The sequence below is a fragment of the Jannaschia marina genome (assembly GCF_013404595.1).
In the GTDB taxonomy this organism is placed as follows: domain Bacteria; phylum Pseudomonadota; class Alphaproteobacteria; order Rhodobacterales; family Rhodobacteraceae; genus Jannaschia; species Jannaschia marina.
This window is the reverse complement of the sequence record NZ_JABVAX010000008.1, coordinates 54,611-110,731: the sequence shown is the minus strand read 5'-3', so window position 1 is coordinate 110,731 and position 56,121 is coordinate 54,611. Positions and strand designations below refer to the sequence as shown.

General features: G+C 71.1%; 53 protein-coding genes and 1 riboswitch (2 of these 54 only partly in view). Of the genes, 27 read left to right on the top strand and 26 right to left on the bottom strand.

What is annotated here, in order from left to right:
* Together HSX43_RS14120 and HSX43_RS14115 are read left to right on the top strand one after the other, a co-directional pair.
* Positions 1-612: the final stretch of a BCD family MFS transporter gene (locus HSX43_RS14120; protein WP_179380791.1), read on the top strand. It extends 672 nt beyond the left edge of the window; the window shows 612 of its 1,284 coding nt (coding positions 673-1,284); its start codon lies beyond the left edge, outside the window; it ends in the stop codon at positions 610-612.
* Positions 613-629: 17 nt separating this feature from the next.
* Complete coding sequence (locus tag HSX43_RS14115; RefSeq protein WP_179380790.1) at positions 630-1,814, top strand: geranylgeranyl diphosphate reductase; 1,185 nt, start codon at positions 630-632, stop codon at positions 1,812-1,814.
* 17 nt (positions 1,815-1,831) lie between these two features.
* On the opposite strand, the gene HSX43_RS14110 is transcribed toward HSX43_RS14115, so the two are convergent.
* Positions 1,832-3,016: an acyltransferase family protein gene (locus tag HSX43_RS14110; RefSeq protein WP_179380789.1), complete on the bottom strand. Its 1,185-nt coding sequence runs from the start codon at positions 3,014-3,016 to the stop codon at positions 1,832-1,834.
* A gap of 164 nt (positions 3,017-3,180) precedes the next feature.
* Between HSX43_RS14110 and HSX43_RS14105 the strand changes: the two genes are divergently transcribed.
* The 7 genes from HSX43_RS14105 to HSX43_RS14075 are packed head-to-tail and all read left to right on the top strand — an operon-like array spanning position 3,181 to position 10,110.
* A complete protein-coding gene (locus HSX43_RS14105; protein WP_179380788.1) occupies positions 3,181-3,927 on the top strand; it encodes an endonuclease/exonuclease/phosphatase family protein in 747 nt (248 codons plus the stop codon).
* Positions 3,924-4,640 (top strand): CDP-alcohol phosphatidyltransferase family protein, encoded by a 717-nt coding sequence (locus tag HSX43_RS14100; RefSeq protein ID WP_328795403.1) that lies wholly within the window; start codon positions 3,924-3,926, stop codon positions 4,638-4,640. The genes HSX43_RS14105 and HSX43_RS14100 overlap by 4 nt, the downstream gene beginning before the upstream one ends.
* Positions 4,637-5,554, top strand: coding sequence for a lysylphosphatidylglycerol synthase domain-containing protein (locus tag HSX43_RS14095; protein WP_179380787.1), 918 nt, complete (start codon positions 4,637-4,639; stop codon positions 5,552-5,554). The genes HSX43_RS14100 and HSX43_RS14095 overlap by 4 nt, the downstream gene beginning before the upstream one ends.
* Positions 5,551-7,122 (top strand): alkaline phosphatase family protein, encoded by a 1,572-nt coding sequence (locus HSX43_RS14090; RefSeq protein ID WP_179380786.1) that lies wholly within the window; start codon positions 5,551-5,553, stop codon positions 7,120-7,122. The genes HSX43_RS14095 and HSX43_RS14090 overlap by 4 nt, the downstream gene beginning before the upstream one ends.
* A complete protein-coding gene (locus HSX43_RS14085) occupies positions 7,119-8,399 on the top strand; it encodes an extracellular solute-binding protein (protein WP_179380785.1) in 1,281 nt (426 codons plus the stop codon). Before HSX43_RS14090 ends, HSX43_RS14085 begins: the two co-directional genes overlap by 4 nt.
* Positions 8,396-9,283, top strand: a complete 888-nt coding sequence (locus HSX43_RS14080) for a carbohydrate ABC transporter permease (RefSeq protein ID WP_179380784.1) — start codon at positions 8,396-8,398, stop codon at positions 9,281-9,283. Before HSX43_RS14085 ends, HSX43_RS14080 begins: the two co-directional genes overlap by 4 nt.
* On the top strand, positions 9,280-10,110 hold the full coding sequence (locus HSX43_RS14075; protein WP_179380783.1) for a carbohydrate ABC transporter permease: 831 nt from the start codon (positions 9,280-9,282) through the stop codon (positions 10,108-10,110). Before HSX43_RS14080 ends, HSX43_RS14075 begins: the two co-directional genes overlap by 4 nt.
* A 3-nt stretch (positions 10,111-10,113) precedes the next feature.
* Here the strand turns inward: HSX43_RS14075 and HSX43_RS14070 are convergent, their stop codons facing one another.
* Positions 10,114-10,692, bottom strand: a complete 579-nt coding sequence (locus HSX43_RS14070) for a YceI family protein (protein WP_179380782.1) — start codon at positions 10,690-10,692, stop codon at positions 10,114-10,116.
* 77 nt (positions 10,693-10,769) lie between these two features.
* On the bottom strand, positions 10,770-11,915 hold the full coding sequence (locus tag HSX43_RS14065; RefSeq protein ID WP_179380781.1) for an ROK family transcriptional regulator: 1,146 nt from the start codon (positions 11,913-11,915) through the stop codon (positions 10,770-10,772).
* Between the two features lie 106 nt (positions 11,916-12,021).
* Between HSX43_RS14065 and HSX43_RS14060 the strand changes: the two genes are divergently transcribed.
* From HSX43_RS14060 to HSX43_RS14050, 3 genes are all read left to right on the top strand, one after another.
* The gene (locus HSX43_RS14060; protein WP_179380780.1) at positions 12,022-13,053 is read left to right on the top strand and encodes a sugar ABC transporter substrate-binding protein; all 1,032 of its coding nucleotides are present in this window, start codon (positions 12,022-12,024) and stop codon (positions 13,051-13,053) included.
* Between the two features lie 74 nt (positions 13,054-13,127).
* A complete protein-coding gene (locus HSX43_RS14055; RefSeq protein ID WP_179380779.1) occupies positions 13,128-14,282 on the top strand; it encodes an ABC transporter permease in 1,155 nt (384 codons plus the stop codon).
* Entirely contained in the window at positions 14,279-15,049 is a 771-nt protein-coding gene (locus tag HSX43_RS14050; protein WP_179380778.1) for an ATP-binding cassette domain-containing protein, read from the top strand. Before HSX43_RS14055 ends, HSX43_RS14050 begins: the two co-directional genes overlap by 4 nt.
* 19 nt (positions 15,050-15,068) lie before the next feature.
* Here the strand turns inward: HSX43_RS14050 and HSX43_RS14045 are convergent, their stop codons facing one another.
* Positions 15,069-17,414, bottom strand: coding sequence for a YbcC family protein (locus HSX43_RS14045; RefSeq protein ID WP_179380777.1), 2,346 nt, complete (start codon positions 17,412-17,414; stop codon positions 15,069-15,071).
* Between the two features lie 11 nt (positions 17,415-17,425).
* Positions 17,426-18,973, bottom strand: a complete 1,548-nt coding sequence (locus tag HSX43_RS14040; protein ID WP_179380776.1) for a proton-conducting transporter transmembrane domain-containing protein — start codon at positions 18,971-18,973, stop codon at positions 17,426-17,428.
* Positions 18,974-19,074: 101 nt separating this feature from the next.
* Here HSX43_RS14040 and HSX43_RS14035 point away from each other — a divergent pair, with 101 nt between their 5' ends.
* Entirely contained in the window at positions 19,075-19,974 is a 900-nt protein-coding gene (locus HSX43_RS14035; protein WP_179380775.1) for a LysR family transcriptional regulator, read from the top strand.
* A 3-nt stretch (positions 19,975-19,977) separates the two neighbouring features.
* On the opposite strand, the gene HSX43_RS14030 is transcribed toward HSX43_RS14035, so the two are convergent.
* The 17 genes from HSX43_RS14030 to HSX43_RS13950 all read right to left on the bottom strand — a co-directional run bounded on the left by HSX43_RS14030 (position 19,978) and on the right by HSX43_RS13950 (position 35,633).
* Positions 19,978-21,027 carry a FecCD family ABC transporter permease gene (locus tag HSX43_RS14030; RefSeq protein ID WP_179380774.1) on the bottom strand — a complete coding sequence of 350 codons (1,050 nt, stop codon included), beginning with the start codon at positions 21,025-21,027 and terminating at the stop codon, positions 19,978-19,980.
* 4 nt (positions 21,028-21,031) lie between these two features.
* Positions 21,032-21,967, bottom strand: coding sequence for an ABC transporter substrate-binding protein (locus tag HSX43_RS14025; protein ID WP_179380773.1), 936 nt, complete (start codon positions 21,965-21,967; stop codon positions 21,032-21,034).
* Positions 21,964-22,764: an ABC transporter ATP-binding protein gene (locus HSX43_RS14020; RefSeq protein ID WP_179380772.1), complete on the bottom strand. Its 801-nt coding sequence runs from the start codon at positions 22,762-22,764 to the stop codon at positions 21,964-21,966. Before HSX43_RS14020 ends, HSX43_RS14025 begins: the two co-directional genes overlap by 4 nt.
* Positions 22,761-23,192 carry a DUF1636 family protein gene (locus HSX43_RS14015; protein WP_179380771.1) on the bottom strand — a complete coding sequence of 144 codons (432 nt, stop codon included), beginning with the start codon at positions 23,190-23,192 and terminating at the stop codon, positions 22,761-22,763. The genes HSX43_RS14020 and HSX43_RS14015 overlap by 4 nt, the downstream gene beginning before the upstream one ends.
* 128 nt (positions 23,193-23,320) lie before the next feature.
* Positions 23,321-23,535, bottom strand: a riboswitch (cobalamin riboswitch).
* 127 nt (positions 23,536-23,662) lie between these two features.
* Positions 23,663-25,564, bottom strand: coding sequence for a 1-deoxy-D-xylulose-5-phosphate synthase (gene dxs, locus HSX43_RS14010; RefSeq protein ID WP_179380770.1), 1,902 nt, complete (start codon positions 25,562-25,564; stop codon positions 23,663-23,665).
* A gap of 64 nt (positions 25,565-25,628) precedes the next feature.
* Positions 25,629-25,868 carry an RC-LH1 core complex protein PufX gene (gene pufX / locus HSX43_RS14005; RefSeq protein WP_179380769.1) on the bottom strand — a complete coding sequence of 80 codons (240 nt, stop codon included), beginning with the start codon at positions 25,866-25,868 and terminating at the stop codon, positions 25,629-25,631.
* 10 nt (positions 25,869-25,878) lie between these two features.
* Complete coding sequence (gene pufM / locus HSX43_RS14000) at positions 25,879-26,805, bottom strand: photosynthetic reaction center subunit M (RefSeq protein ID WP_179380768.1); 927 nt, start codon at positions 26,803-26,805, stop codon at positions 25,879-25,881.
* A gap of 1 nt (position 26,806) precedes the next feature.
* The gene (gene pufL, locus HSX43_RS13995; protein ID WP_179380767.1) at positions 26,807-27,652 is read right to left on the bottom strand and encodes a photosynthetic reaction center subunit L; all 846 of its coding nucleotides are present in this window, start codon (positions 27,650-27,652) and stop codon (positions 26,807-26,809) included.
* 110 nt (positions 27,653-27,762) lie between these two features.
* Positions 27,763-27,930, bottom strand: coding sequence for a light-harvesting antenna LH1, alpha subunit (gene pufA, locus HSX43_RS13990; protein ID WP_179380766.1), 168 nt, complete (start codon positions 27,928-27,930; stop codon positions 27,763-27,765).
* Between the two features lie 15 nt (positions 27,931-27,945).
* Positions 27,946-28,101, bottom strand: coding sequence for a light-harvesting antenna LH1, beta subunit (gene pufB / locus HSX43_RS13985; RefSeq protein WP_055081708.1), 156 nt, complete (start codon positions 28,099-28,101; stop codon positions 27,946-27,948).
* Positions 28,102-28,212: 111 nt separating this feature from the next.
* Positions 28,213-28,461, bottom strand: coding sequence for a cytochrome PufQ (gene pufQ / locus HSX43_RS13980; RefSeq protein WP_179380765.1), 249 nt, complete (start codon positions 28,459-28,461; stop codon positions 28,213-28,215).
* On the bottom strand, positions 28,458-29,924 hold the full coding sequence (bchZ, locus tag HSX43_RS13975; RefSeq protein WP_179380764.1) for a chlorophyllide a reductase subunit Z: 1,467 nt from the start codon (positions 29,922-29,924) through the stop codon (positions 28,458-28,460). Before bchZ ends, pufQ begins: the two co-directional genes overlap by 4 nt.
* Positions 29,925-30,039: 115 nt before the next feature.
* Positions 30,040-31,611, bottom strand: a complete 1,572-nt coding sequence (gene bchY / locus HSX43_RS13970; RefSeq protein WP_179380763.1) for a chlorophyllide a reductase subunit Y — start codon at positions 31,609-31,611, stop codon at positions 30,040-30,042.
* Positions 31,604-32,608 (bottom strand): chlorophyllide a reductase iron protein subunit X, encoded by a 1,005-nt coding sequence (locus tag HSX43_RS13965; RefSeq protein ID WP_179380762.1) that lies wholly within the window; start codon positions 32,606-32,608, stop codon positions 31,604-31,606. The genes bchY and HSX43_RS13965 overlap by 8 nt, the downstream gene beginning before the upstream one ends.
* Positions 32,605-33,546 carry a chlorophyll synthesis pathway protein BchC gene (bchC, locus tag HSX43_RS13960; RefSeq protein ID WP_179380761.1) on the bottom strand — a complete coding sequence of 314 codons (942 nt, stop codon included), beginning with the start codon at positions 33,544-33,546 and terminating at the stop codon, positions 32,605-32,607. Before bchC ends, HSX43_RS13965 begins: the two co-directional genes overlap by 4 nt.
* 105 nt (positions 33,547-33,651) lie before the next feature.
* Positions 33,652-34,755 (bottom strand): methyltransferase, encoded by a 1,104-nt coding sequence (locus HSX43_RS13955; protein ID WP_179380760.1) that lies wholly within the window; start codon positions 34,753-34,755, stop codon positions 33,652-33,654.
* Positions 34,755-35,633, bottom strand: coding sequence for a polyprenyl synthetase family protein (locus tag HSX43_RS13950; RefSeq protein WP_179380759.1), 879 nt, complete (start codon positions 35,631-35,633; stop codon positions 34,755-34,757). The genes HSX43_RS13955 and HSX43_RS13950 overlap by 1 nt, the downstream gene beginning before the upstream one ends.
* Before the next feature lie 96 nt (positions 35,634-35,729).
* Between HSX43_RS13950 and crtD the strand changes: the two genes are divergently transcribed.
* Positions 35,730-37,259 carry a 1-hydroxycarotenoid 3,4-desaturase CrtD gene (crtD, locus tag HSX43_RS13945; protein WP_179380758.1) on the top strand — a complete coding sequence of 510 codons (1,530 nt, stop codon included), beginning with the start codon at positions 35,730-35,732 and terminating at the stop codon, positions 37,257-37,259.
* A complete protein-coding gene (gene crtC, locus HSX43_RS13940) occupies positions 37,202-38,128 on the top strand; it encodes a carotenoid 1,2-hydratase (protein ID WP_208454606.1) in 927 nt (308 codons plus the stop codon). The genes crtD and crtC overlap by 58 nt, the downstream gene beginning before the upstream one ends.
* Here the strand turns inward: crtC and tspO are convergent.
* The 3 genes from tspO to HSX43_RS13925 form a co-directional block, all read right to left on the bottom strand.
* The gene (tspO, locus tag HSX43_RS13935) at positions 38,119-38,598 is read right to left on the bottom strand and encodes a tryptophan-rich sensory protein TspO (protein WP_179380757.1); all 480 of its coding nucleotides are present in this window, start codon (positions 38,596-38,598) and stop codon (positions 38,119-38,121) included. The two genes, crtC and tspO, sit on opposite strands and share 10 nt — an antisense overlap.
* A gap of 93 nt (positions 38,599-38,691) precedes the next feature.
* Positions 38,692-39,720, bottom strand: coding sequence for a 15-cis-phytoene synthase (gene crtB, locus HSX43_RS13930; protein ID WP_179380756.1), 1,029 nt, complete (start codon positions 39,718-39,720; stop codon positions 38,692-38,694).
* Positions 39,717-41,237 carry a phytoene desaturase gene (locus HSX43_RS13925; RefSeq protein ID WP_235962662.1) on the bottom strand — a complete coding sequence of 507 codons (1,521 nt, stop codon included), beginning with the start codon at positions 41,235-41,237 and terminating at the stop codon, positions 39,717-39,719. Before HSX43_RS13925 ends, crtB begins: the two co-directional genes overlap by 4 nt.
* Before the next feature lie 138 nt (positions 41,238-41,375).
* Between HSX43_RS13925 and crtA the strand changes: the two genes are divergently transcribed.
* The 12 genes from crtA to HSX43_RS13865 all read left to right on the top strand — a co-directional run bounded on the left by crtA (position 41,376) and on the right by HSX43_RS13865 (position 54,376).
* Positions 41,376-42,095 carry a spheroidene monooxygenase gene (gene crtA / locus HSX43_RS13920; protein ID WP_179380754.1) on the top strand — a complete coding sequence of 240 codons (720 nt, stop codon included), beginning with the start codon at positions 41,376-41,378 and terminating at the stop codon, positions 42,093-42,095.
* A complete protein-coding gene (gene bchI, locus HSX43_RS13915; RefSeq protein WP_179380753.1) occupies positions 42,092-43,099 on the top strand; it encodes a magnesium chelatase ATPase subunit I in 1,008 nt (335 codons plus the stop codon). The genes crtA and bchI overlap by 4 nt, the downstream gene beginning before the upstream one ends.
* Positions 43,096-44,673, top strand: coding sequence for a VWA domain-containing protein (locus HSX43_RS13910; protein ID WP_179380752.1), 1,578 nt, complete (start codon positions 43,096-43,098; stop codon positions 44,671-44,673). Before bchI ends, HSX43_RS13910 begins: the two co-directional genes overlap by 4 nt.
* Positions 44,674-44,676: 3 nt before the next feature.
* Positions 44,677-45,528, top strand: a complete 852-nt coding sequence (gene bchO, locus HSX43_RS13905) for an alpha/beta fold hydrolase BchO (protein WP_179380751.1) — start codon at positions 44,677-44,679, stop codon at positions 45,526-45,528.
* A gap of 221 nt (positions 45,529-45,749) precedes the next feature.
* Entirely contained in the window at positions 45,750-46,670 is a 921-nt protein-coding gene (locus HSX43_RS13900; protein ID WP_328795398.1) for an ABC transporter ATP-binding protein, read from the top strand.
* On the top strand, positions 46,667-47,773 hold the full coding sequence (locus HSX43_RS13895; protein ID WP_179380750.1) for an ABC transporter ATP-binding protein: 1,107 nt from the start codon (positions 46,667-46,669) through the stop codon (positions 47,771-47,773). Before HSX43_RS13900 ends, HSX43_RS13895 begins: the two co-directional genes overlap by 4 nt.
* On the top strand, positions 47,770-49,275 hold the full coding sequence (locus HSX43_RS13890; RefSeq protein WP_179380749.1) for an ABC transporter substrate-binding protein: 1,506 nt from the start codon (positions 47,770-47,772) through the stop codon (positions 49,273-49,275). Before HSX43_RS13895 ends, HSX43_RS13890 begins: the two co-directional genes overlap by 4 nt.
* Positions 49,276-49,333: 58 nt before the next feature.
* Positions 49,334-50,278: an ABC transporter permease gene (locus tag HSX43_RS13885; RefSeq protein WP_179380748.1), complete on the top strand. Its 945-nt coding sequence runs from the start codon at positions 49,334-49,336 to the stop codon at positions 50,276-50,278.
* Entirely contained in the window at positions 50,278-51,147 is an 870-nt protein-coding gene (locus tag HSX43_RS13880) for an ABC transporter permease (RefSeq protein WP_179380747.1), read from the top strand. The genes HSX43_RS13885 and HSX43_RS13880 overlap by 1 nt, the downstream gene beginning before the upstream one ends.
* Positions 51,148-51,158: 11 nt before the next feature.
* Positions 51,159-52,946, top strand: a complete 1,788-nt coding sequence (locus HSX43_RS13875) for a gamma-glutamyltransferase family protein (protein ID WP_179380746.1) — start codon at positions 51,159-51,161, stop codon at positions 52,944-52,946.
* 9 nt (positions 52,947-52,955) lie between these two features.
* Positions 52,956-53,690, top strand: a complete 735-nt coding sequence (locus HSX43_RS13870) for a DUF1028 domain-containing protein (protein WP_179380745.1) — start codon at positions 52,956-52,958, stop codon at positions 53,688-53,690.
* On the top strand, positions 53,687-54,376 hold the full coding sequence (locus HSX43_RS13865; protein ID WP_179380744.1) for a FadR/GntR family transcriptional regulator: 690 nt from the start codon (positions 53,687-53,689) through the stop codon (positions 54,374-54,376). The genes HSX43_RS13870 and HSX43_RS13865 overlap by 4 nt, the downstream gene beginning before the upstream one ends.
* A 23-nt stretch (positions 54,377-54,399) precedes the next feature.
* Here the strand turns inward: HSX43_RS13865 and HSX43_RS13860 are convergent, their stop codons facing one another.
* Positions 54,400-56,121, bottom strand: partial view of a sigma 54-interacting transcriptional regulator gene (locus HSX43_RS13860; protein ID WP_179380743.1) — the 3' portion only. Its footprint extends 123 nt past the window's final position; only the last 1,722 of its 1,845 coding nucleotides appear in the window; its start codon lies beyond the right edge, outside the window; the stop codon is at positions 54,400-54,402.

Below are 56,121 nucleotides of genomic sequence, written 5' to 3'. Positions count from 1 at the left end.
TTCACGCTCTTCGTTTTCCTGTCGATGAACGCCTATTTCATGCAGGAGCTGATCCTGGAGCCCTTCGCCGGTCTCGTCTTCGACTTCACGCCCGGCCAATCGACCGCGCTCTCGGGCGCGCAGAACGGCGGGGTCTTCGTCGGCATGCTGCTCGTCGGGATTGCCGCCACGGGCCTGCGGCTCGGCAGTCTCCGGTCCTGGGTGCTGGCCGGGTGCCTCGGGTCGGCGGGCGTGCTTTACATAATTTCGCTTACCGGGCTCGGCTGGATCGACCTGCCGCTCGTTCCGCTGGTGGTCGGCCTCGGCTTCTTCAACGGGATGTTCGCCGTCGCGGCCATCGGGTCGATGATGGCGCTTGCCGCCGAAGGGCGGGCCCGACGCGAAGGTACGCGCATGGGCCTCTGGGGCGCGGCGCAGGCGATCGCGGCCGGGTTCGGCGGGTTGACCGGGGCAGCGGCGGTTGACCTGTTGCGCGGGCCGCTCGGCGACGGGGATGCCTTCGCCGGCGTCTTCTTGGGCGAGGCCGTCCTTTTCGTCGCGGCCGCGGCGATGGCCTGGCGGATCATGGAGGGGCGCGGCGCGGGCCGCGCGCTCGTGACGCCGGGCGAATGAAAACGGGGAGAGAAGAGATGGACAGATTTGATGTCGTTGTCGTCGGGGGCGGCCCGGCCGGAGCCGTCGCCGCGCAGGACCTCGCGGAGGCCGGCAAGCGCGTCGCCCTTCTCGACCGGGACGGGCGGATCAAGCCCTGCGGCGGCGCGATCCCGCCCCGGCTGATCGCGGATTTCGCGATCCCCGACGAACAGCTCGTCGCCCGGATCACCACGGCGCGGATGATCTCGCCCACCAAGCGGCGCGTCGACATCCCGATCGAGAACGGTTTCGTCGGCATGGTCGACCGGGAGCATTTCGACGCCTACCTGCGCGACCGTGCGGCGGCGGCGGGAGCCGTGCGCCTCACCGGGACGTTCCAGGCGATCGAGCGGGACGGGGCCGGCACGCACGTCGTCTTCCGCGACAAGGCGAGCGGCGAGAGGCGGCGGCTCACGACCCATCTCGTGATCGGCGCGGACGGCGCGCGCTCGAACGTCGCCAAGGCCGAGGTGCCCGGCGGCGACCGCATTCCCTATGTCATCGCCTACCACGAGATCATCGAGGCCCCGGCCCCGACAGAGCGCTACGATCCCGACCGCTGCGACGTGATCTACGACGGCGCGATATCGCCCGATTTCTATGGCTGGGTCTTCCCCCACGGCGGTCAGGCGAGCGTGGGCATGGGCACGCAGCACACGGGCGTCGACCTCAAGGGCGCGACGGCGGCGCTGCGCGCGGCCTCGGGCCTCGCCGATTGCCGGACGATCCGGAAGGAGGGCGCGCCGATCCCGCTGAAGCCGCTCGACCGCTGGGACAATGGCCGCGACGTGGTGCTGGCGGGGGATGCGGCCGGCGTCGTGGCCCCGTCGTCGGGCGAGGGGATCTACTATGCGATGGTCGGCGGCCGCGTCGCGGCGACGGCGGCGCTGGCCTCCCTCGCCTCGGGCCGTGCGTCGGATCTGCGGCTCGCGCGGCGGCTCTTCATGAAGGAGCACAAGGGCGTCTTCCGGGTGCTCGGTGCCATGCAGGATGCCTATTACAAGAGCGACATGCGCCGGGAGCGGTTCGTCTCGCTCTGCCACGACGTCGACGTGCAGAAGCTGACGTTCGAGGCCTACATGAACAAGAAGCTCGTCCACGCCCGCCCGCTTGCGCATCTCAAGATCGGGGTGAAGAACCTTCTGCATCTCGCGGGGATCGTCGCGCCGACTCGGGTCTGACCGGGAGACATTCTCCCTCAGCGCACGCCGCACCATGGCCCGACCGCACGTCGCAGGCGCGGAAGGTGCCGCTCGAAGACCTCCGCGAACAGCAGGCCCGCGAGGATCGGCAGGACGACGAAGAGCAGGGTCTTGACCGTCAGATCCTCGGGGAGCGCGGCATCCATGAGGTGCATGACGGGGTAGTGGACCACGTAGATCGAGAAACTCGCCCCTGCCCACCAGCGCACTGCCCGCATGGCGGCGGGGCGCAGAGCGGGCGCGACGCGGGTCATGCCCAGAAGGTGCAACGCCAGGCCCGCCGCGAGGACGCCGTTCCAGAGGGCCTCCTGCCCGAAGTCGAAGGCCTCCCCGTGGCGGAGGGGGCCGAGCCACGGCGGCGTCGCCTGGAGCAGCGCCTCGTCCACCTGGGCGAGCTTGGCGACGATCAGCGCGGCGAGCGGCAGAACGGCCAGTGCCACGGCGAACGCGGGAGAGGCCGGCCCCCGGCCTGTCCGGACGAGATGCCAGACGGCCACGCCGGCAAGCCAGGTCGGCAGCAGAAGCAGAATGGACAGGCCGAAGAGCCAGGCGAGGAAGACGACGGCCGCGGCGCGGATCCAGACGCCGTTGAGGAAGAGGACGACGCCGAGAAGAAGATAGTAGGCCGCCTCGAAACTCAGCGACCAGAGCGGCGCGTTCGAGCCCAGCTGGATCGGGGGCCCGACCCCGCGCCACTCCTGCGAGAAGCTGAGCCCGCGCAGGAGGATTTCGGCGACGGGGCGCTCGACGTAGTACCGGGGCGCATAGGCTCCGGGGTCGATCGCACGTCCGATCGCGTCGAGCAGGAGCGTCAGGAGGAGTGCCGGCCCCACCACGCTGAGAAGCCGGGTCAGGCGATTGAAGGCATAGATCCCCGCAGTCCCGTCGCGCGCCGCGGCCCGCGCGACCACCAGCCCCGAGACGACGAAGAAGACGATCACCGCGTCGGGCGCGAGCGTCCAGTCGCGCACCCAGAGCAGATCACCGCCCGTGAACCGCACGTTCCCGGCGTGGCCCAGCACCACGACGAGCGCCGCGCCCACGCGCAGCAGATCGAGCCAGACCGACAGCTCCGCCGAGACATCCCGTGCGCGGACCTCCGAGGCGGCCGATCGCGATCCCGGACCGTCCTGTCGGGCGACATCGGTATGCATCTGCCGGGTGTGAGGCGCATTGCCCATGGAGCCCATATATGTGCTCCGACATATCGCGCGCATGACATCAAGACCCCGGCGGCGGCCCGGGCCCGATCGGCGAATCGCGGCGCGGCGCGCAAGCCGCCCGCCTCTATTGGCGCGGCAGGAGATGAGGCTATGTTGCGCAGGATGGACGCGCCGAGAGGATCATGGGCCCACTTCCCGACATTGTCTGCGCGACGTGGAACGTCCATCGCGCGGTGGGGAGCGACCGACGACCGGACGGTGCCCGCGTGCTCGACGCCATCGCTGCCGATATCGCGCCCGAGCGGCCCCGCGTGTTCGCCCTGCAGGAGGCCGACGCCGATGACCCGCCCCATGCCGCGCTCCTCGACGTGGCCCGGCTCGAGGCGGCGACCGGGCTCGTCTCCGTCCACGACGGACCGGACATGCGATGGAGCGCCGAGGGCGGCGGCTTCCTCGGCAATCTCCTCCTGCTCGACCCGGCCATCGAGATCCTGCGGCGGCGCATCGTCGACCTTCCGGGCGCGGTGCCGCGCGCCGCGGTCCTGGCCGAGACGATGACCGATGGCGTACCCCTCCGGCTGGTGTCGTGCCACCTGTCGCTCGTGCAGGCCCTGCGCGCCGTGCAAATGCGCACGCTGGGCCAGGTCATCGCGCGCGCGCCCGCGATGCAGACGATCCTGCTCGGCGATCTGAACGAGTGGCGGCCCTGGGGCGGGCTCGCCCTCGGTCGGCGCGCTTCGGGGCTGGCCCTCGCCGGACCCGCCCGCCGCACCTTCCCCTCGCGCGCGCCGATGCTGCCGCTTGATCGCATCCTGACGGACCGCGGCGGAACGGTCCGTGGGGCACGCGCCCTGCGGGGGGCCGCCGTCGCCGCGGCGTCGGACCATTTGCCGCTCCGCGCGCGGGTGACACGGGGAGACGCGGCGTGAGCCTGCGCGACGACCCCGTCCTCCCCGCCCCGTCCGCCCCGGCTCCGGCGCTGCGCCTGGCCACGGCGGGGGCCGGGCTCGCGATCCTGCTGGGCCTGCTGACGCTCGCGATCGCGCCGGAAGGTCTGGCCGCGGGGCTCGCCGTCTACCTGCTGGGCGTCGCGGTCGCCGTCCGCGGCATGGCCCGCGCCTATCCCCACGACCGTCTCGGCGGCTGCAACCTCGTGACCACCGCGCGGCTGGCGCTCGTTGGCGCGGTCGCGGCCGTCGGCGTTGCGCAGGGGCCGGGCTGGACGCTCGCGGGGCTCGCCCTGCTCGCGCTTCTGCTCGACGGAACGGACGGATGGCTCGCGCGGCGGCAGGGGCTCGTCTCGCGCTTCGGGGCGGCCTACGACATGGAGGTCGACGCCGCACTGGCCGCCTGTCTCGCGCTCGTGCTGCTCGCGGCAGGGCGTGCAGGGCCGGAACTTCTGATCCTCGGGTTCGCGCGATACGCCTTCGTCGCGGCGGCCTGGATCTGGCCCTGGCTCGCCGCAGCCCTGGCCGAGAGCTTCCGGCGCAAGGCGATCTGCGTCGTTCAGATCGCGACGCTGGTCGCGCTCGCCACGCCGCTCGGCACCGACGGACCGGCGCGCGCGCTCTCGCTCGTCGCCGCCGCGCTCCTCGTCTGGTCGTTCGCGCGCGACATCCGCAGGCTCCGGGCCGCCCGATGAGGGTCGTGCGGCCGATCGCGGCGGCGCTGCTGCTTCTGACCTGCCTGTGGCTCTTCGATGCGCGGGCGATCCTCGATCGGCTCGTGGAGCTGGAGATCGGCTGGCTCTTCGCCGCCGTCGCCGCCCTGCTGGCCCAGACCGTGCTGATGGCGCTGCGCTGGCGTCTCGTCGCGCGCTGCCTGGGCACCGAGATGGGGCGGACCTGGGCCCTCCGCGAATATCTGGCGGGGCAGCTGGCGAACGCGACGCTGCCGGGCGGCGTGCTCGGCGACGCGGCCCGGGCCGCGCGGGCACGCGAGGGGGCCGCCGGCCTCCGTGGTGCGGCGATGGCCGTCGCGATCGAACGCGGCCTCGGGCAGGCCGGGCTCGGTGCCGTTGCGGCGACGGGGCTGGCCGCGACGATGCTCTGGCCGGGCGGTTTCGACCCGCCCGCCCCACTCGCGGCGACCATCGCGGCGGTGTTCGCGGCGGCCGCGCTTCTGCTCGTGGCCGGGGCGCGGACGGGCCGGGGCGCGCGGATCCTGCGGTTCTGCGTTCCCTCCCTCCCCGTCGGCATGGCGCAGGCGGCGCTTTCGCTCGGCGCGGCGGCGCTCAACGTCGCGGCCTTCGCCGCCGCCGCGCGGGCGACGGGGACGACACTCGACCCCGGGGCCGCCGTCGTGCTGATCCCGGTCATCCTGACGGCGATGCTCGTGCCGCTCACCGTCGGCGGCTGGGGCTGGCGCGAGGGGGCGGCGGCGGCGCTCTTTCCGCTGGCGGGGGCCACCCCCGCCGCCGGGGTCGCGGCGGGTGTCGCCTTCGGCACCGCCATCCTCCTTTCGGTGCTTCCCTTCGCCGCGCTCGCGCTTTCGTATCGACCGGCCGGCCGCGTTCGGCCTATCTTGGACGCGTCCGCGCCGAAGGGAGCCGAATGACACGCAAGACCGCCCTGGACGGGCTGGCCGCGCTCGCGGCGGTCATTCTGCTCCACGCCATCCTCGTCATGCCGTCGCACCCGGCCGGGCTGACGCCCGAGCGCCTGATCCGGCCGACCTGGGAACTTCCCGCGCTTCTGGTGCTGCTGGCCGTCGTGCCGGGACGCGGGATGCGCGCCGGCGTCGTCGGGCTGGCGCTCGCGCTCGTGGTGCTGCGCGCGGCGGACCTCGGGTCCTGGCTCGCCTTCGACCGCGCGTTCAACCCGCTTCTGGACCTGCATCTTCTGGTGTCCGGCTGGGCACTCCTCTCCAGCAGCGTCGGGCGTTTCGAGGCGCTGGCGGCCGTCGCGGCGGTCGTCCTGGCCCTCGTCCTTCTCGGCTGGCTGCTCTGGGCCGCCCTCACGCGCACGGCGCGCCTCCTTCCCGCGCGCCGCGCGGGTCTTGCGCTTCCGCCGCTCGCGGCGGCGCTGGCCGCCGTCCTGATCCCCGGGTGGGCCGAACTGGCCGTGACGCCGGCCGTGGCCAAGCAGATCGGGCGGATGGGCGACGGCGTGACCGACCTCGCCACCTTCACCGCGGCCCTCGATGCGGCCCCGCGCGATAACCCACGCTTCGCCGCCCTCGAGGGCCGGGACGTGATCCTCGCCTTCGTCGAATCCTATGGCCGCAGCTTTCTCGACGATCCGGCCTATGCCTCCGTCTCCGCCCCGCGGCTGGCCGCGGTGGAGGCGCGGCTGGCGCAGGCCGGCTGGCACGCGCGCAGCGGCTGGCTCGCGGCCCCCACGCGCGGGGGCCAGAGCTGGCTCAGTCACGCGACGCTGCTGTCGGGCCTCCGCGTCGACCGGCAGATCCGTTACGACCGCCTCATGGCCTCCTCCCATGCGTCGCTGAACACGCTCTTCCACCGGGCGGGGTGGCGCACAGGCGCGGCGATGCCGGCCATCACGCTCGATTGGCCCGAGGCGGCCTGGTACGGCTACGACAGGATGCTCGACGCGCACACGCTCGGATACGCGGGCCAACCCTTCGACTGGGTGACGATGCCGGACCAATACACCTGGACGGCGCTCGACCGGATGCTCCGCGGGCCGGGCCCGGACATGGTGGAGGTCGCGCTCATCACCTCCCATGCGCCCTGGACGCCCCTGCCGCGCATCCTTCCCTGGGAGGAGATCGGCGACGGTTCCGTCTTCGACGGCACCCACCGCGACGGAGCCACCCCGCGCGAGGTCTGGTCCGACCGCGCGCGGGTGCGCGAACACTACGCGCGCGCGCTCGACTACGCACTGGAGGTCACGGGGCAGTACATCGCCCGCGACGGCGACGGCGCGCTCTTCGTCGTTCTCGGCGATCATCAGCCCGCGCCGCTTCTGACGGGTCAGGGCGCCCCGCCCGACGTACCCGTCCACGTCATCTCGGACGATCCGCGCCTGCTCGCCCGCCTGCCCGGCGACCTCTTCGGTCCGGGCCTCGTCCCCGATCCGGCCCGCCCGACCCTGCCGATGCAGGATCTGCGCGGCCTGCTGACCACCGTTTTCGAACATCCCCCCGAGGAGGAGCCCGCATGAAACGCCTGACCCTCGCCGCGCTGCTCGCGGCCACGCCCGCCGTCGCGCAGGATCTCGTCACCCGCGATCGCGTCGGCCTGCCCGACGCGCCGAACGTGATGACCTTCCGGCTCACGCCCTACGATCTCTATTCCGCCGACGCGGCCACGGCCGAGCATTTCGCCGGGCTCTTCACCGAGTTCATCCGCGCGCGCCCGGACTGGCGGATCGAGACACAGCTCCAGACCGGCGACATCGGGCCCGAGCAGGCCCGCCTCCTGCAGCAAAGCCAGGCCGGCCGCGGGCCCGACTGCGCGATGGTCGACTCGAGCCAGCTCGCGCTGTTCCGGGACATGGGCGTCCTGCAGCCGATGAACATGGTCTTTTCGCAGGACGAGGTCGCCGACCTCTTCCCCTACGTGCGCGAGGCGGTGACGAACGAGGCGGGCGACGTGCTGGCCTGGTGGTGGTTCACCGACCTGCGCGTGCTCTACCGCGACACCTCGGTCGTGCCCGAGGCCCCCGCCACCTGGGAGGAGGCGCAGGCCGCCGCCCGGGCCGCCGCCGACGCGGGACGCGAGGGCCTTCTCTTCAACGCGGGCCGATGGGAGGGCACGGCCTTCGACTGGCTCGCCAACTTCTGGGCGCAGGGCGGACGGCTCGTCGACGACGCCGGAGCCCCCGTCTTCGGCGCTGGCGAGAACCGCGCGGCCTTCCTCGCCGCCATCGCGTACTATCGGGATCTGGTCGAGAGCGGGGCGGCCCCCGCCCGCGTGACCTCGATCACCAACTACGACGCCTTCAACGCCGCCGCGGCCGCCGGGTCCGCGGCCATGTTCGTCGGCGGCAACTGGCAGTACGGCCAACTGCGCGAGACCCTTCCCGAAGCGCAATTCGCCAACTGGGCCGTTTCCGAGCTGCCCGGCCCCACGGCCGACCAGCGCGCGACGGGCACCGGCGGCTGGGCGATCGCGGCCCTGTCGGAGGATCCGGCCAAGCGTGCGCTCTGCGGCGAGATGGCGAAGGAGATCTATGCCGGGCCGGGCAACGCCTATCAGGGTCTCCTGCCGACCTCGGCCGCGCTCTACGACGAATACGACGCCTACGATGGGCCCGAGTTCGACCTCTTCGCCGAAGCGCTCCGGAACGGCGTGGCGCGGCCCGGCGCGGCGATCTACCCGGAAATCTCGAACCAGATCCAGATCCTGCTGGGCGACGTGCTGTCGGGTTCGGCGGAGCCGGAGGCGGCGCTCGATGCCGCCTTTGAGGCCGCGAAGGCGGCGCACGCCCGGCAATGACGGCGCGGGGCCCGGCCCCCGCCGACGGCCGGCCCTGGCCCTGGCTCGTCCCGGCGGTGCTCGTGCTCGCGGCGTTCTACGCCGTGCCCGTGGCCGACGTCCTGCGCCTCGCGTTCAGCGACGCCACGCTCGTCCGCCCGCCCGAGCGATGGACGACCGCGGCCCTCTCCGCCCTGCTGGCCGACCCGGCCCTGCCGGCGGTGCTGCGCACGACCATCCTCTTTACCGCCGTCAACGTCATCGCGCTCCAGGTCTTCGGCCTCCTCATCGCCCTGACGCTGGTGCGGGGCGAGGCGCGGGGCCTGCGCGGCATGACAGCCTTCCGCACGCTGGTGCTGGCCGCCTGGGTCGTGCCCGGCATCGCCAATGGGCTGATCTGGCAGATGCTCTTCGACGAGGCTCCCTACGGCACGCTCAACTCGCTTCTGGGGCTGGCCGGGTTCGGCCCCGTCGCCTGGCTGTCCGATCCGGAGATGGCGCTGGTCTCCGCCGTGATCGCGAACCTGTGGCAGGGCACGGCCTTCTCGATGATCGTGTTCTACGCCGCGCGCAAGGGGATAGACCCGGTCCTCTACGAGGTGGCCGCGCTCGACGGGGCCTCGCCATGGCGCACCTTCCGCTCGGTCACGCTGCCGCTCCTGCGCACCGCGGTCGCGGTCAACACCGTGCTGGTGACGGTGCAGACGCTCAACACCTTCGACTCGATCCTCGCGCTGACGGGCGGAGGCCCCGGCCGCGCGACGGAGGTGCTGGCGCTCTTCACCTTCAACACCGTGTTCTACAACCTCGACCTCGCGGGCGGGAGCGTGCTGGCGCTGATGCTCTTCGTCGTCGCCATGGCCATGGCCGTCCTCGTCCACGGCTGGCTCGGGCGCGCGCGATGAGGGCGCGTCTGGGCGATATGGCGACCTATGCGGGGCTCGCCCTGCTCGCGGTCTTCTTCGCGACGCCCTTCGTCTGGATGACGAGTCTCGCCCTGCGCACGCCTGCCGAGATCTACCGCGGGGCCGCGCGCCTGATCCCGGACGCCCCGACGCTGGACAACTTCGCGCGCGTCCTCTCGGACCCGGCCTTTCTCGTCTATCTCTGGAACGGCCTGAAGCTCTCGGCGTTCGGCGGCGCGCTCGCGGTGGCGCTCGCCATACCGGCCGCCTACGCCTTCAGCCGCCTCGACTTCCGGCACAAGCAGGCGACGCTCGTCGCGATCCTCGCGGTGCAGATGGTCTCGCCGCTCGTGATCCTCGTGCCGCTCTACCGCTGGATGGAACGTCTGGGCCTGCTCAACTGGGACCTTTCGGTCATCGCGCTCTACGGGGCGCTCGGGATGCCGCTGGCCGTCTGGCTCCTGAAGGTCGCCTTCGACGCCATCCCGCGCGAGATCGAGGAAGCGGCGATCGTCGACGGGGCGGCGCGGTGGCAGGTCCTGACCCGCATCACCCTGCCGCTCGCACGGCCGGGACTCGCCTCGGCCTTCGTGCTGGCGATGGTGACGAACTGGTCGCAGTTCCTGATCCCCTTCATCCTGCTGGAGCGGGACGCGGACTGGCCGATCTCGGTCGCGATCTTCAACTTCGCGGGGTCCGTCAGCGCGTCGACGACGCAGCTTCTGGCCGCCGCCTGCCTGATCGCGGTTGTCCCGGCGGTCGCCGTTTTCGCGGCACTCCAGCGGATGATCGTCTCGGCGCTGATCGCTGGCGCGATCAAGGGCTGAGCGTCACTCCTCGACGCGCATCGCCTCGGTCTCGATGATGAGCGTCACCTCGTCCCCCACGAGACCGTTCGCCACGCCGTAGTCCATGCCCCAGTCGCTGCGCATCAGGCTGCCGCGCGCGGTGAGCCCCAGCGTGAACCGCTGATGCCCGAAGGGATAGGCCTCCGCCTTGTTGAGCGTCACCTCCAGCGTCAGCGGATGCGTCTCGCCCAGGAGGGTCAGCGCGCCCTCGACGGTGCCGGTGGTCTCGCCCGTGGGCGTGCCGCCCTCGGCGGCGAAGACCATCTCGGGATGGGCCTCGACGTTCAGGAAGTCGGCGTTTCTGACGTGCTCGTCGCGCGCGTCGTTCAGCGTCTCGACGCTCGCCGTGACGACGGAGACCTGCACGTCCGACAGCTCCTGAGTCTCCATGTCGTAGGTGAAACTGCCCGACGTCTCGGCGAAGAGGCCGAGCGTCTTCGCGTAGCCGATGTGGTCGACGAGGAAGGCGATCGTCGTATGGGCGGGGTCGAGTTCGTAGCGGGCGGGCTCCGCCAGAGCCGCCGGAGCGGCGCACAGGAGCGGGACAAGGGCGAAACGCATCGGGATCCTCCGGTTCGGCATGGGGGATCCTAGCACATCCCGGGCGAAGATCGAACGCACCCCCCGACGCGCGCCGGCTAGGCCAGGAAGAGCGCGCGTTCGAAGGCGACGGTCGCGGCCCCGAGCACGCGCGCGTCACGGCCGATCTCCCCCTCGGAGACGGTCGGGAGGTAGAGACCGCGCATGTCGCGCTCGGCCAGGCGCGCCCGGATCATCCCGGTCAACGCGGCGCGCACCGGGGGCGGGAAGAGGCCATCGACGACCACGCCCTCGAAATCGAGCACGGCGCAGGCGTCGGCGATCGCCCGGGCGATGCCGTCCGACGCACGTTCGAGCCAGACCGCGAGCCGCGCGTCCTCGAGGCTCCAGTCGAAGGTCGACAGGTTGCGGCCGATCGAATCCTCCAGATGCCAGAGCGAGGCGACCTCGAGCAGCTGCACGATCGCGCCGTCCCGCCCGCGGACGTGGAGCGGCCCGAAGGCCCCCGCGTTGCCGCGCCGCCCGTCGCGGACGCGACCGTCGAGGACGATTCCGCCGCCGACGAGGGCCCCCACGTGGAGGTAGGCCCAGTCCTTCTCGGCGCGCTCCGGCCCCCAGGCGACCTCGGCGCGCGCGGCGCAGGTCATGTCGTTGCGCAGATCGACCGGGGCCCCGACCAGACCGGCGAAATGGTTGCGCAGGTCGAGCGCTTCCCAGGCGGCGCGCGGGTGCGCCGGAACGGAGCCGTGCCAGGCCCAGAGCTGATAGGGCATCGCCACGGCGGCCCCGCAGGGCGGTACCGGCATCTCCGACAGAAGCGCCGGCACCGACGCGTCGAGGAAGGCCGCCAGTTCCTGCGGCGACGGTGCGGACCAGCCGATGTCGCGGCGCGCCACGATACGGCCCGTGAGGTCGACGTTGGCGAGGGCCGCCGACCGCCGGCCGACCTTCAGGCCCATCGCCCATGCCCCGCCCGGAGCGAGCGAGACCGGGATCCGGGGCTTTCCCGCCCGGCCGCGCAGCGCGGCCCCCCGCTCGACCAGGCCCTCGGCCTCCAGCCGGCGCAGGATGATCGAAACCGCCTGCGCCGTGAGCCGGGTCCGCCGCGCGATCTCCGCGCCGGGCAAGGCCCCCGCGCCGCGCAACGTCGTGAGGACGAGCCGCGCGTTGTGATCCGCCGCCCCGGCCTGGTTCGCGCCCGAGGCCTCGGCTTCGACTCCCTGTGGTCCGACGCGCCCGTCCATGATCCCCCCTGAATTATCAGTCGCGTTGATAAACCCTTGACGTATGTCAGAGCAATTGATTTTGAGGGGAGGTGCCGCCCGCGGGCGGACCAAAGGGAGGAAGAACATGAAGACGTATCTGACGAGCTCGGCCATCGCCCTCATCGCGACCACCGGCATGGCGCTGGCCGACGGCCATGCCGCGCCCGAAGGCACCAGCGCCTGCCTCATCACCAAGACCGACACCAACCCCTTCTTCGTGAAGATGCGCGAGGGGGCCTCGGCGAAGGCCGAGGAGCTCGGAATCGAGTTCAACGCCTACGCCGGTCAGGTCGACGGCGACAACGAGGCGCAGATCCAGGCCATCGAGACCTGCATCGCCAACGGCGTCTCGGGCATCCTGCTCACCGCCTCCGACACCTCCGCCATCGTCGATTCGGTGCAGGAAGCGCGCGACGCCGGGATCCTGGTGATCGCGCTCGACACCCCGCTCAACCCGATCGACGCGGCGGACATGACCTTCGCCACCGACAATTTCCTCGCGGGTCAGCTCATCGGCCAGTACGCCGCCACCGCCATGGGCGAGGCCGCCGCGGACGCGAAGATCGCCATGCTCGACCTCGCCATCAGCCAGCCGACGGTCGGCGTGCTGCGCGATCAGGGCTTCCTCGACGGCTTCGGCATCGACACCGGGGACGAGACCCGCTGGGGCGACGAGGACGACGCGCGCATCATCTGCAACGAGGTGACCGCCGGCAACGAGGAGGGCGGGCGCACCGCGATGGAGAACTGCCTCGCCGTCGATCCCGACATCAACGTCGTCTACACGATCAACGAGCCGGCCGCCGCCGGGGCCTACGAGGCGCTGACGGCCGTCGGGCGCGAGAACGACGTGATGATCGTCTCCGTCGACGGCGGCTGCCCAGGCGTCCAGAACGTGGCCGACGGCGTGATCGCCGCCACCTCGCAGCAGTACCCCCTCCTGATGGCGTCGAAGGGCATCGAGGCGATCGCCCAGTTCGCCAAGGACGGCAGCCTGCCGGAGGCCACCGAAGGCAAGGATTTCTTCGACACGGGCGTCGCGCTCGTGGCCGCCGAGCCGGTGGACGGCGTCGAGTCGATCTCCGTCGAGGAAGGCCAGGAGCTCTGCTGGGGCTGAGGCCTCCCGGAACCTGACACGCACCGGGGCGGAGCCCCCGCCCCGGTGCCGGACGTTCGAGGGGAGACAGGCCGATGAGCAGCGATCCGACCGACCACGAAGCCTCCGTCCGCGCCCGGCGCACCGAGGCCGTCGCCGCCTTCGAGGGGCGGCGCGGCGCGATCGACCGGCTGCAGCATGCGCTGCACGTGACGCCCGCGCTCGTGCCGCTGATCGTGCTGACGGTGGCGATCCTCGGCTTCACCTGGTTTCTCGGGACACGGTTTCTCGAACAGCTGCCGCTCATCATGCAACAGGTGCAGATCGTCGGCGTCCTCGCGGCGGCGCAATCTCTCATCATCCTGACCGCCGGGATCGACCTGAGCGTGGGCGCGATCGCGGTGTTCTCCTCGGTGATGATCGGGCAGCTGTCGTTCCGCTACGGGGTGCCGCCCACCGTCTCCATCGCGCTCGGCCTCGCGATCGGCGGAGCCATCGGCGCGGTCTCCGGCTGGCTCGTCAGCCGGGTCAAGCTGCCGCCCTTCATCGCGACGCTCGGCATGTGGCAGATCGTGCTGGCGACGAACTACCTCTTTTCGCGCAACGAGACGATCCGCTCCCGCGAGATCCGCGAGGAGGCCCCGATGTTCCAGTGGCTCGGCGTCAAGCCGAACGAGCAGCTCGTCAACTGGATCGAGGCCTCCCGCGGCATCGAATGGGAGCGACGACGACCGAACGAGACCGACAGCGCCGTCCTCGATTTCCTCTGGGCGACGAACATCACCTACGGCGTGCTGTTGATGGTGGCGCTCGTGGCCGTCCTGGCCTACGCCCTGCGCGCGACGGCCTGGGGACGTCACGTCTACGCCGTGGGCGACGATCCGGAGGCGGCCGAACTGGCCGGCGTGAACGTCAGGCGCACGCTGATGAGCGTCTACATCCTCGCCGGCGTCATCTGCGCGCTCGCCGGCTGGATCATGATCGGCCGCTTCGGCTCGGTCTCGCCCTCGGCCTCGACCGGGGTTCTGGGCAACATCCAGTCGATCACCGCGGTCGTCATCGGCGGCATTTCCCTCTTCGGCGGACGGGGCAGCATCTGGGGGGTCTTCTTCGGAGCCCTCATCGTCGGCGTCTTCGAGCTGGGCCTGCGCATGGCCGGGGCCGACGCCCAATGGACCTACCTCCTGATCGGCATGCTCATCATCGGAGCTGTCGCGGTGGACCAATGGATCCGGAAGGTATCGACATGAGCGCGCAACCCATCCTCGCCGCCAAGGGCCTCACCAAGCGCTACGGCAAGGTCGTCGCGCTCGACCGCTGCGACTTCGAACTCTACCCGGGCGAGATCCTGGCCGTGATCGGCGACAACGGGGCCGGCAAGTCGACCCTCATCAAGTGCCTGTCGGGGGCCGTAACCCCGGACGAGGGCGAGATGACGCTCGACGGGCAGACCGTCGCCTTCGCATCGCCCACCGAAGCGCGCGAACACGGGATCGAGACGGTCTACCAGACGCTGGCCGTCTCCCCCGCCCTCAGCATCGTCGACAACATATTCATGGGCCGCGAGAAGCGCCGCCCCGGCTGGCGCGGATCCGTCCTGCGGCAACTCGACAAGCCCGCCATGCGCGCCTTCGCCCGCGAGAAGCTGAGCGAGCTGGGCCTGATGACGATCCAGAACATCGACCAGCCGGTCGAGACGCTCTCCGGCGGTCAGCGGCAGGGCGTCGCCGTGGCCCGCGCCGCGGCCTTCGGCTCGAAGGTCATCATCCTCGACGAGCCGACGGCCGCGCTCGGGGTAAAGGAAAGCCGCCGCGTCCTCGACCTGATCCAGGACGTGCGCGCGCGGGGCATCCCGATCATCCTGATCTCGCACAACATGCCCCATGTCTTCGAAGTGGCCGACCGCATCCACGTCCACCGGCTCGGCCGGCGGCTGTCGGTGATCGACCCGAAGGCGCATTCGATGTCCGACGCCGTCGCCCTGATGACCGGCGCGAAGGAGATCGAGGAGGCCTGACCCGGGCGCGACCCGGGGCTCACGCGGCAAGCTCCGCATCGGTCGTCCCTTCCCAGGCCAGGCCCGGCCGGTAGCGGGCGGCCACCCGACCGTCCTCCAGCGCCAGAAGGTGCAGCCACCCGTTGTCGAAGAGCGCGCGAACCTCGGAATGCCGCCCGAGCACCTCGCCGATGGCGTCGCGCGGGGCCTCGATCATCACCGTCAGCCGCAACGGCTCGTGGACGCGATGCTCCCCGTCGTCGACGGCCTGCAGCGGCAGGCCCGCGCGGAGACGTCCCCCGTTGCCCTCGACCACGCCGATCCCGCCGACGACGTTGTGGATCAGCTTGTTGCCGCCGCCGAAGACGCGCGGAGCGACCGACGAGCCGTAGTATTGAAGGCTGATCCAGCTCGCGACCACGACCGGTGCCGTCAGGATCAGCTCCAGCGTCCCGAACCCTTCGTCGGCGCGCCAGTCGTAGCTGTGGAGAAACGCCCGCCCGCCCAGATCGCGACCCGCCGTGGCCGCGCGCGGGGCCGCGATGAAGGCGGCGCACCCGGCCAGGCCCCATTCCGGCCGCGTCTCCGCCCAGTTGAGCGCCCGCGCGGCAACCGTCTCCGCCGTCGCGCCCGGCAAGAGAACCGCCCGCTCGGCCCGCGCGGTCCGTCCGGCCCGGCGGAGCCAGTCGCGGATCCCGCCCAGATCGTCGTCCGGGACGTCGTGGAGCGTCACGCGATCCGTCGTCGTATCGTGCAGCCCCGCGACGAACCGGGTGTCCTCCGGCACCGCGACGCCCCGCTCGGCCAGTCCCGCCCGCGTTTCCGGGTCGTTGAGGAGCGCCGCAAGCAGACGGGCCGAGACCTCGCCCGTATAGCCACCGCAGGCCCCGCAATGATAGGCGCTCTCGTGCGGGTTGTTGGTGACCTGTCCGCCGTGACCCAGCAGCAGGACGACGCGCCCATGCCCCCCGGTCAGGCTCATCGCCTTGAGCACGGCGGCCGCGGTGTCCGCCTTCGCCTCCGCCGACAGGCCGCCGACGATGCGGGGCGCCGGGGCGTGCCCGCCCGGTCCCCGGGGCGCGAGGCCCAGGGCGTCCTTCACCAGCCTCCCGGCATAGAGCGGCCCCGCCGCCTCGACGAAGGCGAAGGAGGAGACGGCCGCCTGGCGGAACCGGTTCCACGCCCGGACGGCCCGGGCGCGGATGCGAACGCCCTGCTCGGTCGCCGCGTCGGCCTGGCCGACGGTCTCCATCGCGGGGGCCAGAAGCACGGGCAGATGCGCCTCCGCCACGTCCGAACCCTGCGGCCTGTGCGAGAGCGGCAGGCCGAAGAACCCCGCGAAGCCGATCGTCTCGATCGAGGGATCGACGTTTTCGAGCGCCCTACGGAAGACCTCGGACCGCACGTCGATGCAGAAGGCCGCCTGAAGCGCCGGCCGATCCGCCCGTGGCCCGACCGCGCCGTCGAGCGCCTCGGAAAGCCGGCGCTGACAGGCGCGCTCCGCCGCATCCTGAAGGATCGACAGCGCGACCTCCGTATCGGTCGGAACGACCGGGGCCTCGTGGGCGGCGACCGTCGCCTTCCACGGGTCGGCGACTTCGGGCACATGCGCCAGCAGCGCCTCCTCCCAGATCAGCCGGATCGCGAGCAGGTCGAGCATCGTGGCATCGGTCTCTCCCGCACGCTCGGCCTCCCACGCGAGCCAGCGCGCGTGTTGCGACCAGCCTCCGAGATCCATGTAGAGGCGGTGGAACACCGTCCCGGCCGCCGCCCTGGTGAGGCCCAGGCGCTCGGCCGCCCGCTCGATCGCCCGCTCGGCGGTATCCGGGGCGGCGGCGACATGGGCGCAGAAGCCGCTCAGCCCGGCGATCTCGGGGGTCAGATCGTGGACGGCCCAGGCGCGCCAGCTCGCAAGACCCCCCTGCCCCGGCGCCGGGGTCCAGAGCGCCTGCCCCCGGTCGAACCGTCCCGCCGCCCAGAGCCCGACCGTCTTCTCGACGACCGAGGGCCAGTCCGTACCGGTCGCCCGCGCGGCGAGATGGGCCACCGTCGGCAGGGCCTCGACCGGCTCGGCGGGCCCGCGCGTCGCGGCCTTCAGCGCTGCCACGTCCCTCGGCTTCGAAGACGACGTGTCGGCAGCCAGTGCCGCGCCCAGATCCTCCTCCCCGATCCGCCCCGACGCGATGGCCGCGGCATAGTCGGCCGCGCCCTGCACCGCGCGGATGCCGGCAACGCGCGACAGGCGGGCCGAGGCGGTGGCGAAGTCTTCGTCCGTCTGACCGAGGAACGGGTTGACGGCGACCGTCGCATCGAGGGGAAAGGCCGGGGGAACGGCCCGCGCGGCCGCCGCGGCGGCGTGCAGGATGGGTGAGGTCTCGTGGGGCATGGGGTCTCTCCTCAGGTCGGTTTTGCCGCGCGGAAGCCGCCGATCGCGCGATCCAGAAGGGCGTTCAGATAGAGGCCGTTCGCAAGATGGACCCGCAGGCCCGCCGTGGCCGGGTGATGCGCCCAGAGCGGGAAGAGCGTCTGCGCGAAGGCCACCAGACCGAAGGACAGGATGGCGAGGACGATCAGCGCCCATTCGAGCGCCCCCGGCGGCGGCGCGTCCGGGAGGCCCGGACCCCAGAGTGCCTGCGCCAGCGCCTGGAAGGCGAAGTATCCGACCGTGGCCATGGCGGAGGCCAGCGCCGTGCGCCGCGTCAGCTCGGCCGGGGCGAGGTCGGCCAGACCCTGCGCCACCAGATAGGCGACCCCGAATATCAGGATCGCGCCGAGCGCGAGGGCCTGCACGCTCTTGGGTTCGAGCGCGAGCGTGAAGAGCACCGCGATCGCGGCATAGAGCAGAAGGGCGAGCGCGAAGGCCCTGACCACTTTCGACAGACCCGGAACGGCGATCGGGCCGGGCCGGCGGATCGAGGCGACAGCGCCGACCGCGCCGCCCGAGGACAGGAAGGCATGTGCCTTGTAGAGGGAATGCGCCACGATATGCAGCAGCGCCAGCGCCCAGAGGCCGAGCCCGCACTGAAGCAGCAGAAACCCCATCTGCGACACCGTGGACCAGGCGAGCGAGGTCTTGACCGCGCTCTGCGTCAGCATCACCGCGGCCCCGAAGAGCGCCGTCAGCCCGCCGATCATCACGAGCGCCGCCATGGCCCCGGGGCTCAGTTGGACCACACCCGCCGCGCCGATCAGCAGGACACCGCCGGAGTTGATGCTGCCCGCATGCAGCAGGGCCGAGACCGGCGTCGGGGCCTCCATCACCTCGGTCAGCCAGCCGTGAAGCGGGAACGCCGCGGTCTTGAGCACCGCCGCGAGCAGGAGCAGCGCAAGGCCGATCCGCCCGCCGACGCCCAGCCCCTCGGCGGCGGCGAGGGCCGAGAGCGCGGCGAGGTCGACCGTCCCGAACCGGGCGGCGAAGGCCCCCGCCGCCAGAAGCAGCGCCGCGTCGCCGCCATGCCAGACGAGGGCGAATTTCGTCGCCGCCCGGCGGGCCTCGGGGCGGAAGCGGTAGAACAGTAGAAGCCGCCGCAGGCCCAGACCGACCGCGAAGGTCGCGACGGTCATCAACCACAGACCCGCCGCCTGAACGAAGACGAGAACCCCGGCGAGCGTGGCGAGCATCAGGCCATGGAACGCGCCCTCCTCCGCCTCGCCGTCGAGATAGGTCCGGCTGTAGCGCATCACGATCCAGCCGACGAACGCAACGAGCAGCGACAGCGTCATGCTGACCGGTGTCGCCACGAGGCCGGGTATCCCGGAGCTCTCCGTATCGGACGCCAGAAGCTGCAGAAGCCCCAGGCCGGTCAGGGCGAGCGCACCGAGGGCGGCCCGCTCCGACCAGAGCGGCACGGCAGCGGGCCGCCGGCCCGGAGAGGCAACGGCCACCGCCGCACCAAGCAGGAGGACGACGGGGCCGAGAAATGAGAGTGACAGGTCGAATGGCATCGGTTGGCCCCGCTCGCGAATGACGTTGACCGGCATCTAGAGCGTGACCAATCCGATAAAAATTGCATATATTGCGCAAAACCGTTCGTTTTCAGGGAAGCATGGCTCCACTCAATCTCCATCACCTGCGCCTCTTCCGGGCGGTCGCCCGCGACGGGACGCTGACGGGCGCGGCCCGGTCGCTCAACATCTCGCAATCGGCGGTCTCCACGCAGATCAAGTCGCTCGAAGCGTCGCTCGGACATGCGCTCTTCGACCGGGTCGGACGCAATCTCGCGTTGACCGAGGCGGGGCGCATCGCCCTCGACCATGCGGACGAGATCTTCAGCACCGCCGAAGACCTCTCCGCCGTGCTCAAGGCCGCGGGCGGTCCGCGGCGGGCGCTGCGGGTCGGCGCGCTGGCGACGCTGTCGCGGAACTTCCAGATCGCCTTCCTGCGGCCGCTGGTCGGACGCGCGGACGTCGAGATCGTCCTGCGCTCCGGCGCGCAGGACACTCTGCTGCGCGCGCTCGAGGCCACGTCGCTCGATGTCGTCCTGACGAACCTCGTCCCGGCGCGCGATGCGGCGAGCCCCTATCTCGTCCACCGCCTCGACGAACAGCCCGTCAGCATCGTCGGCACGCCCGCCCGCCGGTCCGGCGAAGGGGAAACCCCGCGGCAGTTGCTCGCCACCCACCCGCTCGTTCTGCCGACCCCGGAAACCGCCCTGCGCGCGGGGCTCGACGGCCTGATCGAGCGTCTCGGCGTCCTGCCCCGCATCGCGGCGGAGGCGGACGACATGGCCATGCTGCGCCTCCTCGTGCGCGAGGACGTCGGCATCGCCGTCCTTCCGCCCATCGTGGTGCGTGACGAGCTTGCCGCCGGACAGCTGGTGGAGCTCGCGCGGCTCGACGAGATCACCGAGGTCTTCTCCGCCGTCACCAAGCGCCGGAAGTTTCCCAACCCGCTGCTGTCGGAACTGCTCGACCGTCCGCGTGACGGCACGGCCCATCCCGTCTGACGCTCAGCCGGGCCGCCGCCGCCCGAGAAGCCAGATGAAGAACACGCCTCCCGCCAGGCCGGTGACGATGCCGATGGGCATGTCCTCCGGCGGCATCAGCTTGCGGGCGGCGATGTCCGCCCAGAGCAGGAACACCGCTCCGACGAGCGCCGATCCGGGAAGTACGCGGCGATAGTCGCCGCCGACCACCATGCGCACGACATGCGGCACCATCAGGCCGACGAAGCCGATGATCCCCGAAAAGGCCACCATGACCCCGGTGATGAGCGCCCCCACCACGAAGACGAACAGCCGGAAACGCGCGACCGGGATCCCGAGCGTCGAGGCGGTCTCGTCGCCGACGGTCATCGCATTGAGATCCCCCGCCCGCAGGATCAGCCAGACGCCGCAACACACGAGGATCGCGAGGGGATAGACGAGTTGCCCCCACTGCGCGAGCCCGAGCCCGCCCAGCATCCAGAAGACGACCGTATGGGTGGCGCGCGGATCGCCCAAGAAGATCAGCACGTTCGCCGCGGCCATCACGATGAACGAAACGGCCACCCCCGCGAGGACGAGCCGGTCCGCACTCGTCGCGTCGGCGAAGCGCGAAACGCCCAGCACGATCGCCGTCGCCCCGAGCGCCCCGAGGAACGCCAGCAGCGGCACCGTGAGCAGCCCGAGAAACAGCCCCGTATGGAGAAGCGCGAGAATGGCCCCGAAGGCCCCGCCCGACGAGATGCCGAGGAGATGCGGATCGGCCAACGGGTTGCGCGTGACCGCCTGCAGGCTCGCTCCGACGAGCGCGAGCCCCGCCCCCACCATCATGGCGAGGAGGGCGCGGGGGAACCGGATCTCCCAGACGATGGCGGCGCGGCCCTGCGACCAGGTCTCCTCGACGAGGCCGGGCGACAGCTTGTTCAGCATCACGCCCCAGACCGTCGCGAAGGGCACCGGCACCGCCCCCGCCGAGACGGCGAGCGTCAGCGAGGCCAGCAGCAGCAGAAGCCCGCCGCCCGCTACGGCCGCGCGCCCCCCGCGCCGCCCGACCGGATCGCCTGCCGTCGCCTCCATGTCGCTAGCGCGCGCGGAAGGCGTCGGCGAGCGTCGCGATCGCCTCGATGTTGCGCGGGCCCGGCGTCGCCTCGACGTATTCCAGCGTCACGAACCGGTCGTTGCGTACCGCATCGAGGGCGGCGAAGGCCGGGTTCGACACCATGAACGCGCGCTTCTGCTCCGCCGTGACCTCGCCGTAGTTCACGATCACCACGATCTCGGGGTTGCGCTCGACCACCTCTTCCCAGGTCACGGTCGCCCAGCTCTTCTCGAAATCGTCCATGATGTTGCGTCCGCCGGCCGCTTCGATCAGGGCGGTCGGCATGGCGTAGCGGCCGGCGGTGAAGGGCGCATCCTCGCCGCTGTCGTAGACGAAGACACGCGGCGGATCGCCCGCCTCCACCCCGTCGGTCAGCGCGGCAAGCTCGGCCCGGTATCCCGCGACGAGCTCGGCGGCCCGGTCCTCCACGTCGAAGATGCGGCCGAGGTTCAGCAGGTCGGCATACATGTCCTCGATGCTGGCCTTGTCCTTCTCCATGATGTGGATGCAGGATTCCGTCAGCTCGTAGACGTCGATCCCGAAGGGGGCGAGCGTCTCCGGCGTCACCTCGCCCCCGACCTTCATGCCGTAGTTCCAGCCGGCGAAGAAGAAATCCGCATCCGCCCCGACGAGCACCTCTTTCGTCGGGTATTTCTCCGACAGTTCCGGCAGCGCCTCGACGCCCGCGCGCATGTCCTCGTCGAGCGTCTTCCAGCCCGAGATCCCGGTATAGCCGACCATGCGGTCCGCCAGCCCGAGCACGAGCATCATCTCCGTCAGGTTGACGTCGTTGGAGATCGCGCGTTCGGGCGGCGCATCGAAGGTCACGGTGCGGTCGCAGCTCTGCACCGTGGTTTCGGCGGCAACCGGCCCGGCGGCAAGGGCAAGCACGAGGAGCGCGTTCGGCAAGGTCTTCATGGTCGGGGTCTTTCGTCGTGGAGGTGGAAGGTGAGATGATCGGTGTCGCTCGGCGACAGGCGCTCGCGCCGCGCGGTGACCCGGAAGGCCTCGGAGACGGCGGATTCGCCGAGCACACGATACGGCGGACCGAAGCCGACGGGGCGGCCCCCCCGCAGGAGCAGCACGTCGTCGCAGACGCCCGCCGCCAGGTTGAGGTCGTGCAGCGAGGTCACGATCGTCAGCGGCAGCCGTCGGATCAGGTCGAGAACCTCCAGCTGATGCCGGATGTCGAGATGGTTCGTCGGTTCGTCGAGGATCAGCAGGCGCGGCTCCTGCGCCAGCGCGCGGGCCACCATCACCCGCTGCCGTTCGCCGCCCGAAAGGGTGCCGAGGTGGCGCTCCGTCAGGTGGCGCAGGTCGAGCCGGTCGAGTGCCGCCGCGATCACGTCGCGGTCGTGCGCCCCGGCCGTCCCGGCCAGCCCGCGCCGGTGCGGCGTGCGCCCGAGTGCCACGATCTCCCGCACGGTCAGGGCGAAGTCACTCGGCTGTTCCTGCAGGACGGCGGCCACGCGTCGGGCCGCCGCACGGGCGGACAGGGCCCAGATGTCGTCGCCGTCGATCCGGACCTCGCCGCGGGCCGGACGATGGAATCGGTAGAGCAGCCGCAGAAGCGTGGTCTTTCCCGCCCCGTTCGGCCCGACGACGCCGAGGACGCGGCCCGGCGACAGATCGAAACTCGTCGGATGCAGGAGCGGGTCGTCCCCGCGTCGGGGCGACCAGGACAGGTCCGTCACGGTCAGTCGCGCGCCGGTCACGAGGCCCGGACCCCGCAGTCCTCCAGCGCGAAGACCGCCGCCGGCACCCGCGCGAGTGTCGTTCGCCGCAGCTTGCCGGTGCGCTCGGATGCCGAACACCATCCGTCGCCGGGCGCCGCGTACCGGCGCGCGAAGGACAGCAGGTCGTCGATGTCCGTCTCCGGGTCGATGTCGCCGAAGAGATAAGTCGCCTTCCGCGTGCCGTGGTAGGCGACGGTGCAGGGCCGGTCGCAGCCGGCCATGCAGGCGACGGTGCAGGGCCGGTCGCAGCCGGCCATGCAGGCGACGCCCGAGATCTCGAACTCCGCCGGCAGCGCGTCGCCGGCCGCCGCGATCGCCTGTCGCAATCGCTCGATCAGCTCGAGACCGGGACGACAGGTCGTTCCCTTGTGCCGACAGGACGTACAAATGGTGATCCGGTGTTCCATCGGGCCCTCCGCCGTCGGACGGAGCGCGGGAGACGGATCGGTTCGGAGCGCCGGTGGAGCGGCTCGGTCATCACATCCTCCTGCCCGGGCACCCCGCCTGGATCGAGTTCGAATGCCGACGCGGGACATCGCCTGCGCCGGTGACGGCAGGTCTCCTGACTCGCGGGTCGTCGCTCGCCCGAACCTTCCCGGACTGGTCGTCCAGTGGTCCACATCGGGGTCGCTCGCCGCTCACAGTTGCGGGGGCAGTCACGGATTTGGTGCCTGTTGGCTACGCCGCACCGTGTTCCCTTTTCATCTCCTCGGCCTTCGGCACCGGAGAACCATCGCCGGCACAAGACCCGTTTTCGCACAGGGGCTCAAGACCGAAATACCGGTCGTGCGGAAAAATGTCTGGTCCCGCGCCAGGTTCGAGACGCGGTCGAAGGACGCGAATTACCTGTCGTACCTCTTCAAGGGAGAGCGGCGGTTCAGACCGTGGAAAGCGTCCAGTCGACCCCCTCGGCCTGGGCGGCGGTTGCGGCGATGTCGGTCGCCGTCAGCCCTGCGTCGGCATACATCGCGTCGGGCGCGGCCTGGTCGATGAAGCGGTCCGGGAGCGTCATGGTTCGTATGGCAAGGTTGCCGTCGAGCAGGCCCTCGGCGGCCAGGAAGTGCAGCACCATCGCCCCGAAGCCGCCGACGGCGCCCTGCTCCACCGTCATCAGGACGCGATGGTCGCGGGCGAGCCGGCGGATCAGCGCGTGGTCGAGCGGCTTGGCGAAGCGCGCGTCGGCGAGGGTGACCGAGAGGCCCTGCCCGTCCAGCAGCGCGGTGGCCTTGCGGCATTCGCCGAGATGGGCCCCGAAACTCAGGAGCGCGACGTCCGCGCCCTCCTGCAGCACGCGGCCCTTGCCGATTTCGAGCGGTGTCCCCCTCTCGGGCATCGGCACCCCCTCGCCCGCTCCGCGCGGATAGCGGAAGGCGATCGGTCCGCTGTCGTGGGCGGCGGCCGTGGCGACCATGTGGACGAGCTCCGCCTCGTCGGCGGCGGCCATGACGGTGAGGTTCGGCAGCGCGCTCAGGTAGCCCACGTCGAAGGCACCCGCGTGGGTGGCACCGTCGGCCCCGACGAGGCCCGCGCGGTCGATGGCGAAGCGCACGGGCAGGTTCTGGAGCGCGACGTCGTGGACGATCTGGTCGTAGCCGCGCTGCAGGAAGCTGGAGTAGATCGCGCAAAACGGCTTGAGCCCGCTTGCGGCGAGGCCGGCGGCGAAGGTAACGCCGTGCTGCTCGGCGATGCCGACGTCGAACATGCGTGCGGGATGCGCCTTGGCGAAGATGTCCATGCCGGTGCCCGAGGGCATGGCGGCGGTGATACCGACGATCTTCGGATCGGTCTCGGCAAGCGTCGCGAGCGTCTTGCCGAAGACGGAGGTATAGCTCGGGGCGTTCGGTTTCGCCTTGGCCTGCGCGCCGGTCGCGACGTCGAACTTGCCGACGCCGTGGCCGCAGTCGGCGGCACCCTCTGCGGGGGCATAGCCCTTGCCCTTGACGGTGCAGGCATGGATCAGCACGGGGCCGGTGGCGCGGGCGCGGGCCGTGCGCAGCACGGTCAGAAGCTGGGTCATGTCATGGCCGTCGATGGGGCCGATATACTGGAAGCCCAGCTCCTCGAAGAGGGTGCCCTGTCCGCCGCTCGCGCCCGTCACCAACTGCCGCGCGCGGCGGGCCTGATCGCGGAGCGGGCCCGGGAGGGCCTTCTCGATGCCCTGCGCCATCTCGTGCAGCCCGCCCACGGGCGAGGCGTAGAGGCCCGAGAGATACTTCGAGAGCGCGCCGACCGGCGGGGCAATGGACATCTCGTTGTCGTTCAGGATGACGAACATGCGCCGGCCCTCGGCTCCGGCGGCATTGAGGGCCTCGAAGGCCATGCCGGCCCCGATCGCCCCGTCCCCGATGACGGCGACCGCATCGCCCGTCGGCTGCCCCATGTCGCGCCCCACGGTGAAGCCGAGCGCGGCGGAGATCGAGGTGGAGGAATGGGCGGCACCGAAGGGGTCGTAGTCGGATTCCGCGCGCTTCGTGAAGCCCGAGAGGCCCCCGCCCTGCCGCAGCGTGTGCATCCGGTCGCGGCGCCCGGTCAGGATCTTGTGGGGGTAGCACTGGTGCCCGACGTCCCAGATCAGCTTGTCGCGCGGCGTGTCGAAGACCGCGTGGAGCGCGACGGTCAGCTCGACCACACCGAGGGAGGAGCCGAGGTGACCGCCGGTCTGCGCGACCGTGGAAATGACCTCCCCGCGCAATTCTCCGGCGAGGCGGCCAAGCTCCGGATCGGTCAGGGACTTGAGGTCGGAGGGGACGTGGACGCGGTCGAGATGGGGCGTGTGCATGGTCGGTCCTCCGGGGGGCGAACGAGACGGGGCGGCGGTGTCGTGCCGCCGCCCCCGAGGCGTGTCAGGCGCGGGCCGTCTCCGCGGGCTGGATCACCGCGGCGCGCGGCGGATTCGGATCCGGCGCCTCCTGGCTTTCGGGCGGCAGGAGGCCGCCAAGCCAGACGAAGAAGGCGACGAAGAGGACCACGCCGAGGCTGAAGGCGGCGGCGTAGCCCGCGCCCCGCAGCATCAGGATCGTGATGTCCCCCCGCAGGCGGGCGCGGACGTCTCCGGTCGTGCCGAGATAGTCGTGTTCAGCCATGTGAACCTCCTTAGTCGAGCGGCGCGTAGCCGTGGTCCTGCGCCCAGATGTACCAGTTGTCGACGACCGTGCCGGTCAGCAGGATGCCGATACCGCCGGTCAGCGTCGTCAGCACCGCGAACCACCAGGCCCAGCGGTGGATCCCCTCCATCGTGGCGTTGAACCCCATCGTCCAGCGCCAGAAGAGCGCGGCGCGCTCCGTGGCGGTGCCCCGGTCGACGATCTGCTCGATCTCGCGCTCGCCGCCGTAGCGGCTGACGGCGAGGATCGTGGCGCCGTGCATCGCGAAGAGGAGCGCGGAGCCGTAGAGGAAGACGATCGAGAGCGCGTGGAACGGGTTGTAGAAGAGGTTGCCGTAGGTCAGCGAGAAAAGGTTCGTCCAGTCGAGGTGCGGGAAGATGCCGTAGGGCACCGCCTCCTCCCAGGAGCCCATCATCAGCGGCCGGATGAGACCAAGGACGAGGAAGAGCCAGATCGCGCTCGCGAAGGCCCAGCTGACGTGCTTGCCGAGGCCCAGCTCCTCGGCCCGCAGGTAGGTGCGGATCCACCAGCTGATCACCGAGATCAGCAGGAAGAACGACGCGATGAGCCACCAGCCGCCCTCGTTCAGGGGGGCCATGCCGAGGCCGTAGTCGGCCGAGGGCGGCTCGAGCGCGAGCCAGAAGAGATCGCGGAAGAAGAGCGCGGGCGAGTAGCCGACCTGCGCCCAGAAGGACATGCCGACGATGAAGAACCAGGCGAAGCCCGTCGCCAGCGACACGATGCCGAACGGCCCGAGGTAGATCGGCCCCAGCTGCGCGTTGCCGATGACGCCGGCGAGCTTGGAGAAGCGCGCCGACTTGGTGCGTTCGCGCTCGGCGTCGACGCCCTCGACCATGCCCATCTCGGGCGGGCCCTGAACCTGCACCTGCGTGAAGATGTTCTGATATTCCAGCATGTCAGTTCACTCCTCCTTCGAGGCCGGCCCACCAGGGCAGTTCGAGATACCAATCCCACCAGGCGATCCAGGGGTCGAACCAGACGGTGCCCGAGATCACGATGCAGACCGCGCTCCAGAAGCCCGCGTTGAGCGCGAGCAGGAGGCCGAGGCGGTGGATGCCGAGCGGCCCGATGGAATAGCCGATGAGGTCACGGAAATAGGTGTCCTCGTGCTCGGGCGACTTGATCTGCTGGCCCTTGGGCGGATTCACCGCAGACAGCACCAGCGAGCCGTGCAGCGCGAGCGCGAGGCAGGTCGTGAAGAAGAAGGTGATCGCGACCATGTGGGCCGGGTTGTAGTGGAAGTTGCCGTAGGCGTAGCCGACGTTGTTGACCCAATCGAGATGGCTGAAGATGCCATATGGGAAGCCGTGGCCCCAGGCTCCCATCAGCGCCGGGCGGATGATGACGAGGGTGACATAGGCCAGGATCGCGACCCCGAAGGCGAAGGGCACGTGATAGCCGATGCCGAGCTTGCGGCAGATCTCCACCTCGCGGAGCATCCAGCTGACGAAGGCGCCGGTCGCGCAGATGGTGATGATCTGCCAGAGGCCCCCATCGGCCAGCGGCGCGGCCCCGAGGCCGTATTCGAGGCCCGGCGGGTCGATCGAGATGAGCCAGGGGTTCCAGGTGTCGCCGAGCGAGGCCCCGTAGAAGATCAGGATCGTGCCGAGGGCGGTGAAGAAGAACGTCGTGACCCCGAAGAAGCCGACGTAGAACGGCCCCAGCCAGAAATCGAACAGGTCGCCGCCGATCAGCGTGCCGCCCCGGACGCGGTATTTTCGTTCGAAGGTGAGCTGTGCCATCTTCTCTCTCCAGTTGCGCGCGGCGGGGTGCAGCGGCCCGGGCGCGGGTTAGCGGTTTGTCGTGGGCGACGGGCGGACCGGCCGCCCACGACGATGTCAGGACCGGCCGATCACTCGGCGGCCTCTTCCGCGGCGAAGGCGCGGTCGAACCAGTTGGTTTCCGGGTTGCTGAGCAGGACGAGGTGAATCATCGCCGCCAGCAGGAACAGGAACACGCCCTGCGCCACGAAGACGCGGCGCGGGTCGAAGACCAGCCAGATCTTGTAGAACTGTGCCATGTGGATGTCCTCCTGTTACCAGCTGAACCAGGGCAGCTTGAAGTAGGTCAGAATGTGAGCGACCACCGCCACCGCAGTGAACAGGTAGAATCCGCTCAGATAGACCGAGTGCAACTCCTGCGCCTGCTCGTCTGTCAGACCCGTGAAGGACAGGTCGGATTTATCAGCCATTGTTTTCTCCTGAAAAAGATGAACTGACGCCGCGAGGCCCTCGCGACCGGGTACGACGGGGGCTCATCCCCCGCCCTGCTCCACCCTCCCGAAGGAGCGGCGAACTCTGTCTCACGCGCTGAAGATCCGCGGCGTGATGATCTGTGCCTGCGCCCAGGCAGCGGCGAGCGGCCCCTTCTCGGGCAGGCTGAGGCGGCGCAGCGCGGTCAGGCCCCAGGTCAGGGTCGCCAGCGGCAGCGTCGCCAGGAAGATGAGCGCGAGATAGGCGTAGTACTCGCGCTGGTGCGCCCGGGCGCGGCGGGCCCTCGGGGCCTCGCGCGCGGGGGCGAGCGCGATGTGGTCCGTCGTGAAGTCGGTCATGTCCTGTCTCCTCCGATGGGGGTGGGGTGCAGCCGGTCGAGCGTCGCGCGCTCCACCCGGTCAGCGCCCTGATCGAGCGCGGCCTTCTCGGCTGCGTCGCGCAGGGTCTTTGCCGCAGAAATCCGGGTGAGCACCGGATGGCTGGCGACGATCTCGTCGAGGCGGGCCTGCGCGTCGGCGTCCCAGGGGACGTCGCGGCGCAGGGGGGTGGGGGTGGCGGGGGCGGCGTCCATCTCGCTGCCGAGCGGCAGGATGTGGAAGAGCGCGTCGAAGAGCCCGTTGCAGACCTCCTGCACCAGATACGTGGCCCCCGCGTAGCCCATGAAAGGCGTGCCGGTGTGCCGCCGGATCGCGGCCCCGGGGAAGCTCGCCGGGATGAAGCTCGGAGCGGGGCCGAAGCCCTGCTTGGCCTCGGCGAGGTACATCTTCTCGTTGATGGACCCGAGGAGGACTGTCGGCCGCTTGTCGTGCACCATGGCGCGCACGGCCTCGTTGTCGGTCTTCCGGCCACGCGTCCGGGCGACGGCGAAGGCGCAGGGCAGGCCCATGTCGACTTCTAGGAAGTTGCGGATGCCGCGCGCATAGGTCTCGGTGGCGACGATGCCGAAGCTCGCCGTGGCGAAGAAATCCTGCGTGACCGAGCGCCAGAGATCCCAGAGCGGTTTCAGGGTCGAGTGCTTCTCGGTCTCGATGAAGGGCTCCGGGTCGAGGTCCAGCAGCTCGCCCAGCTTGCGCAGGAACTTCGTCGTGCTGTCGATGCCGATGGGGGCCTGCAAGTAGGGCTTGCCCAGCACCTCCGACAGGCCGCGCCCGAACTCGCGGTACATGCAGATATTGACGTCCGCATTCACCAGGTTGCGCATCTCGGCCACGTGGCTGCCCAGGGGCATCACCATGTTGATCTCTGCCCCGATGCCCTCGACCAGACGGCGGATCTCGGCGAGGTCACTGGGCATGTTGAAGGTGCCGTACATCGGCCCGAGGATGTTGACGCGGGGCTTCGCATCCTCGGCGCGCTTCTTCTCGGGCGGCATCCGGCCCTTGGTCATCCCGAACTCGGTGAAGATCCAGGTCATCGCGCGGTCCGCGCTCTCCCATTGGTCCTCGTCGATGGTGCGGGGCAGGAAGCGCTGGATGTTGGTGCCCTGCGGCGTGACGCCGCCGCCGATCATCTCGGCGATGGAGCCGGTGACGACGACCGCCGGCAGCGCCGGGTCGAGCGTCTCCCACGCGCGCTTCATCGCATCCTCGGTGCCCGCGCCCATCTCGTCTTCGGAGAGACCCGTGACCACGATCGGCAGCTCGTGCGGCGGCAAGCCATCGGTGTAGTGCAACACGGAGGTGACCGGCAGGTTCTCGCAGCCGACGGGGCCGTCGATGACGACCTGCAGGCCCTTGACGGCGCAGAAGGCGTAGACGGCCCCCCAGTAGCCGCCGGCGCGGTCGTGATCCTGGATCAGCATGGCGCGCCCCCTCTGCCTCGATCCCTCTCCCACCGGGAGAGGGAGGCGAAATCGGCCGGGGCCGCGCCCTCCCCCCTCCGGATCGGAGGGGGGCCGGGGGGGAGGAGGCGCGCGATCATATCATCGCCTCCGCCGCCGCGGCGCGCTTGCGTTTCTCGATCTTCTTGAGGTTCTGGGCCCGGAACCCCTCATGCAGGTTCGGTGCCCCGGACCAGACACCGGCGGCATCGCCGTGGCCCACGCCCTCGAAGAAATCGCGCATGGTCTCCATGCGGTCCTTGTTGGCGATGGCCGTGCCGACGACCTGCGCCAGCGACCCGGCCCCGGCGAGGCCCATCAAGGGCCGCGCGGAGATGAGGTTGGTGAAATAGAGCGAGGGGATCCCGAGCTCCTTGCCTTTCTGCACCACCGGCGTCGTGCCGATGGCGAGGTCGGGGCGCACGGCCTCCATCGCGGCCAGATCGTCCTCGAGCGAGGCGCGGAACCTGACCTTCGTACCCTTCGCCTCCAGCCAGGCGGCGTCGTCCGCCGACCAGCGCGTCCTGGGGCAGGCCGTGCCGACATAGGGGATCTCGGCGCCGCTCTCGATCAGGAGGCGGGCGACCAGGAGTTCGGAGCCTTCGTAGCCCGAGAGCGTGAGCGTGCCCTTGATGGGGTTCGCGGCGAGCGCGGCCCTGAGCGCGGGCAGCACGGCGTTCTGCGCCTCGGCGACCTTGGCGGCGGGCAGGCCGAAGGCGTCGCCGATGGCCGCGAGCCAGTCGGCGGTGCCGTCGTGGCCCACCGGCGCGGAGCCGACGACGGGCCGGCCCGCAGCCTCGAAGACGCGGACGGAGGCGGTGTAGAACGGGTGGATCGCCGCGACGGCCCCGCAATCGAGCGCGCCGTAGAGCTCGCGCCACTCGCGGGTCGGCACGGTCGGCCCGGCGGCGAGGCCGAGCGGCTCCAGCATCCGGCCGATCATCATCGGATCGGCGGGGAACATCTCGCCCAGGAGCGCGACGGTCGGGCGATCGGAGCCGCCTTCGGGGCGCGGCACCGGCCCGGCCTCGGCCTCGCGCCTGGCGTAGTCGAGCATCGCGCCCGCCAGCACGTCCTTCGCTTCCGCGTGGGTCGGGACGCCGAAGCCCGGCACGTCGATGCCGATGATGCGGACGCCGTCGATCTCTTCGGGCAGAAGGCGCAGCGGCACGCCGGACGCGGTGGGCACGCAGAGGTTGGTGACGACGATGGCATCGAGGCGGTCGCCATCGGCCAGCTCGTGCACGGCTTCGCGGATATCCTCGTAGAGCTTGCCGGTGACCAGCGTCTCGGAGTTGAACGGCACGTAGCCGATGGAGCGGCGCGCGCCGTAGAAATGCGACACGAACGAGAGGCCGTAGACGCAGCAGGCGGAGCCCGAGAGGATCGTGGCGACCCGCTTCATACGCAGGCCGACACGCAGGCTGCCGAAGGCGGGGCACATGCTCTGGGGTTGGTCGTGCGGGCCCTTCGGGTAGTCGGCGGCGTAGCGGTCGAGCAGGTCGGACTGCCCCGCTTCGCGCGCGGCGGCTTCCAGCGTGGCCTTCGACGTGCAGGCCCCAGCCTCGGCCCCCGCGGGCGCCTCGGGCAGGTCCGGCGCGTCGGCGGGGGTGATTTCCACCCGGCCCGCATCGTCGTAGGTGACGTTGTATCCGCTGCGCTCAGACATCGTCGTAGACGACCTCCAGGCTCTGCTTCGGCTTCGACTTGGCACCGCGCATATCGGCATCCGTCGCGGGCACGAGCACGACGTCGCCGCCGGTGTCCTTGCTGTCGAAGAGCGCCAGCAGCCCGTCCTGATCGAGCGGTGTGGGCCGCACCGGCGGGGCCTCGGCCACATTCAGGCCCAGTTCGGCGAAGAGCGGTCCCCAGGGGCCGGCCTCGGTGCCGACGATCTGGTAGTTCGCGGACTTCTTGCGCAGGTCGTCGTCCTGCGGGATGGCCGCGAGGACCGGGATGTCGACGGCCTCGGCAAAGGCCTGCGCCTCGCCCGAGCCGTCGTCCTTGTTGATGACGAGGCCGGCCACGCCGACGTTGCCGCCCAGCTTGCGGAAGTATTCCACCGCCGAGCAGACGTTGTTGGCCACGTAGAGCGACTGCAGGTCGTTCGAGGCGACGAGGATCACCTTCTGCGCCATGTCGCGCGCGATCGGCAGGCCGAAGCCGCCGCAGACGACGTCGCCCAGGAAGTCGAGGAGGACGTAGTCGAAATCCCAGTCGTGGAAGCCCAGTTTTTCGAGCAGCTCGAACCCGTGGATGATGCCGCGCCCGCCGCAGCCCCGACCCACTTCGGGGCCACCCAGCTCCATCGCGAAGACGCCGCCGCGCTTGAAGCAGACGTCGCCGATGGCGACCTCCTCCCCGGCGAGTTTCTTCTTGGAGGACGTCTCGATGATCGTCGGACAGGCCTTGCCGCCGAAGAGGAGCGAGGTCGTGTCGGACTTCGGGTCGCAGCCGATCAGCAGCACGCGCTTGCCCTGCTCGGCCATCATGTGGCTCAGGTTAGCGAGCGTGAAGGACTTGCCGATGCCGCCTTTGCCGTAGATCGCGATGATCTGCGTCTTGGACGTCGGCTCATCCGTCTGGATATCGGCAAGATCGGTGTTCGCCTCGTCGCGGAGGCGGTCGTCGAAGTCGCGGAGGTTGGGAACGTCGTCGAGGGTCATGCGGAGCCTTCCCAGTCGAGGATCATCTTGAGGCAGGTCGGATCGGTGAAGGCCGTGTGATAGGCCCCGGCCGCGGCACCCGGCGGTGCGCGGTGCGTGATGAGGCCGTCGAGCGAGAGCGCGCCCGAGTCGATCAGCGACCGGGTCGCCAGAAGGTCGTCGCGCGTCCACTCGGCGGCCACGCGCAGGCGGGCCTCCTTCAGGAAGGCGGGGGGGAACGCGAAGCTGATCGGGGCCGGATAGAAGCCGGCGAGGACGATCTCGCCGCCCTTGGCCAGCCGCGGGATCAGGGCGGGGATCACCTCGGCATCGCCCGAGGCGTCGTAGACCGTGGCGTAGTCGTGGCGGTCGTCCGCCTCGGGGGCGATCACCGGATAGGGTGTCGCGTCGCGGCGGCGGTCGGCGTTCGTCTCCCAGACCGTGGGCGGTGCCCCCCCTGCGGCGACCGTCAGACGCGCCAGAAGCCGGCCGAGAACGCCATGACCGACGATCAGCTCCGGCAGGTCGGCGCGCGGCCCGGCGAGCGCATGACGGGCGGTGGCCGCCAGCGCGAGGAGCGCGCCCTGCACCCCCTGCCCCGGGTCGATGGACAGGGCACGGGCAGCATCGGTCACGAGCGTCCGCGCGGCCCCGCCGAAAAGCCCGTGAACACCATCGAAACAGCTCGCGCCGGGCACGAAGACCGTGTCGCCGACGCGGAGGTTCGCGGCGGGGCCGGCCTCGACCACCTCGCCCGTCGCCTCATAGCCGGGGACGAGCGGGTAGCCCATGCCAGGAAAGGGCGGCATCTCGCCCGACCAGAAGAGCTTTTCGGTGCCGGTGGAGATGCCAGACTGCCGGATCTCGACCACCACGTCGTCCGGCCCGGGCGGGCACAGCGCAACGGTATCGACGGCGACGTCGCGCGATCCGTTCAGAATGATGGCTTGAGTCTGCAAGCGTCTCTCCCCGTGTTGCCACGACCCCGGGAGGGACTCAGCCGGGGTACGACTGAGTGTCAGGTTGGACTGACAGTTGAAGTCTGTCAATGTAAGTTTCCATTGTCACTTCGGCACGCGGGCTTGCAGCACGCGGGTCACGAAGGGCCGCGGCGTGCGTCCGGGCCGAGCGACGGCGAAACCCGCGTCCCGCGCGAGCGCGGCGATCTCCGAATGCGACCGCGTGCGCCCCGTGCGCATCGCCATGGTATAGAGCGCGAAATAGGCGTCTCCGGCCCGCTCGGGCCGCGCCCCGCCCGACATCGGCTCCGACACGATCAGCCGTCCGCCGGGCGGCAGGGCCTCCCGGCATTTCGCCAGAAGCGCCGCGACGGTCGCGTCGTCATGGTCGTAGAGTACCCGGATGAGCGAAATCGCGTCGCAGCCCCGGGGTAGCGGATCGTCGCGGAAAGACCCGGGGCGAATGTCCACCCTGTCTGACAGCCCCTCCGCCGTGAAACGCGCGCGGGCGGAGGCGGCGACCTCGGGCAGGTCGAAGAGCGTCAGCGCCATCTCGGGATTCGCCCGGGCGGCCGCGCGCAGGAAGGCCCCGGTGCCGCCCCCCACGTCGCAGAGCCGCGTCACCCCCTTGAGCGAGACGCAGGCGAGCGTGTCCTCGGCCACGAGCGCCTGGCTGTCGGCCATGAGCGCGGAGTAGCGGGCTGCCGCCTCCGGTGCCATCTCCCCGCCGAAGACATAGGGCCAGAACGTGGCCAGCTCCGTCTCGACATCGCCGCGAAAGAAGGCGACCGGGTCGGCGAGATCGCGGTAAAGAACATCGTGATGGCGGATCATGTCGGCGAGCCCGGGCACCCCGGCCAGCGCGGCCCCCCGACGCGTGAGCGCGAATCGCCCGTCCCGCCGCCGGCGCAGAAGCCCGAGTGCGGCTCCGCCCTGCAGCAACACCTGCATCCGCGCCTCCGGCATGTCGCAGGCGAGGCCGAGCGCCGCGGCATTCGCGGGCCGCTCCATCAGGCGGGCGGGAATGTCGAAGTGGACGAGCGCGGCAAGGATCTGGCTGTGGCAGAAACCGGCAACGAGGTCGAAGAGCGCCGCACCGTCCCGGCGGACGAGGCCCCGGGTCAAGGGGAAGCGCGCGGCCCAGGCCTGGAACCGGGGCGAGGCGACGAGCCGTTGCCGCCAGCCGGGCCGGAGCGCGGCGGTGCCCACTACTCGCCCGGCACGCGGGCGGCGCGGGCGCGCAGCGGTGCGACCACCTCGGCCTGCGCGGTGACGAGCTTCGCCAGTTCGGCTTCGCCCGGGCACTTCGGGATCGAGGCGATGGCCCCGGCCAGAATGTCGCGCATCCGCGCGATGGCGCCCTCGACCCCCAGTTCTGCCACGGCATTGGGCCGACCGTGCAGATCGTCCTGACCCACCGGCTTGCCCAGCGTGTCGGCGTCGAGCAGCGCGTCGCGCAGGTCGTCGGCCACCTGGAACGCCTCCCCGATGGCAAGCCCCAGGTCTTCCCAGGCCTCGAGATCGTGCCCCGCCGCGGCGGCCCCCATCTGCGTCGCGGCGATGAAGAGCGCGGCGGTTTTGGCGCGGTGATAGGCGCGCAGGTCGACCGTCTCCTCGCTTTCCCAGCCCTGCCCGGCGCAGATGCCGTGGGGCATCCCCGTACGCGTCGCGAGGATCCGCATCAGCTGCGGGGCGCGGGCCGGCTCCTCGGCGGCGGCGCGGGCCAGCACCTCGAAGGCCATCACGATCAGGCTATCGCCGGCCAGCACGGCCAGCGGCTCGCCGAAGGCGCGGTGAACGGCGGACTTGCCCCGGCGCATGTCGGCGTCATCGAAGCAGGGCAGGTCGTCGTGGACGAGCGAGGCGCAGTGGATGAGCTCCAGCGCGGCGGCGGCGGCATCGGCCAATGCGGGGCGATCGTCGCCGCAGGCCTTCGCCACCGAGAGGAGCAGCGTCGGCCGGATCCGGGCCCCGCCGGGGGTAACTGTATAATGGAGCGCGGAGGCCAGCCGGGCGGGCGCGGGCTGCGCCTGACCCCGCGCGATGGCATCGCTCAGCGCACGGTCGAGGCGGTCGGACAGGGACATGGCGGACCTCCTGATGTCGCCGCCCATGACGGGCAAACTGTAAATTACAGTGGACAGTTGCCTGTCACCTGTCAACACTGCGGGTCAGGAGGGGCCATGCGGCACGGCACGGACAGCGAACGGATCTGCATCGTCGGCGCCGGCATCGGCGGGCTCGCGGCGGCCCTGCGTCTGGCCCATGCGGGCTGCGACGTGACGGTGCTGGAGCGGGCCGCCGGGCCGGGCGGCAAGATGCGCACACGGCCCTCCGCCGCCGGGCCGGTCGATGCCGGGCCGACGGTGCTGACGCTGCGCGGCGTCTTCGACGACCTCTTCGCCGCCGTGGGCGAGCGGCTCGACGATCACGTGACGCTCCGCGCAAACCCGATACTGGCCCGGCACTTCTGGTCCGACGGCACGCGACTCGATCTCCATGCCGACGCCACGGCCAGCACGGCGGAGATCGCCCGCGTCTTCGGCACCCGGTCGGCGCATGAGTTCACGGCCTTCCATGCCCGGACCGCCCGGCTCTTCGATACCTTCGACGCACCGATGATGCGCGCCGCCGCGCCGTCCCGCATCGGCCTCGCTGCCGCTGTTCTCCGTCAGCCGCGCCTCCTCCTCGACATGGCGCCGCACCGGAGCCTCGCCTCGATGCTCGACGGAGCCTTCGCCGAGCCAAAGCTGCGCCAGCTCTTCGGGCGCTACGCCACTTACGTCGGCGGCCTTCCGCAGGAGGTGCCGGCGCTCCTCTCCCTCGTCTGGCAGGCGGAGGCGCGGGGCGTCTGGTCGGTGGCGGGCGGGATGCATGGGCTCGCCCGCGCGATCGAGGGCCTCGCCCGCGCGCGGGGCGCAGAGATCCGCTACGACACCGAAGTGACGGCACTGGACACCGGACCGGACGGCCTCGTCGCGGTCCATGCCGGCTCGGAGCGGATCGCGACGGACCGCGTCCTCTTCAACGGCGACCCCCGCGCCCTGGCCCGCGGCCTCCTCGGCTCCGGAGTCACCCGCGCAGTCCCGCAGAGCGGCGTCGAGCCGCGCAGCCTCTCCGCCCATGTCCACGCCTTCGCGGCCACGCCGGCCGGCCCCGACCTCGCCGCGCACAACGTCTTCTTCGGGGACGACCCGGCGGCGGAGTTCGGCCCCCTCGCCCGCGGGCACGTCCCCGAGGACGCGACGCTCTACGTCTGCGCGCAGGACCGGGGCGGCGGCATCCCGCCGGGCCCGGTCGAACGCTTCGAGATCATCCGCAACGCCCCCGCCGCCCCCGCCGACACGCCCGAGGAGAACACGCCATGTCACATCCGGACCTTCGCGCGCCTGGGCCGCTTCGGCCTGACCTTCTCGCCCGCGCCCGGACCCGCGACGATGACGACGCCGGCGGGCTTCGCGGCGGACTTCCCGGGCAGTCTGGGTGCCCTCTACGGGCGATCCCCCGCGGGTCTGACGGCGGGGCTGGCGCGGCCCCGGGCGCGGACCGCGATCCGGGGGCTCTACCTCGTGGGCGGGGGGGCGCATCCGGGGGCGGGGGTGCCGATGGCGGCGCTCTCCGCCCGGCATGCGGCCGAGGCGATGCTGGCGGACCGATGTTCGACCTCGCCGTCCCGCCGGGCGGCTATGCGTGGTGGTACGTCGACGGCGTAAGCGACGACGGCGCACGCGCGATCTCGGTCATCGGCTTCATCGGCTCGGTCTTCTCGCCGTGGTACCACTGGTCCGGGCGCGCAGACCCGGCGAACCACTGCTGCCTGAACGTGGCGACCTATGGCCCGGGCGGGCGCTTCGCGATGACCGACCGGGGCCGCGACGCCCTGCGCCCGACGGAGACGCGCCTGCGGATCGGCCCGTCGGAGATGCACTGGACGGGTCAGGAGCTGCGCATCGACGTGAACGAGATCGCCTCCCTCCCCCGCGTCGGCCGGATGCGCGGCCGCATCGTGCTGACCCCCGACGCGGTGACCGGCGTGGAGCTTCCGCTGACTGACGACGGGGCCCACGTCTGGCGCCCCTTCGCCCCGGTCGCGCGCATCCGCGTGGACCTCGACGCGCCGGGCTGGCAATTCTCGGGACACGGCTACTTCGACGCCAACTTCGGCACCCGCCCGCTCGAATCGGATTTCACGTACTGGACCTGGGGCCGCTTCCCGACGCGGGCCGGGGCCGCCTGCTTCTACGATGCCGCGCGGCGGGACGGCTCGGCGCTCGAAGCGGCCTTCGCCTTCGACGGCACCGGCGCGGGCCGCGTCGTCCCGGCTCCCCCGCGCACGGCCTTCCGCCGCTCGAACTGGCTGCTGCGCCGCGAGACACGCGCCGATCCGGGAACGACCCCGAGGCAGGTGAAACCCATGCTCGACGCACCCTTCTACAACCGCGCCGTCGTGGAGACGGTGATCGACGGCGAGCGGGTGCAGGGCGTGCACGAAGCGCTCGATCTACGCCGCTATGCCAACCCGCTCCTCAAGCCGATGCTCGCGGTGCGCGTGCCGCGGCGGCGGAGCTGGTCTCAGGCCTGATCGGGGCGCAGCGGTGCCACGCCCGGATTGAGCCGCCAAATCGAGGCGTTGAGCGCCGCGGCCACCGTGACCCACGCGAGATAGGGCAGGAAGGCCAGGCCCGCGAGCAGGTCGGCCTGCAGGTGGAACCAGGTCGCGCCGGCGACGGCGGGCCAGAGAACGGCCATGACGAGGAGCGACCCCTTCAGCCGGCGCAGGCCGAAGAATACCGGCGTCCAGAGCGTCGAAAAGGCAGCTTGCAGCGCCCAGAACGCCATCGCGAACCCGTTGTCCGGCAGGACGGCCACCCGCGCCCCGGCGAAGGAGATGCAGAGGTAGATGGTGGTCCAGGCCACCGGGAAGACCCAGTCGGGCGGCGTCCATCCGGGCTTTGCGAGCGTCCTGTACCAATCGCCCGGCGGAAAGAGGGCACCGGTCGCGCCGGCCCCGCCGCAGGCCAGAAGGAAGAGGGCGAAGAGCGTCAGATCCATCGACGACAGCCTAGACCGACGCCGAGCGAAGTCACCCCTCCCGCGACGGAGCCCTCGCGTCCTGCCGGCATCTTCCTGCCGAAAATACTCACGTCACTCCGCCGCAACGCCCGGTGTCTCCTGCCGCGCGCGCAGGTCGGCCAGCACCTCGAGCAGGGCCGTCGCGCGTGTCGGGGCACGGACACCTTCGGCGGCGGCGTCCACGAGGAAGGCGACCTCCGGCAGCGGCGGCGCATAGAGGATGGGCGAGGTCGGCAACACGAAGGTCGCCGCCGTCCGTGCGCCCGCCTGCCCTATGAGGGCGAGCTTCCGCGCCTTCGTGGTCCGGGCGCGCGTGGTGATGTTGTCGTGCCCCTGCGCCCGCAGAGCCGTGCCGATCCCGGCGTAGATGTAGCGCGCCGCGGCGATCCCGAGGCGGGCCCGGCGCGGCAGCCCTCCGATTCCGGCCTCCGAACGCAGGTAGAGCCGTCGCGCCTCGGCCAGAAGCCGACGGGTCAGGCGGCGGATCTCGGGCGCGGGGCGCGGATCGGCGAGGAAGGCGTCGGCATCGACGCCCGCCTCGCCGAGCCAGTCGGTCGGCAGGTAGAGCCGGCCGGCGCGCGCATCCTCGCCCACGTCGCGGGCGATGTTCGTGAGCTGCATGGCCACGCCGAGATCGCAGGCCCGGGCGAGGGTATCGGGGTCGCGCACCCGCATGAGCACGCACATCATCACGCCCACTGCGCTCGCCACCCGGGCGGAGTAGCCGCGCAGGTCCGACAGCGTGGCGTAGCGACGGCCAATCGCGTCCCAGGCCAGCCCTTCGAGCAAGGCTTCGGGCAGCGCGCGCGGCAGGCCGTAGGCGGCGACGAGGCCGGCGAAGGCGCGGTCCTCCGGCGTGTCGCGCGGCGTGCCGGCATAGGCCAGATCGAGCCGCGCCTGAAGGTTGAGAACGGCGAGGGCCTTGCCATCTCCCTCGTCCACCTCGTCGTCGGCGAGGCGGCAGAAGGCATAGAGCGCGAGCGCCGGATCGCGCACCTCCGCCGGCAGGAGGCGCGAGGCGGCATGGAACGAGTGGGAGCCGGTCCGGATCGCCGCGCGACAATGGGCCAGGTCGGCCGGGCTCAGTCCGGGCGCGGTCATTCCGCCGCCATCCGCGTCTGCGCCGGCGTCACGTCGGGCAACATCTTGGCGAGGACCTCCGCGCTGCTGACGACGCCGGGCAGCCCCGCGCCGGGATGCGTTCCGGCACCCACGAGGTAGAGGCCCCGCGCCTCCTCCGAGACGTTGTGGGGCCGGAACCAGGCCGATTGCAGGATGCGCGGCTCCAGCGAGAAGCCGCAGCCGTGGGGCGAGAGATAGCGGTCGCGGAAGGTCTCCGGCGTGAAGGTGATCTCGGTCGAGATACGGTCGCGGAAGCCGGGCATGTGATCCTCCAGCACGGTGGCGAGGCGGTCGCGATAGCCCACGGCCTCCGCCGCCCAGTCGACGGGATCGTCCCAGCCGAGGTGCGGCACGGGCGAGAGCACGTAGAAGGTGTCGTCCCCCGCGGGCGCGACCGTCGGATCGGTGACGGAGGGGCGGTGGATGTAGAGGCTGAAGTCCTCCGCAAGCCGCCCCTTGAGGAAGATGTCGCGCAGAAGGCCGCGGTACCGCGGGCCGTTCAGGATCGTGTGGTGGCCCAGGTCGCGCCACATCGCGCGCGTGCCCCTGGTGCCGAAATACCAGACGAAGAGCCCCATCGACCACCGCTTCCGCGCGAGCTTGCGCCGCGTCCAGCGGCGACGGGACTGTCCGCGCAGGAGGTGGTCATAGGTGTGCCCGGCGTCGGCGTTGGACACGACGAGCGGGGCCTCCAGCACTTCGCCCCGCGTCAGGCGCACGCCGGCGGCGCTTCCCTCGGCCGTCACGAGGATCTCGTCCACCTCGGCCTTCTGCCGGATGATGCCGCCCTGCGCGCGCACGACCCGCGCCATGGCCTCGGCGATCGCCTGCACCCCGCCCATCGCGTAGTGGACGCCGTAGGTCTTCTCGAGATGGGCGACGAGCGCGTACATCGAGGTCACATGCGTCGGATCGCCGCCGATGAAGAGCGGATGGAACGACAGCGCCATGCGCAGGCGCGGGTCTTTCACGCGGGCCGCGGCATGGCCGTGGATGGAGCGGTCGGCCCGCAGGCGCGCGAAGGTCGGCAGGACCTTCAGCGTCGACCAGAGGCGGTGCATCGGCTCGGCGACCATCCCCTCGTAGCCGACGACGTAGCGGGCCTCGGCATCCTTCAGGAACCGCAGGTAGCCCTTCACGTCCCCCGGCGAGAGGCGCGCGACCTCCTCCACCATGGCCGCGTCGTCGCCACTGGCGCGGAAGCGGGTGCCGTCGGGCCAGCGCACCTCGTAGAACGGGTCCATCGGCTTCAGCGTCACATCGGCATGGAAGTCGCGTCCGCAGGCGCGCCAGAGATCCTCGAAGACCTGCGGCGCGGTCACGATCGTCGGGCCGAGGTCGAAGCGATACCCGTCCTGCGTGATCGAGGAGCCGCGTCCGCCGGGTCGGTCCAGCCTGTCGAGGACGGTGACGGCATATCCCTTGGCCCCGAGCCGCATCGCCGCCGCCAGACCGCCGAGACCGGCCCCGATCACAAGGGCGCGCGGGTCGGACATCGGAGAGGCGGACGAGTCGAGCATCGTGACCCGATGCTAGGAGTGTCAGGATTGATTTACAATCTTTTCATCCGCCCGGCTTCCCAAGATGCCCGAAATCTGTCACGCTTGGTTTACAGCAAGAGGGACTCACACCGGATGAGCCAGGTCGTCAGCCTCAGCTTCTATCGCTTCGGCCCCCTTGCCGACCGGCTCTGGGCCTTCGCGATGATGGGGCTTGCCCGCCCGGCCATGGCCCGCCTGCCCGACGTCGGCTTCTGGAAGCTCTGCGGCTCCGGCACGGGCGAGGGATTCACCCCGCGCCCCAACACGGCCGTCTACGCGATCCTGACCACCTGGCCCGATCTGGAGACCGCCCGCGCGCGCCAGGCCGAGGCCGGCATCTTCCGTCGCTACCGCGCCCGGGCGACCGAAAGCTGGACGGTGCATCTGACCCCGTCGAGCGTCCGCGGAGCCTGGTCGGGGGTCTGCCCCTTCACGCCGACGGACACCCTCCATGCGCCCGGGCCGATCGCCGCGCTCACCCGCGCGACCGTGCGACCCGGCATCCTGCGCCGCTTCTGGGGTCGGGTCCCCGACATCAGCCGCGTGATCGGGCAGGATCCGAACGTTCTCTTCAAGATCGGCATCGGCGAGGTGCCCTGGCTGCATCAGGTCACCTTCTCGATCTGGCCCGACGCGGCCGCCATGGCCGGCTTCGCCCGCAGCGGCCCCCACGGCGAGGCCATCCGCGCCGTCCGGGCGGAGGGTTGGTTCCGGGAGGAACTCTACGCGCGGTTCCACGTCCTCGAAACCGCCGGCAGCTGGGGCGACCTCACGCCCCTCATGCCGATGACAGACAGACCGGAGGCCGCATGACGCATCCTTTCCCCTTCTCCGCCATCGTCGGGCAGGACGGCATGAAGACCGCGATGATCCTGACCGCCGTCGACCCGACGATCGGCGGCGTCCTCGTCTTCGGCGATCGCGGCACCGGAAAGTCGACCGCCGTCCGCGCGCTCGCCGCGCTCCTGCCGCCGATCGAGGCGGTCAGGGGCTGCCCCGTCAATTCCGCCCGCCGCGCCGATTGCCCGGACTGGGCGACGGACCTCGGGAAGGGCACCCACAGCATCGCGACCCCAGTCGTCGACCTGCCCCTCGGCGTCTCGGAGGACCGCGTGACCGGCGCGCTCGACATCGAGCGGGCGCTGACGCTGGGCGAGAAGGCATTTCAGCCGGGCCTGCTGGCCGCCGCCAACCGGGGCTATCTCTATATCGACGAGGTGAACCTCCTCGAAGACCACATCGTCGACCTGCTGCTCGACGTGGCGCAGTCGGGCGAGAACGTGGTGGAGCGCGAGGGCCTGTCGATCCGCCATGCCGCGCGCTTCGTGCTCGTCGGCTCCGGCAACCCCGAAGAGGGGGAGCTGCGCCCGCAACTTCTCGACCGTTTCGGTCTCTCGGTCGACGTCGCCTCACCCAAGGACATCGACGACCGGATCGAGGTGATCCGCCGCCGCGACGCCTACGAGACCGACCGCACCGCTTTCCTCCTGCGCTGGCAGGCCGAGGACGCCGCCCTGCGCGCGCGCATCGTCGCCGCGCGCAAGGCCCTGCGCGCGGTCGATACGCCCGAGGCCGCGCTGCGCGACATCGCGGGTCTCTGCCTCGCGCTCGGCTCCGACGGGCTGCGGGGCGAACTGGTGCTGCTGCGCGCCGCGCGGGCCTTCGCCGCCTTCCGCGACGATACCGCCGTCACCCGCACCCACATCCGCGCCGTGGCCCCGCTGGCGCTGCGCCACCGGCTGCGGCGCGATCCGCTGGACGAGGCCGGCTCGGACACGCGGGTCGAGCGGGTGATCGAGGCGGAACTGGGCGCGTGAGCCCCCTGCCCCTGATCGCGGCGCTCCTCCGGGCCGACCCCGGCCTCGGCGGCGTCGTGCTCCGCGGCCGCGCGGGGCCGGCACAGACCGCGGCGCTCGACGTCTGCGCATCGGCCCTCGGCCCCCTGACCGCCCTGCACCCCGCGATGGGACCGGAGGCGCTCGACGGCGAGGTCGACGCCGCCGCCTCGCTTGCATCGGGTCGCGTGATCCGGACCGCGGGTCTGCTCGCGCGCGGCCCTGTGTTGCGCCTGCCCTCGGCGGAGCGAACGACGCCCTGGCTCGCCGCGCGCCTTGCCCGGCATCTCGACGGCTGCCGGTCCGTCCTGATCGCCGTGGACGAGGGTATCGACGCGGAGGCACTGCCGCAGGCCCTCGCCGCGCGCTGCGCCTTTCACCTCACCCTGCCCGACCGGGCCGAACCGCTCGGCCCCGTCCCGCCCGAAGGAGACCCGCCGGCGACGGTCACGGTGCCCGAGGCCCTTCTGTCCGAGATCGTCACGCTCGCCGCGACGCTCGGCGTCGACGACCCACGCGGCGCGATGCTGGCCCTGCGCGCGGCGCGAGGCCTCGCCGCCCTCGCCGGGCGCACCGCCGTCACGCTGGAGGATGCGAGCCGCGCCGCCGAACTCGTCCTCGCCCCACGTGCGACCCGCCTGCCCGAGCCCCCGCCAGAGGCCTCCGACCCGGAGGCCCCTTCGGAGACCGAGACGCGCCTGCCCGAGGACATCCTGCTCGACGCCGTGCGTGCGGCGCTCCCGACCGATATCCTCGCCCAACTCGCCCGCAGGGCCGCCCGAGGCGCGACGGGTCAGGGCTCGGGCGCGAAGCGCCGGGGCAACCGCCGCGGCCGCCCCCTGCCGGCGCGTGCGGGCGGCGCGGGCAACGGCCGCATCGACCTCGTCGCGACCCTGCGCGCCGCCGCGCCCTGGCAGACGATCCGCCGTCGTGCCGCGCCCGAACGCAGGGGCCCGATCTTCCGGCAGGATGACCTGCGCCACCGCCGCTTCGAGGAGACGTCGGACCGCCTGCTGATCTTCACCGTCGATGCCTCCGGCTCGGCCGCGCTCGCCCGGCTGGCCGAGGCGAAGGGGGCCGTCGAACTCCTCCTCTCGCAGGCCTATTCCCGGCGCGATCACGTCGCGCTCGTCGCCTTTCGCGGCACTGGGGCCGAGGCGCTGCTGCCGCCCACACGCTCGCTCGTGCAGACCAAACGCCGGCTCGCCGCGCTGCCCGGCGGCGGTGCCACGCCCCTCGCCCACGGCCTGCGGGAAGCACGGACCATGGCCGTCACCGCCCGGCGCAAGGGAATGACACCCACCATCGTCCTCCTGACCGACGGGCGCGGGAACGTCGCGCTCGACGGTACGCGGGATCGGGCGCAGGCGGCGGAAGACGCGCAGCGCGTGGCCCGTGGGTTGCGGGGGACGGATGCGATCATTCTCGACACCGGCGCGCGCCCCTCACCCACCCTCCGCCGCCTGGCCGAGACGCTCGATGCGCCCTATCTACCCCTGCCCCGCGCCGATGCGCAGCGGCTGTCGCAGGCGGTCGATGCGGCGTGTGCGTCCTGAGCCGTGACGCGGGTACCGCCCGACTGGCCGTTCGCGGAGGCGAGCCGCTTCACCCGCGCCGGCCCGCATGAGTGGCACGTACAGGAGCTGGGCGACGGCCCGCTCCTCGTCCTGATCCACGGGGCCGGCGGCGGAACGCAGAGCTTCCGCCACCTCGCGCCGATCCTCGCCCGCACCCATCGCGTGGCGATGTTCGACCTGCCGGGTCAGGGCTTCACGCGGGCCGGGGCGCAGCGGCGCTTCGGGCTCGATCCCATGGCCGAGGACATCGCCGCGCTGATGGCGGCCGAGGGCTGGGCACCGGTGGCGATCGTCGCCCATTCGGCGGGTACGGCGCTGGCGCTGCGGCTGGCCGAGATGGGGCACGTGGACCGGATCGTCGGCATCAACGCCGCGATCAGCAACTTCTCGGGCGTCGCCGGCGTGCTCTACCCGCTGATGGCGAAGGTGCTCGCCACGCTGCCCTTCGTGGCGGAGGTCTTCACCGCCAACGCGGCCCGCCCCGGCTCCGTCGAGCGTCTGATCTCCGGGACGGGGACGGAGCTGCCGTCCGACGATCTGGGGTTCTACCGCCGGCTGGTGAGCGACCGGGGGCATGTCGCGGGCACGCTGTCGATGATGGCGCAATGGCAACTCGACGACCTGCTGCGCCGCCTGCCCGCCGTCGACGCCGAGGTGCTGTTTCTGACCGGCGCGCGGGACAAGGCGGTGCCGCCCCGGGTCTCCGCCGCCATGGCCCCGCGGATGCCCCGCGCCCGCCACCGCGACCTTCCGGGCCTCGGCCACCTCGCCCACGAGGAAGACGCGGAGCGGGTCGCGGCGGAGGTTCTCGGCTTCCTCCGGGCGGACGGCTGACCGCGCAATCGCCTCATTCTTGAGCAGAGGAGGCCGTGGTCCACGGGAAACCGAACGCGTTTTGCGTGTGGGGCGGAAAGGGATTGACTCGTACACGACAATCTGCGGACCAATAGGCAATTGGTTCAAACTATCCGGCGAGGTTCGCCCTGTCCTCCGACACGCCCCTCCTGTCGCTGCGCGACTTCAGCCTGAGATTTCGCGGCCAGGCCGCCCCAGTGGTGGAGCGCGTCGACCTCGACGTCGCACCAGGCGAGATCCTCTGCATCGTGGGGGAATCAGGCTGCGGCAAGAGCGTGACGGCGATGGCGCTCATGGGCCTCCTGCCGATGGACGCCGCGCGGATTCCGAGCGGAAGCCTTGCATTTCAAGGTATAGAAGTCGATCTGACACGCGCCCGCGTGCCGTCCGACCTGCGTGGCGGCGACATGGCAATGATCTTTCAGGAGCCGATGACGTCGCTCAACCCCGCCTTCCGCATCGGCGACCAGATCGCCGAGTCGGTGGTGCGCCATCGGCGGACCGGCCGCGCCGAGGGCCGGACGCGCGCGCTCGAGATGCTGCGCCGGGTGGGGTTGCCGTCCCCCGAAGACCGGCTCGACCACTACCCGCACCAATTGTCCGGTGGTCAGCGCCAGCGCGTGATGATCGCCATGGCCCTCGCCAACGACCCGCGCCTTCTGATTGCGGACGAACCGACGACGGCGCTCGACGTGACGATCCAGGCGCAGATCCTCGAACTCATCCGCGACCTGCAGCGCGACACCGGCATGGGCACGATCATGATCACCCACGACCTCGGCGTGGTCGCCGACGTCGCCGACACGGTCGCGGTGATGTACGGCGGGCAACTGGTGGAGCGGGGCCCGGTCGCGGAAGTCTTCGAGAACCCGCAGCATCCCTATACCCTCGGGCTGATGGCCTCCGTCCCCCGGCTTTCGGGCCCGCGCGCGCGGCTGACGACGATCGAGGGCACCGTGCCCACCATCGACCGGATGCCCGGGGGCTGCCGCTTCCGCTCGCGCTGCGCCTTCGCCGCGCCCGCCTGTGCCAGCCGCCCGGCGCTCGCCCCCGTCGGGCCAGGGCACGACGCCGCCTGCCATTTCGCCCCGCTCGAAGAGAAGCTGAGGGTTGCCGGATGAAGCCGATCCTCGAAGCGCAGAACCTGGTCAAGCATTTCCCGACAGGCGGGGGCCTCTTCCAGAAGACGGGTGTCGTGAAGGCCGTCGACGGCGTGTCGATCGCGGTGCGGCCCGGCGAGACCTTCGCCATCGTCGGCGAGTCGGGCTGCGGCAAGTCCACGCTCGCGCGGCTCCTGACGCGGCTCCTCGATGCGACCGCGGGCGAGGTGCTCTTCGACGGGCGTCAGGTGACGCGAGCGACGGGCAAGGCGCTCTCGGATCTGCGCCGGGACGTGCAGTTCATCTTCCAGGATCCCTTTTCCTCGCTCAATCCACGCATGTCCGTCGGACGGCTGGTCGGCGAACCGCTGGAGATCCACGCCCCCGAGACGTCGAAATCGGAACGGCAGGAGGAGGTAGCCGAGCTTCTGACACAGGTGGGGCTGCGCCCCGAACACGCCGACCGCTACCCTCACGAGTTCTCGGGCGGGCAGCGGCAGAGGATCGGGATCGCTCGTGCCCTCGCTTCCGAACCCCGGCTCATCATCGGGGACGAGCCCGTCTCGGCGCTGGACGTCTCGGTGCAGGCACAGGTGATCAACCTCTTGGGCGATCTCGGGCGCGACCTCGGGCTCACGCTCGTCCTGATCGCCCACGACCTCGCCGTCATCCGCCACATGTCCGACCGCGTGGCGGTGATGTATCTCGGGCGGATCGTCGAACAGGCCACGGCGGACGCGCTCTTCGAACGCCCGCGCCACCCCTATACCCGCGCCCTCCTCGACGCGATCCCCGACCCGGACGACCGCGGCGGGGCCAGTCGCGCGCGCATCGAGGGAGAGATGCCCTCGCCCTCCGCGCCGCCGCCCGGTTGCGCCTTCCATACCCGCTGTCCGCACGCGACCGAACTCTGCCGCACCGACGTGCCGGCCCCCGAGGAAACGCCCGACGGCCATATGACCGCCTGCCACCACTGGCGGAAGATCGGGGCAACGCCCCGCCGGACGACCACCCGCAGCCGAAGCCCCGCAGCGCAAGCGCGGCTCGAGCTTTACCGCAAGGCGACGGAGGGGGCCGAGATCATCCCCGTCGCGGAGACCCCCGACAGAGAGGATCCGAAATGAAAAATCTGACGTTCACGACCGCCGCGCTGGCACTGATGGCAAGCGGAGCCATGGCGCAGGATCTGCGCATCGCGCTCCAATCCGACGCCGACGTGCTCGACCCCGACCAGAGCCGCACCTTCGTCGGCCGCATCGTCTACGCCTCGCTCTGCGACAAGCTGGTCGACATCACACCCGACCTCGAAATCGTTCCCCAGCTCGCCACCGAATGGAGCGTGGCCGAGGATGGAATGTCCATCGACATGACGGTGCGCGAGGGCGTGGTGTTCCACGACGGCACGCCCTTCAACGCGCAGGCCGTCGCCGACAACATCGACCGCTCGCAGACCCTCGAGGAGAGCCGCCGCAAGTCGGAGCTGTCGTCGATCGAGAGCGTGGAGGTGACCGGTGACTACACCCTGACCCTCAACCTCACGGCCCCCGACGCGACCGTCATGGCGCAACTCGCCGACCGCGCGGGCATGATGATCTCGCCCACAGCCGCCGCCGAGGCGGGCGTCGATTTCGGGTTGAACCCCGTCTGCTCCGGCCCCTTCAGCTTCGGGGAGCGCGTGGCGCAGGACCGGATCGTCCTGAACAAGTTCGCGGATTACTGGAACGCCGAGGCGATCAACTTCGACAGCGTGACCTTCCTGCCGATCCCCGACACGACCGTGCGCCTCGCCAACCTGCAGTCGGGTGACATCCACATCCTCGAACGCCTCGCCCCCACCGACCTCGCGCAGGCCGAGGCCGACGAGGGCATCAACGTCGTCTCGGCCGTCTCGCTCGGCTACCAGGGGATCACCTTCAACGTCGGCAACGGCGAGAACGCGGAAAGCCCCTTCGGTGCCGACAAGCGCCTGCGGCAGGCGTTCAGCCATGCCATGGACCGGGAGGCCATCAACCAGGTCGTCTTCGAGGGGGCCTATGCGCCGGGCAACCAGTCGTTCCCGCCGACCTCGCCCTGGTACAACGCTGACTTCCCGATCGAGCCCCGCGACGTCGAGAAGGCCAAGGCGCTCCTGGCCGAGGCGGGCTACCCCGATGGCGTCGACCTGACGGTGCAGGTGCCCAACACGACCATTCCGCTGCAACTGATGCAGGTGGTGCAGGCCATGGCGGCCGAGGCCGGCATCCGCATCGAGATCGTCTCGAAGGAGTTCGCCACGCTGCTCGCTGACCAATCCGCCGGCGACTACTTCGCGAGCCAGATCGGCTGGTCCGGCCGGGTCGACCCCGACGGCAACATCCACCAGTTCGTCACCACCGACGGCGGCATCAACGACAGCGGCTTCTCGCACCCCGACGTCGACGCGGCCCTGAACGCCGCGCGGAGCGAGGCGGATGTCGCGGCACGCAAGGCCAAGTACGACGAGGCGCGCGCGATCCTGATCGACGAGGCCCCGCTGGTGTATCTCTACCACCAGAGCTGGATCACCGCGCTCGACGCCGGGATCGAGGGCTTCACGCCCTACCCCGACGGGATGATCCGCCTCGAAGGCGTGACGCTCTCCGAGTGACCGCCATTGGCCCGCCCCCGCGCCGGGGCGGGCCGCACACAGCCGCGAAAGCCCCCCGATGCTCGCCTATTTCCTCCGCCGCCTCGCCATCGCGATCCCGACGATCGTCCTGATCTCGATCTTCGTCTTCGCGCTGCAGAAGCTCCTGCCGGGCGACCCGCTGCTCGTACTGGCCGGGGAGGAGCGTGACCCGGAGGTGCTGGAGTTCCTGCGCGAGAAGTACCGCCTGAACGACCCGATCCCGGTGCAGTACCTGACCTGGGTCGGCAACGCGCTGCGAGGCGATCTGGGCACCTCCTTTCGCACGAACCAGCAGGTGACCGAGCTCATCGCCGAAAAGCTGCCGGTGACGCTGCAACTTGCCATCATGTCGCTCGTCTTCGCGCTGGCCATCGGCATTCCGGCGGGCATCGTCTCGGCCTACCGCAAGGGCACGGTGACCGACTACGTGGCGAACGTCGTCGCCCTCTCGGGCCTCTCGATCCCGAACTTCTGGCTCGGCATCATGCTCATCCTCCTCGTCTCGGTGAAGTGGCAGCTCCTGCCCGCCTCCGGCTACGTCCCGCCGGGCGAGGACCTGTGGCAATCGATCCGCACCATGCTCATGCCGGCCTTCGTGCTGGGCACCGCGCTCGCCGCGACCCTGATGCGGCACACGCGCTCGGCCATGCTGGGCGTTCTGACCTCGGATTACGTCCGCACCGCCCGCGCCAAGGGCCTGTCGGAGAAGCGCGTCGTCCTGAAGCACGCCTTCCGCAACGCGCTCACGCCCATCGTCACGCTGACCGCGCTCCTCTTCGGGGAGCTGATCGGCGGGGCCGTCCTGACCGAGCAGATCTTCACCATACCCGGTTTCGGCAAACTGGTCGTCGACGCCGTCTTCAACCGCGACTACGCCGTGGTGCAGGGGATCGTCCTCGTCACCGCCGTGGGGTTCATCGTGATGAATCTCCTGGCCGACATGGCCTATTTCCTCCTGAACCCCAGATTGAGGGCCGCCTGATGGTCGCCGCCGAGACGAACGCCCCCGATCTGCCGAAGCCCGAGAACCGGGTCTGGAAGAAGTTCCGCAGTCACAAATCGGCGATGCTCGGCGGCGCGCTGGTGGTGTTCTTCGTCGCGATCGCCCTCCTCGCGCCGATCCTGCCGATCCCCGACCCGGCGGCGACCGACTGGGCCGCGGTGCGCAAGGCGCCGTCGGCCGCGCACTGGATGGGCACCGACGAGATCGGGCGCGATGTCCTCTCCCGCATGGTCTGGGGCGCGCAGGCGTCGCTCCTCGCCGGGGTCATCTCCGTCGCCATCGCCGTCGCCATCGGCGTGCCGCTCGGCATCGTGGCTGGCTACTTCGGCGGCTGGACCGACGCGATCATCTCGCGCTGCACCGAAGCCCTGCTTGCCGCGCCCTTCCTCATCCTCGCCATCGCGCTCGCCGCCTTCCTCGGGCCGTCGCTCACGAATGCGATGATCGCCATCGGCATCTCGGCCACGCCGATCTTCATCCGGCTCACGCGCGGGCAGGTCATCAACGTCAAGGTCGAGGACTACGTCGACAGCGCCCGCGCCATCGGCCTGCCGACCCGCCTCATCCTCAGCCGCTATATCCTGCCGAACGTGCTGCCGCCGATCCTCGTGCAGGCCACGCTCACAATCGCCACCGCGATCATCGCCGAGGCATCGCTGTCGTTCCTTGGCCTCGGGCAGCAGCCACCGGCTCCGAGCTGGGGGTCGATGCTCAACACGGCAAAGAACTTCCTCAACCAGGCCCCGTGGATGGCGATGTGGCCGGGCCTCTCGATCTTCCTCGTCGTCCTCGGCTTCAACCTCCTGGGCGACGGGCTGCGCGATGCGCTCGACCCGCGCGAACACTGAACGGACGAACCATGACCTTCACCACCCGACCCGAGATCCGCGGCACCTTCGGCGTCGTCACCTCCACCCACTGGATCGCCTCGACCGTCGGCATGGGCATCCTGGAGCGGGGCGGCAACGCCTTCGACGCCGCCGTCGCCACCGGCCTGACGCTGCAGGTGGTGGAGCCGCACCTGAACGGCCCCGCCGGCGACATGCCCGCCATCTTCCAGAAGGCGGGCGAGGAGATACAGGTTCTCTGCGCGCAGGCCCCCGCACCGGCCGGGGCGACGGTCGATCACTACAAGGCGCAGGGCCTCGCGCTCATCCCCGGCTCGGGCCACCTCGCCACGGTCATCCCCGGTGCCTTCGACGGCTGGATGCTGATGCTGCGCGACCACGGCACGATGACCCTGCGCGACGTCATGGCCCCCGCCATCGGCTACGCCCGCGACGGCCATCCGGTGCTGCCGCGCGTCGCCAATACCATCGCCGGCCTCGCCGAATACTTCGCCGAGCACTGGCCCTCCTCCGCCGAGGTCTGGACGCCAGGCGGCAAGGCCCCCGCGCCGCACGAGCGCTTCCGCAACCCCGACCTCGCCCGCACCTACGCGCGCCTGGTCGAGACCGGGGAGGCAGCGGGCGACGACCGCGGGACCCAGATCGACGCGGCGCGCGACGAATGGGCGGGTGGCTTCGTGGCCGAGGCGATCGACGCCTTCGTGCGCGACACCGACGTCATGGACGTATCGGGAGCCGCGCACCGCGGCGTCCTGACCCGGGCCGACATGGCCGGCTGGCGCGCCGCCCACGAGCCGAGCCTTGCGACCGACTACCACGGCTGGACCGTCCACAAGACAGGCCCCTGGGGACAGGGGCCGGTCCTGTTGCAGGCATTGGCCATCCTCAGGCACCACGACATCGCCGCCATGGACCCGATGGGGGCCGAGTTCGTCCATACCGTCATCGAGGCCATGAAGCTCGCCTATGCCGACCGGGAGGCCTACTACGGCGACCCGAACGACAGTGCGATCCCCATGGATCACCTCCTGTCCGACGCCTATGCCGCCGAGCGCGCGGGCCTGATCGGCGCAGAGGCCAGCCACGAGCAGCGCCCGGGCCGCGTGCCCGGCTTCGCGCATTTGGCCGATGCCTACATCGCCCGCGCCGCCCGCGACTTCGGGGCCGCCGACGCCGCCCCGCAGGAACCGACCATGGCCCACCTGACCGAGAAGCGCGGCGATACCGTCCACCTCGACATCATCGACGCCCAGGGCAACATGGTCGCCGCCACGCCCTCGGGCGGCTGGCTGCAATCGAACCCCGTCGTCCCGGGCCTCGGCTTCCCGCTCAACTCCCGCGCGCAGATGTTCTGGCTGGAGGAGGGGTTGCCAACGACGCTCGCCCCCGGCCGTCGCCCGCGCACCACGCTCACGCCGACGCTCGCCACCCACGCCGACGGCCGCCGCATGGTGTTCGGCACCCCCGGCGGCGATCAGCAGGATCAGTGGCAGCTGATCTGGTTCCTGCGCTTCGTGCATTGGAACATTGAACTTCAGGCCTGCATGGACGCGCCGCTCTTCCATTCCATGCACTTCCAGGGAAGTTTCTACCCCCGCGAGGCCAAGCCCGGCGAGATGATGATCGAACCGAATTTCGGCGAGAGCGTCATCGCCGACCTGCGCGCCCGGGGTCACATCGTCCATGTCGCGGAACCCTGGTCCGTCGGGCGCCTGACCGCCGCCCTGCGCGACCCCGACGGCACATTGCGCGCGGCGGCGACGCCACGGCTCATGCAGGCCTACGCGGTCGGACGGTAAGGAGACGCCATGACCTGGAGCATCATCGTCCGTGACGGAGACGAGATCGGCCTCGCCGTCGCCTCCCGCTTCTTCGCCTGCGGGGCCGTCGTGCCCTACGTCGGGGCGCGCACCGCCGTCGCCAGTCAGGCCTTCTGCAACCCCGTCTGGGGCACGGAAGGCCGCGCGCGGCTCGAAACCGAGCCCGCAGAGGCGGTGCTGGCCGATCTGGTCGCCCGCGACGACGGCCGCGGCATCCGGCAGGCGCATCTGCTGGACGCCCGGGGCACCTTCGCCGCGCACACGGGCGACGATTGTGTCGACTGGTGCGGCCACCTCATCCGCGACGACCATTCCGTCGCCGGCAACATGCTGGCCGGACCGGAGGTTATCGAGGCCACCTCCGAGGCCTTCGCCGCCTCGACGGGCCCCCTTCCCGAACGCCTCCTCGCCGCGATGCAGGCGGGCGAGGCCGCCGGCGGCGACAAGCGGGGGCGGCAGGCCGCGGGGCTGACGATCCACCGGGGCGAGGATCACCCCTGGCTCTCGCTCCGCGCCGACGATCACGCCGACCCGCTGGGCGAACTCCAACGGCTGTGGCAGGTGGCACAGGAACGCTACGTGCATTTCACCCTCGGGATGCCGACGCGCGCCGCTTTCTCCGGCAGCCCGACGCGCGATCACATCGACCGCGCCATTGCGGAGGCCGAGGCCCGGCGGGTAGCCTCGGGCGAACCCAGCCGCTCCCACGCAACGGACCCATGACGGACCCCCTGAGACAAAGCCTGATGGCCCTGATCGAGGCCGAACTTCCCGCCGACGGCCGCCTGCCGACGGAACGTGCGCTGGCCGAGCGCTTCGGAACCTCCCGGCGCCTCGTCCGACAGGCCCTCGACGCGCTGGAGGCCGAGGGGCTCGTCTGGCGCAGGCAGGGCTCCGGCACCTTCGCCGGTCAGCCCGAAGATCCGACCGGCGACCTTGCCGCGCGCATCGCCGGCGAGACCGATGCCGTGCAGGTGATGGAGGCGCGGCTCTGCATCGAGCCGGAGCTCGCCGCACTCTGCGCGCTTCGCATGACCGACGAGGAGATCGCCCGCCTGCGCACCCTCGCCCACCGCCAGGTCGCCGCCGACGCCCAGACGATCGAACTCTGGGACGGCGCGCTCCACCGGCTGATCGCGCAATGCGCACGCAACCGCCCGCTACTGACGGCCTTCGCTCTCCTCGACCGGATCCGCTCGAACCCCGAGTGGGTCGCGCTGCGGGCCCGGGCCCGGGCCCGCACCTCCATCGCCGTGCCGCAGAGCGAGCATGACGTCCTCATCGACGCCATCGCCGCGCGCAACCCCGAGGCCGCGCGGCAGGCGATGCACGACCACCTGTCCGCCCGCTTCGCCGCGCTTAAGGGCGAGTTGGACCTGGAAGGCGAACCGATGCGGGCGTCCGGCTGACGCCAGGGGCGGAGCGCCGGCCCCTAGCCCCAGTCCTCCGGTGCGATCCCGAGCGTGCGGATGCGGGAATAGAGCGTCGTCGGCTTCACCCCCAGCAGCGCCGCCGTGCCCCCCGCGCCCGACACCCGGCCCCCCGTCTCGCGCAGCGCGGCGATCAGGTTGCCGCGCATCAGGTCGCGCATTTCGGCCTCGGTGCGGATCGGGGTCGCGCCGCTGTCCCCCGCGTGCCCCACACCCACCGGATCGACGATCAGCTTGCGGTCGCCCGAGACGATCGCCGCTCGCTCGATCACGTTGCGCAGCTCCAGCACGTTGCCCGGCCAGTCGTAGCCCTGCAGCGCGCGCATCACCCGCTCGGTGATCGTCGGCACCGGCCGGTTGAGCCGCCGGCACGCCAACGTCAGCAGGTGGACGGCAAGGGGCGGGATGTCCTCGGGGCGCTGCCGCAGGGGTGGACAGGTGATGGGGAAGACATTGAGGAAGAGCCGCAGCCCTTCCCGCAGGCGGGGCGATTGCGGCGCGGGGCCGCGCGCGAGCGTCGTCGAGGCGATGACGCGGAGGTCGAGCGGCCGCGCGCGGGTATCCCCGAGCCGCGTGACGCTGCTCGTCTGCAGCGCATGCAGGAGCTTGCCCTGCGTCTCGGGCGGCAGGTCCTCCACGTCGTCGAGGTAGAGCGTGCCGCCGTGGGCCAGCTCCAGCTTGCCCGGCGCATCCCGCGTCGCACCCGCGTAGGCCCCGCGCAGCTGACCGAAGAGCTCCGCCTCCACCTCCTCGGGCGCGACGGAGCTGCAGGTGAAGTGGATCATCGGCCGCCGCGCGCGCGGCCCGGCCTTGTGGATCTCCGCCGCCACGAGGGACTTGCCCGTCCCCGTCTCGCCCGAGATGAGCACGGTCGCATCCGTCCCGGCCACGAGGTCGATCTGCGCGACGATCTGGCGGATGAAGGGCGAGGTGCCGATGATGTCGTGATGCGCCCGCTCGGTCGTGATCGCCGCCTGCAGATAGGCATTCTCCTGCTCCAGCCGGTCGCGCAACGCGGCGACCTCCTCCATCGCGCTGCGCAGTTTCTGCTCGTTCTCCTTGCGCTCGGTGATGTCGCGAAAGATGACGACGGCCCCGGCCAGCATCTTCTGGTCGTAGATCGGCGTGGAGACGTATTCCACGCGGATCGGCCGCCCGTCCTTGCGCCAGAAGACCTCGTCCTCGATCCGGTTGACCTGCTCGAAGCGGAACGAGCGGTAGATCGGGCAGTCATGCGCCGGGTAGACCTCGCCGTTCAGGTGATGGTGGTGGATCATCGCGTGGATGTCGCGCCCCATCAGGTCGGCATCGGTCCAGCCCAGCATCTCCTGCGCGGCGCGGTTGACGAAGGTGGTCTTGCCCTCGGCGTTGATCCCGTAGATCCCCTCGCCCGCCGCGTCGAGGATCAGCTGGCTGCGGCCCTCGAGCTCGGCGAAGAAGGCCTGCGCGCGCTCCCATTCGGTGAAGCCGCCGCGGTAGAGGTCGGCCGTCTCGGTGATCCGCGTGCGCCGCTCGAAGGCGTCGAGATCGCAAAGCGTCAGCAGAAGCTGCCCCGGAGCCTCCGGCAAGCGACGCGCCCGGATCTCGCAGCGGATCGGGTCGCCCCCGCGCGGCTGCAGGCGGATGTCGCGGGTCCAGGCCTCGCCCCGGTGATCGACCTCCCCGGCGAAGACGACGAAACGCGGCAGCGCATCGCCGAGCACGGGTGCGAAGCGGGCCACCTC

Bases quoted from the DNA above. Each gene is read 5' to 3' on its own strand.
- HSX43_RS14065 (WP_179380781.1), bottom strand. From the start codon at position 11,915: ATGGACGGGCGCGTCGGACCACAGGGAGTCGAAGCCGAGGCCTCGGGC.
- HSX43_RS14030 (WP_179380774.1), bottom strand. From the start codon at position 21,027: ATGGAGGCGACGGCAGGCGATCCGGTCGGGCGGCGCGGGGGGCGCGCG.
- HSX43_RS14035 (WP_179380775.1), top strand. From the start codon at position 19,075: ATGGCTCCACTCAATCTCCATCACCTGCGCCTCTTCCGGGCGGTCGCC.
- crtA (WP_179380754.1), top strand. From the start codon at position 41,376: ATGAGCCAGGTCGTCAGCCTCAGCTTCTATCGCTTCGGCCCCCTTGCC.
- crtC (WP_208454606.1), top strand. From the start codon at position 37,202: ATGTTCGACCTCGCCGTCCCGCCGGGCGGCTATGCGTGGTGGTACGTC.
- HSX43_RS14040 (WP_179380776.1), bottom strand. From the start codon at position 18,973: ATGCCATTCGACCTGTCACTCTCATTTCTCGGCCCCGTCGTCCTCCTG.
- crtD (WP_179380758.1), top strand. From the start codon at position 35,730: ATGCGGCACGGCACGGACAGCGAACGGATCTGCATCGTCGGCGCCGGC.
- HSX43_RS14095 (WP_179380787.1), top strand. From the start codon at position 4,637: ATGAGGGTCGTGCGGCCGATCGCGGCGGCGCTGCTGCTTCTGACCTGC.
- HSX43_RS14105 (WP_179380788.1), top strand. From the start codon at position 3,181: ATGGGCCCACTTCCCGACATTGTCTGCGCGACGTGGAACGTCCATCGC.
- HSX43_RS14075 (WP_179380783.1), top strand. From the start codon at position 9,280: ATGAGGGCGCGTCTGGGCGATATGGCGACCTATGCGGGGCTCGCCCTG.
- HSX43_RS13925 (WP_235962662.1), bottom strand. From the start codon at position 41,237: ATGTCCGACCCGCGCGCCCTTGTGATCGGGGCCGGTCTCGGCGGTCTG.
- HSX43_RS14025 (WP_179380773.1), bottom strand. From the start codon at position 21,967: ATGAAGACCTTGCCGAACGCGCTCCTCGTGCTTGCCCTTGCCGCCGGG.
- HSX43_RS14060 (WP_179380780.1), top strand. From the start codon at position 12,022: ATGAAGACGTATCTGACGAGCTCGGCCATCGCCCTCATCGCGACCACC.
- HSX43_RS13895 (WP_179380750.1), top strand. From the start codon at position 46,667: ATGAAGCCGATCCTCGAAGCGCAGAACCTGGTCAAGCATTTCCCGACA.
- pufX (WP_179380769.1), bottom strand. From the start codon at position 25,868: ATGGCTGAACACGACTATCTCGGCACGACCGGAGACGTCCGCGCCCGC.
- pufA (WP_179380766.1), bottom strand. From the start codon at position 27,930: ATGGCACAGTTCTACAAGATCTGGCTGGTCTTCGACCCGCGCCGCGTC.
- HSX43_RS13950 (WP_179380759.1), bottom strand. From the start codon at position 35,633: ATGTCCCTGTCCGACCGCCTCGACCGTGCGCTGAGCGATGCCATCGCG.
- HSX43_RS14085 (WP_179380785.1), top strand. From the start codon at position 7,119: ATGAAACGCCTGACCCTCGCCGCGCTGCTCGCGGCCACGCCCGCCGTC.
- dxs (WP_179380770.1), bottom strand. From the start codon at position 25,564: ATGCACACGCCCCATCTCGACCGCGTCCACGTCCCCTCCGACCTCAAG.
- pufQ (WP_179380765.1), bottom strand. From the start codon at position 28,461: ATGACCGACTTCACGACGGACCACATCGCGCTCGCCCCCGCGCGCGAG.
- crtB (WP_179380756.1), bottom strand. From the start codon at position 39,720: ATGACCGCGCCCGGACTGAGCCCGGCCGACCTGGCCCATTGTCGCGCG.
- HSX43_RS14055 (WP_179380779.1), top strand. From the start codon at position 13,128: ATGAGCAGCGATCCGACCGACCACGAAGCCTCCGTCCGCGCCCGGCGC.
- HSX43_RS14050 (WP_179380778.1), top strand. From the start codon at position 14,279: ATGAGCGCGCAACCCATCCTCGCCGCCAAGGGCCTCACCAAGCGCTAC.
- pufM (WP_179380768.1), bottom strand. From the start codon at position 26,805: ATGCTGGAATATCAGAACATCTTCACGCAGGTGCAGGTTCAGGGCCCG.
- HSX43_RS14015 (WP_179380771.1), bottom strand. From the start codon at position 23,192: ATGGAACACCGGATCACCATTTGTACGTCCTGTCGGCACAAGGGAACG.
- HSX43_RS13965 (WP_179380762.1), bottom strand. From the start codon at position 32,608: ATGACCCTCGACGACGTTCCCAACCTCCGCGACTTCGACGACCGCCTC.
- HSX43_RS14045 (WP_179380777.1), bottom strand. From the start codon at position 17,414: ATGCCCCACGAGACCTCACCCATCCTGCACGCCGCCGCGGCGGCCGCG.
- HSX43_RS14110 (WP_179380789.1), bottom strand. From the start codon at position 3,016: ATGGGCAATGCGCCTCACACCCGGCAGATGCATACCGATGTCGCCCGA.
- HSX43_RS13885 (WP_179380748.1), top strand. From the start codon at position 49,334: ATGCTCGCCTATTTCCTCCGCCGCCTCGCCATCGCGATCCCGACGATC.
- HSX43_RS14080 (WP_179380784.1), top strand. From the start codon at position 8,396: ATGACGGCGCGGGGCCCGGCCCCCGCCGACGGCCGGCCCTGGCCCTGG.
- bchY (WP_179380763.1), bottom strand. From the start codon at position 31,611: ATGTCTGAGCGCAGCGGATACAACGTCACCTACGACGATGCGGGCCGG.
- HSX43_RS14090 (WP_179380786.1), top strand. From the start codon at position 5,551: ATGACACGCAAGACCGCCCTGGACGGGCTGGCCGCGCTCGCGGCGGTC.
- HSX43_RS13880 (WP_179380747.1), top strand. From the start codon at position 50,278: ATGGTCGCCGCCGAGACGAACGCCCCCGATCTGCCGAAGCCCGAGAAC.
- HSX43_RS13870 (WP_179380745.1), top strand. From the start codon at position 52,956: ATGACCTGGAGCATCATCGTCCGTGACGGAGACGAGATCGGCCTCGCC.
- tspO (WP_179380757.1), bottom strand. From the start codon at position 38,598: ATGGATCTGACGCTCTTCGCCCTCTTCCTTCTGGCCTGCGGCGGGGCC.
- HSX43_RS13890 (WP_179380749.1), top strand. From the start codon at position 47,770: ATGAAAAATCTGACGTTCACGACCGCCGCGCTGGCACTGATGGCAAGC.
- HSX43_RS13875 (WP_179380746.1), top strand. From the start codon at position 51,159: ATGACCTTCACCACCCGACCCGAGATCCGCGGCACCTTCGGCGTCGTC.
- pufL (WP_179380767.1), bottom strand. From the start codon at position 27,652: ATGGCACAGCTCACCTTCGAACGAAAATACCGCGTCCGGGGCGGCACG.
- HSX43_RS13865 (WP_179380744.1), top strand. From the start codon at position 53,687: ATGACGGACCCCCTGAGACAAAGCCTGATGGCCCTGATCGAGGCCGAA.
- bchZ (WP_179380764.1), bottom strand. From the start codon at position 29,924: ATGCTGATCCAGGATCACGACCGCGCCGGCGGCTACTGGGGGGCCGTC.
- pufB (WP_055081708.1), bottom strand. From the start codon at position 28,101: ATGGCTGATAAATCCGACCTGTCCTTCACGGGTCTGACAGACGAGCAG.
- HSX43_RS14115 (WP_179380790.1), top strand. From the start codon at position 630: ATGGACAGATTTGATGTCGTTGTCGTCGGGGGCGGCCCGGCCGGAGCC.
- HSX43_RS14070 (WP_179380782.1), bottom strand. From the start codon at position 10,692: ATGCGTTTCGCCCTTGTCCCGCTCCTGTGCGCCGCTCCGGCGGCTCTG.
- bchI (WP_179380753.1), top strand. From the start codon at position 42,092: ATGACGCATCCTTTCCCCTTCTCCGCCATCGTCGGGCAGGACGGCATG.